This is a genomic window from Alkalihalobacillus deserti (assembly GCF_020734105.1).
GTDB lineage: Bacteria > Bacillota > Bacilli > Bacillales > Bacillaceae_D > Halalkalibacter > Halalkalibacter deserti.
On sequence record NZ_JAJAFR010000021.1, the window covers coordinates 1 to 57,671 of the forward strand.

Below are 57,671 nucleotides of genomic sequence, written 5' to 3' on the forward strand. Positions count from 1 at the left end.
ATTATGGGGAAGAATTAGTAAACTATGAAGAATTAAAAAGACGGATTGAAGAATATATCTACTGGTACAACCATGAACGATCAAAAGAAAAATTGGCTGGTTTAAGTCCAGTCGAATACCGAACTCAACCCAGCCAATCAGCTGCATAATAAAAACTCTAACTTTTAGGGGTAACCACCAAATCTAAAACAGTCCAAGAAACAGAGCGTCGGCTTTGTTTGTTTAGTGTGTCATGAAAAAGAAGAGATTCCTTTAAATGTAGCCAGAGTATTATAAAGGAGTATATGGCACAGAGTAAGCTATCGGATATTTTCTAAACAAAAAAGGACCGGGCCGTTTCTGCCCGGTTTTTCTTATTTCACTTTTGGGGTTAGGCTAAATTCGAAACAGGTGTTTTGTTAGTAATAATAACCGGTTACTGTGCCACGGCTAAATCCCTTTTATCTAGAATTCGAACCGCTTTCCCTTCTGATCTTGGTATTGACTTAGGCTTTTGAATGAATATATCCATCGATACAAGACAATGAGTTTTCATAGCATATTGAATTTTCTTTTTTAATTGACCCACACTTTCATGCGTTAAATCTTCACCAGGAAGATTACTGAAAAATTCAGGTGTCATTTCAACATGAAGTTCGACATTATCCATCGTGCCCTTCTTCGTCAAATGAATTTGAAAATGTGGAACGAGATCATCAATTTGTAGAAGGTAACGTTCAATTTCTGATGGGAATATATTTACGCCACGAATAATCAACATGTCATCGATACGGCCTTTAACACGGGCCATTCTAGTTGTTGTACGACCGCATTTGCAAGTTTCCCTTGTGATAGAAGAAATATCACCAGTGCGGTAGCGAATGATTGGCAGCGCTTCCTTTGTAAGGCTAGTAAAAACTAGCTCGCCATCTTCACCTTCTGGAACAGGTTCCAATGTATCAGGATTAATGACTTCAATTAAAAAATGGTCATCAGCAATATGCAACCCATCTTGAGCCTCATGACACTCAATCGCAACCCCTGGTCCCATTACCTCACTTAGTCCGTAAATATCAACGGCTTTAATGCCGAGCTTATTCTCAAGTGTTTTTCTCATTTCTTCAGACCAAGGTTCAGCACCAAAAATTCCATATTCAACACTAATCTCATCTGGCGTTATGCCCATCTCTTCCATTCTCTCTGCAATATTAAGAATATAGGATGGAGTACCTGCGATAATTTTTGGTTTGAAATCTTGAATTAATGTGATTTGTCTCTCTGTATTCCCTCCAGAGATAGGAACCGTTGCACAGCCGAGTTTCTCAGCACCATAATGTAGTCCAAGTCCTCCGGTAAATAAACCATAGCCGTAAGCATTATGGAAAATGTCCTCTTTTTTACCGCCAGCAGCAACAATTCCTCTCGCTACAAGTTCTGCCCAATTTTCAGTATCATTTTTTGTATAGCCTACAACGGTTGGTTTACCGCTTGTACCTGAAGAACCATGAATTCGTGTAACTTCGCTTTGATCAACAGCAAATAGACCGAATGGATAGTTCTCTCTTAAATGATTCTTTTTTGTAAAAGGAAGTTTTTTAATATCTTCTAAACTTTGAATGCTTTCTGGAGATATATTGGACTTTATTAACTGATCTCGATAGAAGGGTACATTCGTAAACACATGGTTAACGGTCTTTTGTAAGCGTTCTAACTGAAGCGCTTCCATTTCAGCGCGTGATGCAGTTTCAATTTGGTTATAAACATTCATGTAAGAGACCTCCTGAAATTTGGTTTATTTCCCTACCAGGAAAAAACATCGTAATAACAAATTTAATATAAAACGTTTTTATAACGATTTATTAAATTGCGTTATATTAAGAATAATAAGGGAAGAGACCATTGTCAATATAAAATTCAGAAAATTGTTTAAACCTAACAAGCAAAATCTATCTTAGTCAAATAAGTGAGATCTTAATTAAGGTGTGACCATGTATATACTAACATCCTTTATTATAAGTAAGAAAGGGTTTTTACTGGAAATCAACAACTATATGTAAGCCTTAGCATTTATCTCAAATGTGAGACCAAATAATTTAGAGTAATAAAGAATGGTTAATAAAAGTGAGGGTGTTCATATGAGTAGTTTGATGCATTCAATAATGAATTTAACGATTTTGAAGAAGAGATGCGAGCGCTGCATTTGGAAAGGGGAAAATTAGCAGTTCGAGGAAATGCTCTATGCTCAGAGGTGCCAATTGTTTTTTTAATTAATAAGCAGGAACCTTATTACTATAGAAGTTACTTAGAAGTTTTAGAGAAATTCTAAATAAAATAACAAATGAATCTTGCAAATTCCATAACAGTAATGTATGATTACGTTATAATAACGTTATATAAAAGACGAAGGGGGAATGAAGATGTCTGTAAATGCTACTCAAACGAACCCGGTTGAAGACATTAAATATGCTGATTTTATGGCTAGAATTGAAGCCGGAGAGAAGATTGAAGCCGGTGACTGGATGCCGGATGAATATCGGAATACATTAATTAAATTGATTTCAATGCATGGCATGAGCGAAATTATGGGAGCGCTTCCGGAAAAGGAATGGGTACCTAAAGCTCCTACTTTGCATAGAAAGCTCGGGATCATGGCGAAGGTACAAGACGAAATGGGACACGGACAACTGTTGCTTCGTGTTGCAGAGGATTTATTGATTCCTTATGGCAAAAAGCGGGACGATTTAATGCAGGATCTTTTTACAGGAAAATTGAAGTTTCATAACGTTTTTCATATGGAAGCGAAATCTTGGGGAGATGCAGGGCTGATTGGCTGGTTAGTTGATGGAGCGGCCATTATTACCCAAACGGATATGCTTGGTGCTTCTTACGGTCCATATGCCCGTGCATTACACAGAATTTGTGCAGAAGAAGTTTTCCACGCTCAACACGGAGAAGCGATCATTATGGCTCTGGCTGAAGGTACAGAAGAACAGAGACAAATGGTGCAAGACGCGATTGATTATTGGTGGGAATCTCTCTTACTTTTCTTCGGACCCCCAAGCAAGGATGAAATGGGTGCTTCGAAACAAGATATTACCTTAAAGTACAGAATCAGAACGGGTACGAATGAAGGACTTCGTCAATCGTTCTTTAACAAATATATTAAGCGGATTCTTTCCCTTGGTTTTACGATTCCGGATGAGACGCTACGATTTGATCAAGAAACAGGAAAATGGATTTATCAACAGCCTGACTGGAATAAGTTGAAGCTGATTGCTAGGAATGAAGGGCCTCGTTCACAAGAGCGCTTGGATCTTAGAAGAAATTCTTACACAAATAATAAATGGGTACGTGAAGCATTGGCTCCAAAGGTCATTTAAGGGAGGGAAAAACCATGGAAACTAGGGAAGAATCTTATTTTGAAGAATTTGAAGTATTTAGCCGTAAGACTCCAACAGCACCGATACAATATCATTTTAGCTTGCTGGCCCCAAATGAAGATATTGCTATATTGATGGCGCAGGAAAACTTTATGCGACGTGAGGCTGTGGATGATATCTGGGTTGTGAAACGTCAGCATATCCGAAAAATGACTTCGGAAGAAAAGAAAACGCTTCAACGTTTGGATAATAAAGATTACCGCACAACAAAAGGCTATGGCTATTTAAAGAAAAAATGGCGGACATACGAACAAGAAATGCTTGACGAAAAGGAAATTATGTCTTGGGCAGGAGGCGTGAAAAATGACAAATAATTCAACAGAGAATACTGCTATTAAGGAATTGTTATTTCAATTGGCGGATGATGACTTTATTCATTCATATCGTGGATCTGAATGGCTAGGTCTTGCTCCACACATAGAGGAGGACGTAGCATCTTCCTCCATCTCGCAAGATACAATGGGTCATGCGGCCATCTTCTATCAATTACTAGAAGAACTTGGTGAAGGCGATGCAAATCAACTAGCCCATGACCGTCTAGCGAATGAAAGGCGTAATGCGATTATCTTGGAACTTGCTAATGGACCTGGCTACTATATGAAAAACCCGGAATATGATTGGGCTTTTGCGGTGGTACGAAATTATTTTTATACCCAAGCTAAAACGATTAAGATTCAATCGTTACAGTCAAGTTCATACGAACCACTTGCTGAAGTAGCCGCAAAAGTACAAATGGAACTTTACTATCATCTAATGCACTGGAAAACTTGGTTTGTTCAACTAGTAGGATCAGGCCATGAAGTAGCTGTTTCCCGAATGAAAGCAGCCATTGAGAAGACGTTGCAAGATTTCGAAGGTGTTTTCTCTCTTGGAGAAAAAAGAAATGAAATCGTGGAACAAGGGTTGATTGAAAGCGAAGCTGTTTTACTGAATAAGTGGAATCAGGCTCTTGCACCTGTATTGGAAAGTGTCGGACTACAAGGAGCTATTGAAGTAGGTATGGCTCAAGGAGATGGACGCAACGGGAAGCACACAGAGGATTTAGAGAAAGCACTTGAAACTCTAAGTGAAGTTTACTCGAGTAATAAAGCAGCTTCCTGGTAAAACAAGTGTAAAAGGGGGAGGAGTACTATGTCTACCGCACTAGTAACATCAGAAGAAATATATAGAATGTTAGATCATGTAAAAGATCCGGAAATTGATACAGTTAGCATTCTAGATTTAGGAATGGTTGAGAATGTTGAGGTTTCAGGATCAGATGTTTCTGTGAAAATACTGCCGACCTTTTTAGGGTGTCCAGCGCTTCCGATCATTCAGAAAAATGTGGAAACAACCATTAAAGAGCTGCCTAGTGTTGGAAGTGTAAGTGTGGAATTTCTAAGATCTCCATCCTGGACTTCTGACCGGATTACGGAAAAGGGGAAAGCGGGATTAAAAGTATTCGGAATCGCTCCTCCCCCTAGGCAAATGAAGGAAGATGGATCGTGGCATATAGATTGTCCGTATTGTGAATCCACATATGTGACGATGGAAAACATATTCGGACCAACAGCATGTCGCAGCATTTTATATTGCAAATCATGTAAAAATCCGTTTGAAGCAATGAAACCAATGATTAAATTTATATGAAACTTGGAGGGAATAAAATGGTAAAGCTAATTGCGCTATATAAACAACCAGAAAGTAAAGAAGCATTTGATGAACATTATTTCAATGTGCACGGTCCTCTCACAGAAAAAATTCCAGGTCTTCAAAAAATGGAAGTTACGAAAATAGTCGGAACACCAATGGGTAAAGATTCTGAATATCACATTCTATGTGAAATGTATTATGAAAATCATGAAGCGCTTCAACAAGGTATGCGTTCGCCTGAAGGAAAAGCATCAGGAAAAGACTTGATGGGCTTTGCTGGGAACCTCGTAACAATGATGATTGGTGAGGAAGTATAAGATGGGACTGTTTCAATATATTGAAACTTCTATTGAGAATGAAATTGGTTTTATCACTTTAAATCGGCCTAAACAATTGAATGCACTAAACCGGACGATGGTCGGTGAGATTGTTTCGGCAGCGGAAGAATTCGACCGTGAGAACGAAGTGAAAGTAATCTTATTATCCGGACATGGAAAAGCATTTTCTGCTGGAGCGGATATTGATGAGATGGCCAATGACAATCCTGTGAGTTTAGAATTATTGAATCAATTTGCCGATTGGGACCGATTAAGCCTGATTAAAAAACCGATCATCGGTGCAGTCAAAAGCTTTGTATTCGGCGGTGGCTTTGAGCTTGCCTTATCATGTGATCTCCTTATAGCTGCTGGAGATACGCAGTTTTCTTTTCCAGAAGTAACACTAGGAGTTATGCCTGGAGCAGGAGGGACACAAAGACTGACGAAATTAGTGGGTAAAACAAAGGCGCTTGAATGGATTTTGACTGCCGAAAGAATCAATGCAGAAACAGCCTTAAAATATGGCATTATTAATAAAATTGTCGCACCTGAATTATTGGTGGAAGAAGCAGTTGGTTTTGCTAGAAAGATTGCGGTACAGCCTCCTTTAGCAGTCAGAATGATCAAAGATTCTGTTAATAAGGCAGTGGATTATTCCTTATACGAAGGAATGCAATATGAACGGAAGAATTTCTATATGCTGTTTGCATCAGAGGATCAAACAGAAGGCATGAAAGCATTTGTTGAAAAAAGACAGCCTATTTTCAAAGGCAGATAGGGGATGTTCTATGTACGAAACCATTACTTACCGTGTTGAAAACGGGGTAGCCTGGCTCACTTTAAATCGTCCGGACAAACTGAATGCCTTTACAGCGCAAATGCATAAGGAAATACAACAGGCGATTAAAAAATCGACGAGTTCAGATGTAGTGCGTGTTATCGTGATTACTGGCGAAGGCAGGGCCTTTTGTTCAGGACAGGATTTAGCGGATGTCGATGAAAACATGAATTTAGGGCAAATACTTCGTGAGCAATACGGTCCGACGATGAAGCAAATCGCCAGTTGTGAAAAGCCGATTATTGCAGCAGTAAACGGTGTATCTGCAGGGGCAGGATTTAGTCTAGCATTAGCCTGCGATTTCCGTCTTGTTTCTGAAAAAGCAAGTTTCATCAATGCCTTTGTAAATATTGGATTGATTCCTGATTCAGGTAATCTGTATTATCTTTCACGAATTGTTGGTCATGCAAAAGCATTGGAGCTATCTGTGTTTGGCGAAAAAGTACCTGCTGCTGAGGCCGAAAAAATAGGTCTCGCTACAAAAGTAATCAGTGTCGAGGATTGGAACGAGCAAGTGACAGCCTTTGCAGAAAATATCGCAAGCAGACCAACGAAAGCAATCGGCTTAATTAAAAGATATTTAGAGGCCTCCTACCACCTTTCTTTAGAAGAATATTTGAAAGAAGAAGCGGAAGGTCAAAGAATTGCTGGCTTAACAAAAGATTATCTGGAAGGTGTTACAGCCTTTTCAGAAAAAAGAAAACCTCAATTTATTGGAAAATAATATAAAAAGGGAGTGGAATTACATGGTAAAAGTTCAAGAAAAAACATTTGAAAAAGCAGAAATGAAGCGTGATTATTATCACCTAGTTATTAATGGTGAAAGAGTTGAAAGTTCAAACGGAGCCACTATTGATGCGTACAATCCTGCCACTGGTGAAATCATTGCTAAGGTTGCAAAGGCTACGCAAGAAGATGCAGAAAGAGCGGTCCAAGCCGCAAGAGAAGCATTTGACAATGGCAAGTGGAAAAAAACACCAATTAATAAGCGTTCACGTGTACTAAACAAAATTGCGGCAATTATGCGTTCGCGTTTTAATGAATTAGTAGAGTTAGAGGTTTTAAACAGCGGAAAATCAATTACTGCTGCGCAGGGGCAAGTGATGCAAGCGATCGAGGATTTCGAATTTTATGCAGGAGCAATTGTTGGACATAGTGGAACAGTTAATAATATTCCAGGTCAATTCCACAACTATACGGAAAAAGAACCTGTAGGGGTATGTGCACAAATTATTCCTTGGAACTACCCAATGATGATGGCAGCATGGAAAATTGCACCGGCAATTGCTGTTGGTTGTTCTGTCATCGTAAAACCAGCTTCGTTGACTCCATTAACTGCTATTGTTTTAGGGGAAATTTGTATTGAAGCAGGAGTGCCGGCTGGAGTAGTTAATATCATTCCGGGATCTGGGTCTGACGTAGGGAATTACCTTGTTGAACACCCGAAGGTAAATAAAGTAGCTTTCACAGGTTCTACGCCAATCGGTAGAGATATCATGGGCAAAGCTTCTCAAACATTAAAGCGTGTTACATTGGAGCTTGGTGGCAAATCTCCGAATATTATCTTCGAAGATGCTGACATCGAAGCAGCTGTAGACGGTTCACTATTTGGTATTTTCTACAATACCGGACAATCGTGTGAGGCAAGATCTCGTCTATACGTACATGAGGATATCTATGATGAATTTGTTACTAAATTCGTAGAAAAAACGAAAAAGCTTAAATTAGGCAATCCATTAGAACAAGAAACACATGTTGGAGCGGTAATCGATCAAAGTCAATTAGAGGTTGTTGATGGGTATGTACAATCAGCCATTGCTGACGGAGCTGAAATCTTAGCAGGTGGAAAGCCAGCGGTTGTTGAAGGCTTTGAAAATGGATCTTGGTATGAGCCTACAGTCATTGCGAATGTAAACCATGATATGAAAGTGGTTAAAGAAGAAATTTTTGGGCCAGTTGCCGTTATTATGAAATTTAAAGATGAAAAAGAAGCTATTAGACTAGCAAATGACACAGAATTCGGTCTAGGTTCTGCTATTTGGACAAAAGACGGAGGACGTGCTACACGTGTGGGTAACCAAATTGAAGCAGGAATCGTCATGGTGAACTGTCCATTCTCAGCTTTCCCTGGAACGCCTTTTGGTGGCTATAAGCAATCAGGTTTCGGGCGCGAACTTTGTATTGAGACATTAGATCTTTATTCAGAAACAAAAAGCTTTATCTCTTATTATGGAAGCCGCCCAGTAAATCCTTTCGGAATCAAATAATAATATTGAATAAGAGCTGGCTGAGTGATAAGAGCAGAAAAGGTATTCGGGTAACTGAATGCTAATCTGATTCTACCACAGCCAGCTTTATCTAGTTTAAGGGAGATGATTGTATGATTCAAAATCTAGTAGTCGTTGGTTCTGGAGTGATGGGGAGAGGGATTGCTTATGTAGGGGCAATCGGAGGGTTCAATGTAACATTGGTTGATGTCAATCCATCTGCATTGAACAGTGCGGAAAAAGAGATTAATACTATTTTTGAAAAAGGTGTACGTTACGAAAAGATTACCGAAGCAGAAGCGACGGCAGCCAAAAGTCGGTTTTTATATTCTTCCAATCTAGAAGTTGCTGCGTCTCAAGCAGATTTAATTATAGAAGCAGTTCCAGAAAAAACAGAAATAAAGAAAGCCGTTTTTGAAACAATTGAAGAACATGCTCAAGAACACTGCTATTTTGCTACTAATACATCGACAATGAGCCCAACTGAAATTGGTTCTTATGGAAAACGCCCTGAAAAGACAATTGCGATGCATTTTTTCAACCCAGTGCAAAAAATGCCACTTGTTGAAATTGTCCGAGGACTTGAAACAGCCGATAAAACGGTTCAGGTTATTAAAGAGGTTTCACAAAAAATGGGCAAGGAAACGGTTGTTGTCAATGAATTTCCTGGATTTGTCACAAGTAGAATTAGTGCAATGGTAGGAAATGAAGCTTTCTATATGCTACAAGAAGGTGTTGGTTCACCTGAAGAAATTGATAAAGCAATTAAACTCGGTTTAAATTATCCGATGGGACCATTTGAACTCGGGGATTTAGTTGGATTGGATGCACGATTAAACAACTTAAAATACTTACATGAAACATTAGGAGAAAAATTTAGACCATGTCCGTTACTAGTGAAATATGTGAAGGCGGGCCGATTGGGTAGAAAAACAGGAAAAGGCGTCTATGATTACACGGGTTCAAACAAATGAAAGAGGTGAAAGAAATGGTAAAAGAGGTTGTGATTGTTGATGCAGTGAGAACGCCAATTGGCCGATACAAAGGCGGCTTAAAAGCCATTCGTCCAGATGATTTAGGAGCTATTGTGATTAAGTCTTTAATTGAGCGGAATCCCAAAGTAAACCCACTAGAAATAGAAGAGGTGGTTTTCGGTAATGCCAATGGTGCAGGGGAAGATAATCGAAATGTTGCGCGAATGTCCGCACTTTTAGCAGGTTTGCCAGTTGAAGTAGGTGGAACGACAATTAATCGCCTTTGTGGATCTGGACTTGATGCTGTTACATATGCGGCTCGAGCGATTGCAGTTGGCCAGGGGGATATCTTTATTGCCGGTGGAACAGAAAGTATGACTCGCGCACCACTTGTTATGGCTAAACCGGAGGCAGAGTTTCCACGTGGTGACATGAAAATGTTTGATACAACAATTGGCTGGAGGTTCACAAATCCGTTACTTGAAGAGATGTTTGGGGCAGACGCAATGCCAAAAACGGCTGAAAACGTTGCCGAGCAATTTACCATTTCTAGAGAGGAACAAGATCGATTTGCATTACAGAGTCAACAGCGTGCGAAAAACGCAATGGAGGAAGGGCGTTTTAAAGACGAAATCGTACCCGTTTCCATCACAGATAGAAAAGGAAACGTCACGATTATTGATCAAGATGAGCATCCAAGACCTGAGACGACACTGGAAAAACTCGCTAAGTTAAGACCTATCTTTGCAGGTGGAACGGTGACGGCTGGTAATGCATCGGGTGTGAACGATGGTGCTTCAGCACTTCTGATAATGAGTGCAGATAAAGCGAAAGAGCTTGGATTAAAACCTCTTGTAAAATATGTAACGTCTGCTGTTGCTGGATTAGAGCCGCGTATTATGGGGATTGGACCAATTTTTGCTTCAAGAAAGGCATTAGAACGTGCCAATCTGACGATAAAAGATATTGGCTTGGTGGAATTAAATGAAGCCTTTGCTTCTCAATCTCTTGAATGTGTGAAGCAATTAGAGTTAGATGAAGAGATTGTCAATGTTAACGGTGGGGCGATTGCATTTGGCCACCCGCTTGGAGCAAGTGGAGCTAGAATTTTAACAACCCTTATTTATGAAATGAAGAAACGAAACGTAGAGAATGGCTTGGCGACGATGTGTATTGGCGTCGGTCAAGGAATTGCAGCGATTGTAAAAAATGTAGAATAATAGTAGATGAGAGTAACGAAGTCTAGGAAGGATAAGTTAATGGGAAATGTTAAGTATTACCAAGAAAATAATCTAGCCTATATTACCATCAATAGACCTGATGCTCTTAATTGCTTTGACTATGAAACGTTAAAGAATTTAAGAGACGTTATTGAAGATATTCATATAAACAAGGACGTTCGTGTCGTTATCATTACTGGGGCTGGCGAAAAAGCCTTTAGTGCTGGAGCTGATTTAAAAGAAAGAAAGCATTTAAATGAAACTGAAGTGAAACGAAACGTAAAAGCCATTCGTGATGTGTTTTCGGCAATTGAAGCGTTACCTCAGCCAACAATTGCAGCGATTAATGGCTATGCATTAGGTGGAGGATTTGAATTGGCATTAGCTTGTGATTTTAGACTAGCTGTACCTGAAGCAAAAATGGGTTTGACGGAAGTAAGCTGGGCGATTATCCCTGGTGCTGGTGGGACGCAACGTTTGCCAAGGTTAATTGGACCTTCAAAAGCTATGGAATTAATTTTAACAGCAAAAAGAGTTAATGCTGATGAAGCTCTTTCCTTAGGTATCTTAAATTCAATCGCGAATAAAGAGGAATTAATTCCTCAGTGTGAAGTACTAGCATCGGCGATAACGATAAATGGTCCTATTGCTGTACAGCAGGCAAAATACGCGATTCGACATGGAATGGAAGTTGATTTGCAAACAGGATTAGCAATTGAAGCGAAAGCGTATGAAGTGATTATTCCAACAAAGGACCGTATTGAAGCACTAGAAGCATTCTCAGAAAAAAGGGAACCTGCATTCAAAGGTGAATAGAAAGAGGTTGCAAACGATTTAGCAATTTTCTATAATAGAACTATTATTGAATTTGGTATCCTTTTCTAGGTAGGGCTAATTTTTATTAGCCCTTTTTTCAAACAAAAAATTCTGGGGATGAGTAGATGGAGAACACTTTAAATACAAGATCGATGATCTTTACTTTATATGGGGATTATATTAGACATTATGGAAATGAGATTTGGATCGGAAGCTTAATAAGCTTATTGCAAGAATTTGGTCATAATGAGCAATCTGTTCGCGCAGCGATTTCAAGAATGAACAAACAGGGCTGGATTCAGTCTAAAAGGGTTGGAAATAAAAGCTTTTATTCTTTAACCGATATAGGGAAAGCACGAATGGAAGAGGCTGCTGAAAGAATCTATAAAATAAAGCCTCACTCTTGGGACGGGAAATGGAGAATTTTGATGTACAACATTCCTGAAGAAATTAGAAATGTTCGTGATGAACTACGCCAAGAGTTGATTTGGAGTGGGTTTGGTTCGATGTCAACTAGTTGTTGGTTATCACCAAACCCATTAGAAAAACAAGTATATGGTCTTATTGAGAAATATGAGATTAAAGAGTATGTTAACTTTTTTATCTCGCAATATGATGGCCCTAAGGAAGACCAGAGTTTAATAAAAAAGTGTTGGAATTTAGATGAGATTAATGAGCGTTATGAGGAATTCATGCGTGAATATAGCCAGAAATATGTCATTGCAAAAAATAAAATAGAAAAAGGAAACATGACGGATGGTCAATGTTTTGTCGAAAGAACGATTTTAGTTCATGAGTATCGCAAGTTTCTCTTTATTGACCCAGGTTTACCTGCTGAACTTTTACCGGATAAGTGGTTAGGTGACTCAGCAGCAGACCTTTTTTCTGAATACTATGTTGCTTTGGCTAAGAAAGCGTCTCAATTTTTTGAAGGTGTATTTAGAAAAGGGAATGAAAAAGTGAAAGTAAGTAAAGATTTTGATGTGTTAAGTCATCCTTTAATGATTGATACAGAATAAACGAAAACAGCTTCTGAATGATAGTAATCCTCAATCATTCAAAAGCTGTTTTTTTCTATATTCTCCCAGTCGCTCTACATTTCAAAAAACGATAATTAAAATAATACGAGAGACTTAACCTTGAATAGGGTTTACTAACCAATTTACCTCAAGAGTTACCGTGAAGCTAGAATTACCCCTGTTTGAGTTGTGTTAAAAATTCCTGCCCTTTATCTCGGTAACTAGTAATGGTTAAACGAATTAAATCAAAATCCTCGTCAGTTAATTCACGAATGACTTTACCTGGAGAGCCCATGACCATCGTTCTTGGAGGAATCTTTTTTCCAGGAGGAATTAATGTGTTCGCGCCAATAAAGGCAGATTCTCCGATTTCAGCTCCATCTAAAATGGTTGCTCCCATTCCGATAAGAGCACCTGTTCGAATCGTACAGCCGTGTAAAATAACATTATGCCCAATCGATACTTCGTCCTCTAAAATAAGAGGGAATCCTGAGTAGTTGTGACAAGTTGAGTTATCTTGGATATTGCATCGCTCCCCAATTACAATGGGCGCTTCGTCCCCGCGAATAACGGTATTAAACCAAATACTAGATTCTTTACCAATCGTAACATCTCCAATGATGTGAACACCGGGTGCAACGAAAACGTTTTCAGAAAGTTTGGGATTTTTATCTTTATAAGGGTAAAGCATACTAGACCTCCTCATGATTATAAGATAAAATAAGTATAACATTATTTTTACGAGGGGTGAAATCATGAATATACTTTGTGAGCATTTATCGATAAATTATCCGATTTTTCAAGGTGGGATGGGAAATGTAAGTCATGCCCAGTTAACAGCAGCCGTCTCAGAAGCGGGTGCTTTGGGGACGGTCGGTGCCGGGACCATGAAGCCTCAAGAGCTTCAGAAAATCATATTAGAAATAAAAGAACGAACGAATAAACCTTTTGCTTTAAATATTCCAATTTCTGTCCAACCTTTTTTAGAAGAGGTAATCGAGCTTGTATTTAAACATGAGATTCCAATCGTTTCATTATCAGCAGGTAACCCGGCGCCATTTATTCAGGCCTTTCGGGATAAAGGTATAAAAGTAATTAGTGTGGTTGCCTCTGTCAAACAAGCCATAAAGTCTGAAGCTATCGGTGCTGATGTCATTGTAGCTGAAGGCTATGAAGCGGCTGGGATTAATTCAAATTTTGAAACAACAACGCTGGCTTTGATTCCCCAGGTGGTAAAGGCCGTATCGATTCCTGTTGTGGCAGCAGGAGGGATTGGAGATGGGAGTGGTTTGTTAGCGATGTTATCTCTTGGAGCGCAGGGTGTCCAGATGGGAACGAGATTTATTGCTACACAAGAAGCATTAGTTCATGAAAAGTATAAGAAGTTAATTGTTGGGGCAAACGATACAGAGACGGTCATTGTCGGTCGAACAATGGGTCGAGTTCGACGCTTGTTAAATACAGAATATGCTAGAAAGCTTCAAGAACTTGAAGGGGAGGGAATTACCCTTGATGAATTTAATCGTTTAACGGATGAAGCACATCATATTGCTAGTGCGATTCATGGTGATTTGTCTGAAGGGCACTTAAATAGTGGTCAAATAGCAGGTCTAATAGATGACGTACCAACTGTTTCGACACTCATTAAAACCATGATCACTGAGGCAAAAACAGTTCATGGAAATTTAAACGCGATTTTAAAATAAGCAGAGAAACCTGTACTATTCGTAGTACAGGTTTCTTTATGTTTTTATCCAAGGTCTTGATTTAGATGGAAAGAAACCCTGTTTTATAAGGTTGTATTGCTTGTTAAGCGATTGACTAAATATATCACTATGTGTTATGTTACGTATATAAAACGTCATACTATTTTATAATTAAAAGGAGGGTTCTTCAATGGACGATAAAATACTTGAGCATTTTAAGAAAGATAAATATGCTGAATCGTTAGGAATTTCTATTGAGAAGGTTGAAGAAGGGTACGCTGAAGTGACTATGAGTGTAAATGAAAATATGGTTAATTTCCATGGAACAACAAATGGAGGAGTTATTTTCTCTTTAGCTGATGCAGCGTTTGCCTACGCAAGCAATTCGTATGGGCAAACAGCAGTTGGGTTAACAATAACAATGAATTATATGCAAGCAGGTGTTGTAAACGAAAAATTGAAAGCGGTTGCTAAAGAGGATAACAAATCTAATCGCATAGGATTATATCGGATTGAAGTATTGAATCAAAAGGATGAGCTAATCGCTCTGGCAGAAGGTATGGTTTATCGAAAAAAGGAAATGTTCATTAACTAATGGTTCATTAAGAAAAAAAGAAAAGTGATAATATAACAGTCCGTATGTAACGATTATATTGCCAAGGTAGCAGCGACGCTTTTATCCTATTAAACTCTTACCTTGGTAATAAATAAACCAACTATCAGCGTAAAAGGAGTCCGGTATGAAGATTTTCCGAATCCATAAAGGTTGGTTCATTTTAGGAATTACGCTTTTAAATCTATTTGCTTGTTTGGGATTAGGACGATTTTCTTTAGGAGCTATCCTTCCTTTCATGAAGGAAAGCTTGAGTATGTCCTATACAGAAGTGGGGATCATCGCATCAGCCGTCTTTTTAGGTTATCTTATTGGAGCTATTTCAGTGGGGTATTTTGTCCAGCGATTTACTGCGAAACGGGCTATTATCTTGGCTTTGATTATTGTTGCCTTGGGAATGGGAATGAGTACAGTCGTTTTTAACTTTTGGTCATCTTACGTTTCTTTATTGATCATTGGACTCGGTTCAGGGGCTGCAAACGTTGCATCATTGAGTATCGTAGGAAAATGGTTCTCGGTAAAGCTTCGAGGAATGGCAATGGGAATTGCACAATCAGGCTCAGGATTAGGAATGGTCATCGGTGGATTTTTAGTTCCTTCAATTATGTTAGTCAATAATGACGGCTGGAGAATAAGTTGGGGTGTTCTTTCCATTATCGTGTTACTCATTATTTTTATCAACGTAATTTTCCTAGAAGACAATCCAGAGGAGTTACATTTGAAGCCTGTTGGAACAAAGGGTAAATTAAAAGAAGAAATAAAGAAAAACGAAAAAAAAGAGAATGGTTTATTAATCGATCATGTCTATAAGGATAAAACGATTATTCTAATAGGACTTATTTATTTAACATGGGGATTCTCTTATATAATTTTCTCTACGTTTTTAGTTGATTATTTAATCATTGATACCTCAATTGATAGCACAAAAGCAGGAAAGTATTATGCGGCAGCTGGAATCGCAAGTATTGTGAGCGGTTTTATATGGGGAATTTTGTCAGATAGAATTGGTAGAATGTTGACTTTATTTATTGTCTACTTTTTTCAATCCTCCTTATTGTTACTTTTGGGATTAACAAAACAACCACTTCTCCTGTTAGTTGTCATCATTTTATATGCATTATCACTATGGGCTGTCCCAACTGTCATTGTAGCTGCTGTAAGTGATAGGACAACTGCTCACAAAGCCTCTATGGCTATTGGATTTATCACGCTCTTCTTTGGAATTGGTCAGTGGATCTCTCCAATGATCATTGGGGCACTCCTTGATGCTTATGGGAGTTATAAGGCAGCTTTTTTTGTATCAGCATTCATTTGCTATTTTGGTAGTTTAGGATGCATCGTGATGCATGTAAAATCAAAAAACAAATTAAGAAAAGTAGAGAAATCACCGGCCTAAAAGGAGTGATAATAAAATGGATAATAAATTTAAGACGAGTGACTTTATGAAGGTGATTCATGCAGGGGGAAAACCACCTAATTGCGATGAAACATTAAATATTAAAATAAATAGAGCGCAGGATGGCGTTGCCCAATGTACGTGGGTCGTCGATGAAAGATATTTAAACGGTGTTGGAGTAGTAATGGGGGGATTTATTTCGTCAGCTGCTGACATTGCGATGGCCTATGCCATTTCAACACTGTTAGAAGAGAATCAATCATTTGCCTCGATTAATCTTAATACAACGTTTCATCGACCTTTGTTTGTTGGAGACGTTCACGTAGAAGCAAGGGTAGAGAAAAAAGGGAAGAAAATTGTCTATCTTATATGCGAGATCGTGCAAAATGGGAAAAAAGTAGCGAACGTTGATTCATCGGTTATCGTGTTAGAGAATTAATAGAGTTTTTTTAATTCTATTGACATAATGTCCTTACTACCTTATATTTTCATAGTATGACGTATAAAAAACGGTATATATATAATGGAAATACCGGAGGGTTAGTCATATGAAAAATAGTAAAGTATAGGACATAACAATTATCGGAGGAGGTCCGACTGGATTATTTGCAGCTTTTTATGCTGATATACAGAGATCATTGATGTTGACGATGTAATTATAAACTATGGCTTTGTATCATCACTAGGACCGATGAAAAATTGGGGGCTTTCGATTAAAAAGAATTCAATCGTTGTAAACTCAAAAATGGAAACCAATATACCTGGAGTTTATGCAGCAGGTGATATTTGCATATATGAAGGCAAAGTAAAATTAATTGCAACAGGATTTGGTGAAGCGCCTACTGCAGTTAATAATGCAAAATCGTTTATTGACCCTGATGGAAAAGTACAGCCTTTTCATAGTACAAGTGTATTTGCGTAGTTCTGTTAAGGTAATAATCGTTGTTCGCTTATCAGGCAGGAACCACGGACATTAGGTGGATCTCCTGTCTGTTTTTAATTGATAATATAGTCGAATCGATGGACTTAACTTATGAAAAGAAGTTTGACAGAGTAAGGTCATTAACCTTATAATGAAAGTGCTTACATTACTTAATAATATAATGACGTTATTAAACGTCATATAATTATTTGTTATATTGAGTTAAGATCTTCTGAAAATAGCCTGTGTCAAATCAGAACCAAAAAACACAGGACAGGTGAAGGAGTGGGATCGAAACGAAAGACTTATAGAACAGAAAACAATGAACTGGATAATATTGGATTGGTAAGTCGAGGAAAATCACCCGCGATGAAAAATACTGAATATTCAGTTAAATGAAACGTGTATGACCGAAAGAACGAGCAATCTTTCCAAATGTACGGAAACTAAGGAGGTTAAAGTGATGAGAAAAAAGAGGGAGTATGGTGAAATCCAACCAGGTATTAAGTGGGGACCTTTTACGTTACGAATTCCTGGAGTTCATGTTGGTATAACTCCGAGTCAACACATCCAAGGGGGATTATTACTTTTGGCTACTGGTGGAGCGACCACTCCGTTAGTAATGCATTATTTCGATGTATCATTTGACATTGCGTGGACGGTCTTGCTCGTCATGTTTTTCTGGATACTGCTCCAAAATGTGTTGTTCGGCGATGTGTATGCAGGTGGTGGCATATCAGCAGCACTTCCACTAACCATCGTATTTTTAAATGGTTTTACCCCTGGTACAGAATCGATCCATGCAATGATGGCGGTTACATTTGTTGTTGTTGTGTTATTCTTATTTTTCGGCGTAACAAAGCTGGGGGAACGGTTCAATGATATTGTACCTGGAACGCTCAAAGCCGGGATCATTATGGGAGCTGCGATAGCTGCGCTTCAGTCTGAACTAGAGCGTCTTCCGTCAATGCCTATTACCTTGATCACGGCGTGGGTTATTGTTTTAGTGTTAATGTTTTCTATCCCATTTTCTAAATTACCCAATTCAGCTCTTAAAATGTTTGTCGGAGCAAATGCATTACTTATTTCATTCCTAATCGCAGGGATAGTTGGAATGATTTCAGGTGAAATAAAATTTAGTTTCGAATGGGGATTTTTTATACCACAGATTGGTCAGTCTTTATCTACACTTGCACCTTGGTCGGTTGGCTTACCTTCTTGGAGTATGATTATAGCTGCACTCCCACTTGGGCTAATGATTTATATACTAGCGTTTGGGGATTTATTAGTTGCTGGTACGCTTCTAGAAGGAGCAGATAAAAAAAGACCAGATGAAAAAATTGATATAAACACAACACGAAGTCATTATGTTTTGGCAATTAGAAACTTTATACAGTTGATCACGGCTGGCCCGCTTGTTATGTTACACGGCCCGATCTGGACCGGGGTTCAAGTTTTCATAATTGAGCGTTATAAAAAAGGACGAGTAGTGATGGATTCGATCTTTACCGGAACCATTAATTTCTACATTGCTGCGATTCCGTTAGGGTTGTTATTACCAGTCGTTGCGATTATTATGCCTCTTTTTCCTGTCGCACTGTCAGTTACAATATTACTTACGGGCTTTGCTTGTGCTTATGTTGCGATGTCCATGGTAACTACGAATATTTCCCGCGGGCTCGTTATTACGATTGGATTGCTTACGGCAGTCCAAGGGCCTGCTTGGGGGATTGGTGCAGGTCTTGTTCTCTATCTGATATTAATCGGAAAAGAAGGGGAAAAAAAGGCTGAAGAAACTGAACAAGTAAAGATTTCTCAGAAAGCAGGATAAATAAGATAGGAAAAAAGGATCTACTAAAACTAGGCTATCATCTAACCTAGATAAACCTTATGTGAATAGCAAGCTACCATATCTCCTATAGGGGAGTGGGTAGCCTTTTTATATTAAGCAAAACGTAATTAATAACACATTATGTTGCTTTTTTCTGTCTGCATGTAAAATACACCCGTTCGAAAAGTAGAAAGGGAGTTGATAATAGAGCAATCTTCTAGCGCGATTCATGAATAAGAGATTGATAATCCTCTTCAATAGTACTATTATCAAGTTTTATTTTCTTTAATTCACGCTCAAGTTTTTGATTTCGAAGTTGTAATTCTCTAATTTCATTTTTAAAATCATCATTTTCACGTTGGAAGTACAGGTGTTTGTACACTTGTTTGATTCATTGTTTGCAAGGATTGAACAACTGACTCTAAAGACATCTCGGTATCTAGTGATTGTCCACTTAGTTCCGCAGGCGGTTGAGGCTGCCACAGAGGTCTCATTTGAGAATAATTTGAGAAAGGAAATGCCCTTTTCTTCTTTACGCTCTTTCTTTGAATCCACAATTTGTTTCATATAACTAATTCTGAACAAGAACATTCCATCTAAACCCACAAGCTGCAGATGTTTAATTCATCTCCTACTTTATCGAACGCGTGAAGTTGAGTACTACCTTCTCAGTTTGGAGATAAACATTTTATAAGTATGATGTTAATTCGTTAAACGAATGTGGGGAAAATCGATCCTGATATAGAGAAACAGCGCGAAATGGAAATCGACCAAATCATAGCCCCTTTTGTTAAACTAATTCTTCATAATCCACATTATTTAGGTGACTTAGCTCAGGGAGGTAGTACAACAAAAAAGTGTAACTGATAAAGCAAGGGAGGTTAATAATCTACAAAATTATATTGTAGTGCCTATCGATGCTTACGGATAACCTCAGCTAATTCTTGCTTTCGAAAGTCTGGGATCATAACTGTTGTAACGCGCTGCTTTATTATGGTTACTGTTCTTTTTTTTACTACCTTTTTTTATTATCTGCCTACCGCTGTATTAGCAGCCATTATAATAACAGTAATATATAAATTAATAGATATTAAGGAAATGAGGAGACTCTTTAAAGTTAACTCATTTAAAGGTTGGATTTGGGTAGCGACATTCTTTGTTACATTATTTAGCAGGTAATTAATGGGGTATAAATCTTTCAAAATTTTTCATAAGTATCCCATTTCTCGATGTTTTGGTGACCTGAGAAATTTTAAATATAATTGGAACCATTGCATTTGCGATAAGTGGAGCCATTGTCGCAGTGGAAGAAGAATATGATATTTTAGGAATTTATATACTTGGGCTTGTTACAGCGTTTGGCGGTGGTGCCATACGTAACGTTTTAATCGGCGTGACTATTTCCGCTCTTTGGGAACAGGACTCGTTATTTTTGACTGCACTAGTTGACAGCGGGCTTAATTGTCGGTCTAGGAATTGCAAATGACCCGATTGAGCTATATTTATTATTTATCATGGTTGTTGTTCTTAGAATGTGTACCGCGTACTTCAATTGGAAAATACCATACCGTTCATTAGTTGAAAACAATTCTAAAACAAGGAAGATGGACTCCTAAACTTGCTAAAGCTTCCATAACCTTAAGAGGAAGAAATGCAGGATACTTTTTCAGTGATCTCGAACATTAAATTTGAGTACACCAAAAATTAACCGAACGAGAGGTAGACAAGCTCTTTACTCATCTGTTGTCATTAGATGAAATGGAGATGAAATGGAGATGAAATGGAGATGGAATCAGAGATGGAACAAATGATGGAGCGGATAGCTCCTTATATGGGAATTGAGGATACGACAGAGTTAAGTGCCGAACAAGATGAGGCAACGTTTTCAGATGTATCAACGACTTTTCAATTAAGCGAGTCGTTTTACTTATCAGACAACCCTAGCTTCTTGATCTACAATGGGACGGACGCCTTTTGATTCAATAAACTTCGTGTCTTCTTTTTTGTCTTTAAAATTATAGAAATCCAGATTTCGGGATGTGTTTTTCAATGGTCTCGCACAGTCCATTGCCCCTCACCTATTCTATAGTTGAAAAATTTTTATATAGCATATTATTAAGGTAAAATAACATTGAGATCTTATCACTTTCTTTTTTTCTATTATATGGACAAAAACATTAAAGGTGGCATTGTGATGGATAATAACTATCAATATAAGCTAGAAGAAATGATTAGAAAAAAGAATAAAGAAATAGATTTATTAATGGAAGGGATCCGTTCCATCACATCATCACTGGATAAAGAATATGTTCTAACCCAGATTATTAAGAATGCACTTACTGTAATCCCAAATGGAGAAACTGGATTTTTAATGTTGTATGATCCATCAATTGATCGTCTTATTCCTAGAACAGTCATTGGATTTAATGATAATATTAAAAATTTCAAGACAAAAATAGGAGAGGGTATAACAGGGAAAGTATTTGAGGATGGGAAAGCAAGAATTTACGACTCCAGTTCAAAAATTTATGAAGAAATGGGTAATCTTTCAAATGAAAATTTTAAGATCCTACACGCATCATTAAGTAATAATATGCAAATAAAAACAGCTATAGGAGTACCTGTCTCGGTTAATAAAAAAAGAATAGGCGTTATGATCGTTCATCAATTCAATAATGAATGTAAACTAAGCTTGGATGATGTCAATCTATTGCAAGGCTTTGCTGATCAAGCGGCCATTGCGATTCAAAATGCAAGGCTGTATTCTGAAGTGAAGTCAAGGTTGCAGGAAATAACTGAATTAAGTGAACAACTACAGGAAAAAAACGAGTTTTTATTAAAGAGAAATAAAATACATGAAACATTAACTGAATTTTCCCTACAAAATCAGGGAGCAGAAAAAATTACAAATGAAATATCACGAATGATAAATAGTCCAGTTTATTTTATGAGTTATCTAGAGAATAAATTTTATCCAATAAAAATAAGAAACAAGACTCCCTTAAGTATCGACGAATTAATGTTATTATCATTTGACTATAAAAAACCTAAATATATAGATATAGTAGATGAAAAAGTGAATCAACGTTTTTATTTTTATCCTGTCATTAATGGTTCTATTTTTTTAGGTTGTTTTATTGTTTCGAGTAATCCTCCTTTAACGAAACTGGAAAAGATTACAATTGAGCAAGGAGCCTCGGTATTAGCTTTAGAACTAATTAGAAAGCAAACATTAACCGAAATTCAATATAAAAAAACAGGAGAGTTTTTTTATGAAATCCTTGAAAATAAAGACGAGGATTATTTGCGACACAAAGGAAATGAATTTGGCCTGAATTTAACAGATTATTTATTTTGTGTCATTTTTCAAACTTCCCAACAAGAGGATGTTCAAAAACTCGATACCAAGATACATAGATTAATTTCAGTCATAAGAAAAATTATGTTTAACGTAAATTTTGTTATTTATGCAACGAATAATAAAGTAATTTTACTCGTATCGATAAGTAATCTAGATACTCAAAAAGAAATTTTGAATAGATTAGAAATGTTTGTTAAAGATTGGATAACAGTTGAGAAGTCTCCTTACAGCATAGGAATTGGTAATATATATAATGGAATAAGTAATATAAAAAAAAGCTATAATGAAGCAGAGAAAGCTGTAAGTTACTTAGTCAATCATCAAAGAATAGGAATTATGCTCTATACTGATATAGGTCTAAATCGTCTATTTTTAAATCAGGATTCTAAAGAAATTATGGTTTTTATAGAAGAAACTTTTGAGCCATTACGAAATGAATTTGGAAGTAGAAATGATCTAGAAAAAACACTAGTTACTTATATTTCAACTAATAAGTCGATAAACTCTACTGCGGAACAACTTCATATTCACACCAATACTCTCTACCAACGGCTAAGAAAAATAGAGAAATTATTGAATATTGATTTTAATAATCCTGAAGATACATTAAAAGTACAATTAGCTTGCCATATGATTGAAACATTTAATAAATCCGTTTAGGTAAAGTTTCTATAAAAATCTCATAAGATTCCCCTAATATTCACCACAAAGCAGATACGATTTTCATCTGCTTTTTTTATCGTCAGGAAATTATAGATTTTTTCATCTGTGGATAAGCACTTTGAATAATAAGAATAGGAATCTAGCTTCACCGCCCAGCGACTAGTGTGACTTCCCTCACCCTCCTTACGATAAGTAAACAATCGATTTGCTCTACAGCTCATCGTGTATCCTTATCTCCTACAGGCGAAAGACTTGCTCCCATACGTCGCTAAATGGGGCGCTTGCGCCTTTTGTCGCGTGCCATAATGAGTGGTGATTCCACCATAAAATTAATAAGAAATATGGTTGAATGCACATTGTATAAATTTTCTGACACTTTATACTTATTACTATATATATTTTACAAAATTAATTTTGATAGTAAGGAGAGATTCTAGTGATTGAACATGTATTGTCTAAGTTTAAAGAGCTATATCCAGAATTAATAGATATTCGACGAGAATTACATATGTATCCAGAAGTAGGGTTCAAAGAGGTAAATACCCCTAAAAAAATAGCCGAGTATTTACGTAATTTAGATATTGAAGTTCAAACGGGTATTGGAGGAAATGGAGTTGTTGGAAGAATTCGAGGTGGTAAACCTGGAAAAGTAGTAGCACTTAGGGCAGATTTTGATGCACTTCCAATACAAGATGAGAAGGAAGTTGACTATCGATCTAAGATTCCAGGTGTAATGCATGCTTGTGGGCACGACCTTCATACTGCTGTATTACTAGGTGTTGCAAAAGTATTAAATGAGGTAAAAGATGAGATTGAAGGAGATGTAGTTCTCATCCATCAATTTGCGGAGGAGATCATTCCAGGTGGGGCTAAGGCAATGATTGAGGCTGGTTGTCTAGACGGCGTCGATGTCATTTATGGAGCACATGTCATGTCTCACGAACCTTTTGGAAAAGTTGGTATTAGTGAAGGTTATATGATGGCTGCGGGCGATACATTTGAAATAGAGATATTTGGTAAAGGTGGACATGGGGGGATGCCTCATACAACTGTGGATGCTCTTCTTGCTGGATGCCAACTTGTGATGAGTTTACAACAAATTGTGTCAAGACGTATTGATCCTAATGAGTCAGCAGTTGTTTCTGTTTGTTCATTTAATTCGGGAGAAGCCTCAAATGTTATCTCCGATACTGCAAAAATAACAGGAACTGTACGAACTTTCGATGAAAACGTTAGAGATCAAGTAGAAAAAACAATTGAAACTCTTGTAAAAACAACGTGCGAGGGTGTAGGTGCGACATCATCTTATAAGTATACTAGGGGATATCCATCTCTTAAAAACGATTCAAATGAGACTAAAAGAATTGAAAGATTAGCTAAAAAAATTGTGGATGAGGATAAGGTAGTACACATCCCAAAGATTACTGGAATGGAAGACTTTTCCTATTATTTAAAAGAAGTACCCGGTACATTCGTTTTTGTAGGTGGGGGAAATCCTGAAATAAATGCAATTTACCCACACCATCATCCGAAGTTTGATGTTGACGAGCGTGCCATAATAACGATTGGTCAACTTTTTATTTCAGCAGTATTTGATTATTTAAACGGAACTAGTATTGATACGTAATGTAACGATATCAACAAGAAATTAAGATAAATGATTCAAATAAAACGTGAAAATGGTAGCGTTTTCAAATGCTACCAAATATTATGAATGAGGTGAAAAAATGGATTACTTAGAAATTGCAAACAGTCCGTATATGTGGCTTGCTGCAGCTAGTGCGGTATTGGTTGTATTTGTACAAGCCTTTATATTCGTAAAAAAATCGTTAGTGGTAGGAAAAGAAATTGGTTTATCGAATGTTCAGATGAAAAGTGCTATGAAAAGTAGTATGATTTCATCAATTGGTCCATCAATTGTTATTTTATTTGGATTAATCTCCCTATTAGTAGCTATAGGGGGACCGATGGCCTGGATGAGGTTATCTTTTATAGGATCTCTGCCATTCGAATTATTGGCTGCGGGGTTTGGAGCCGAAGCGATGGGTGTTAGTTTAGGTTCTGAGAATATGACAGGTACTGTATTTGCCAATTCTGTTTGGACAATGGTATTAGGGTCTTTAGGGTGGATTGTTTTTACTGGACTATTTACACATAAAATGGAAAAAATGCAAACGTTTCTCACGGCCGGTAAAAAGGAACTTGTTCCAATCATATCTATATCTGCAATGATTGGAGCATTTGCTTATTTTAGTGCAGACCGAATTTTAAATATAGATAAGGGGACAATTGCTTTATTTATTGGAGCAATTACTATGCTTGCTTTAGCATGGACAGCTGATAAGAATAACATACAGTGGCTAAAAGAATGGGGATTAACAATTGCCATGTTTGCAGGTGCAATAATAGCATTTTTAGTTTAATTTTGTAAAATCTGATGTGCTATTTTAAATTATATATAAACCGGAGGGAAGATAGATGAATAACGCTAAGCGAGAATTACCTGTAGATTCAGAGAAAAATAATTATTTATATAAAGATGACTATATCCCTTTTATCGTAAAATGGGGAAGAATAACGTGCTTTTTAGGACTGATCTTATCATTTGCTCCTTTATTTGTTTTAACATTTATTTATGGCTTAATCCCTGATGCATCAAGTATACTTACTGGTTTTATTGCAATAGCGGGAGTTGCTGCTGTTCTATGGATTATTGAACCTATATCATATTATCCAATTTTAGGGATACCGGGAACCTACATGTCTTTTCTTTCTGGAAATATCGCGAACCTTCGCTTGCCTTGTGCTACGGCAGCACAAAAAGCTGCAGATGTTGAGCCTGGAACTGAAAAGGGGGCTATTATATCTACGTTAGGGATCGCAGTTTCAATTATTGTAAACGTTTTAATATTGACACTCGGAGTACTGCTAGGTTCATCGTTACTTGCAAGTTTACCAGATGGAGTGAAAGAAATGTTTAACTATATTCTTCCTGCATTATTTGGTGCGATATTTGGCCAATTTGCAATTTCTCAGCCCAAAATAGGTATATTTGCTATAACCGTAGCGCTAATCATGGCTTGGTTGATGAAAAGTGGCCATTTAAGTTTTTTACCAGGCCATCCTTCATATGCTGTAATCATTACTTCAATATTCGGTACGATCATGTTTGGAAAATTTCTTTATAATAAAGGTATTATAGGGAAATAAAGAATGTAGAAAAAATGGGACAGGGAAAAACCCTTGGGACAAAGGGAACTGGTTCCTTGTCCCTTGTCCATAATATGTAAGCACCACAATAAACAAAGCTAGGAATATCCGCAACCTCCTAACATGCCAATTGATATTGGTGCCTGACCCCAAGCGCATTACCGTAACGGGTCAGGTACCCATCTGTGAATTGTCGTTGTATCTGAGGGTAGTAAGGACTGGCATGGAACGAATATTGCTGATTTAGTCAGATATATTAACTATAATAATTTTGACATTATCCAAAGCCAAATCCACTCTGTATTTGACCTTCTTTATAATAGTTATTCAGACAAACTTTTAGAAGTGATGAAAATAGCAAATAAGTTTCCGAGCATAAATCTGAAAACCTATACTGTAATAGAAAAGGTAATGAACCAAGTCGAATTTAGAAGTCTTGATTTTGTACTGCATCAGCCATTACGGATGCTGATCAAAGATCCAGTCAAACTTAAAGACGATGAACGTAAATATGCAATGAATATATTAACCCATACTGATTTCGTTATTTTTAACAAATTGGATAAAATGGCCGTACTAGTAGTTGAAGTTGATGGATATGCGTTCCATGCAAATAATCCTACCCAGCTTAAGCGAGACGAAATGAGAGATCATATATTGCAAAAGTACGGGATTCCAATCATTAGAATGAAAACAACAGGAAGTGAAGAAGAAACATTACTCCGTAAGAAGCTTTTAGAGTAGCATTATCCTTTTTTGAGTCAACTTGTTTTTCCTTACCAACAAAGTCGAAAACTGGAAAACAAAGTTGGGTACTGACGTAAACACAAAGGAGATGGCTCATTCAGCTGTCTCCTTTTTTAGTTTAAATATTAATAAAGAAATTTATCAAAAATTTGGAGGTTATATTAATGTAAAACAAAGATGTTTGTAAGATCGAGATTATAAATTCCTTACTCAAGTAAAGCAAGCGAAATAACTGAAAAGAACCATTGAATTGTTCGTCTTTTATAAAGGAGGGAGGAAAATACATGAAAGAAAATAAAGAAAGCCCTGAAAGACGAAGAGAGAGGATGAGACAAGAAGAGTTAAAACGAAACCCAGGAGGAAACATGAGAGATGCTTCTAACAGAGCTCAGTATGGAGGTCTTATGGATTTAGTCATAGGTCTTGGTTGGAAAGGAACAGGCATACTTATCCTTGTTATCATCGTTGGATCCATCATCACATCTTTCTTCTTCAACTAAATTGGCAGGTTAGTTGCACAAGTTATAAATTGAATAGTTTAAAGTTATAGAGCATTTCGCAGTAATGACGAATGCTTTTTATTTTGTCTAAAATTAAAAGGCAAATTCTATAAACAATAACAATGTAATAAGAATCAATAATAATTTATTGTGAAACAATAAATTATGTGGTAGATTTAAATTAACAACAAATAAATGAGGTGCTTTTTATGAAACGAAGTTCAACACTCTTTTTAAAGATAGCTGTTATTTTTATTGGCATTCCGGTTCTTGCTTTGTGTTTATTTTTGTTACCTCAGATAGCGAATGAAGCAAATGAAGCAGCAGAAAGAGGTTCAGATTTGGCTTTTGTGGTATATGGTATTTTAATGGTTATGTATGTTTCGGGGATCCCATTTTACTTCGCTTTGTATCAATCTTTTAACCTTTTAAGCTATATTGACAAGAACCAAGCTTTCTCGGAATTATCTGTAAGAGCTCTAAAGAAAATCAAAAACTGTGCCATCACAATCAGTGGCTTATATGTGGTAGCCATACCATTCGTCTATATCATAGCGGAGGTAGATGACGCACCGGGTCTCATAATCATCGGAATGGTCATGATTTTTGCTCCCATGGTGATTGCTGTCTTTGCGGCTGTTCTTCAAAGACTTTTACAAGAAGCCATCGATATAAAATCAGAGAACGACTTAATAGTCTGAGGTGAATAACATGGCAATAATAATCAATATTGATGTGATGCTGGCTAAAAGGAAAATGAGCGTAACAGAACTTTCGGAGAGGGTTGGAATAACAATGGCTAACCTGTCTATATTGAAAAATGGAAAGGCAAAAGCGATTCGACTATCCACGTTAGAAGCGATTTGTAAGGCTTTAGACTGTCAGCCGGGAGATCTTTTAGAATACAAAAGTGACGATGATACTCAAGAATAATAGACAACAATTCTCTTCAAATTTTCAGACATGACCAGCACATTACAAAAACGCTACAAAGGATATGAGTCCAAGTTCTATAAAATAAGAGAAATGGTGTTTGTTCCAATTTATGCCCAAAAGCATAAAACAACCTTATGCTTTTCTCAAGACATCTGTAACTACACAGCTACTGGTAGAGCGAAAATCCACAAAAACTTAAAAGCAGTAAATAAAAATGTGCTTGGCTACGTTATGAAAAATTTTTCCCGAATCGAACGATTGAGTACAACGTTAATCGCATAAGTAGATTCATTGTACAATATGGAAAATGTACTGTATTAGGATTTGGACTTGGTTTTATTTAACAAAATAACCTATTGATATCGTCAAGCCGAGGAAGTAATAATTTATAAGTTAGTTGACACTAGAAAATAAATTATTATATAATTATCTCGAATTCGAGGTAAAAGAAAGAAGAATGGTAATCATGGATATTCAGGACAAAAAACAATATGAAGAGGATTTGTCTCTAAAGTTATTTATTGTTTTGTCACGAGCTTTACAATCAATAAAGAAACGTGTCGAAGAAGACATAAAGTGTTTGGGACTAAATCCAACTGAGTTTGCAGTTCTTGAGTTGATTTATAGTAAAGGAGATCAACCAATACAAAAAATCGGCGAAAAAGTATTGATTGCAAGCAGTAGTATTACTTATGTGGTAGATAAGTTAGAAAAGAAAAATTTAATAGAGAGAAAACCTTGTCCAAAAGATCGACGTATCACATATGCAGCAATAACATCAGAAGGAACTGAATTAATGAATAAGGTGTTTCCTAAATATAGAGCAGCGATTCAAGAAATATGTGATGGATTAGATTTCAATGAAAAAACAGTCTTGATTCAGTAAATAAAAAAATTAGGATATCACGCCCAAGGTTATTAAATTTTTTTAGTTTGATATCTCAAATTAATTATATATTATATAATACTATACTGATTAGTAATAAATTATGTTGATTTTTCCTACTGACACAGTTACGTAACTGTTTGTTGAGTTCTTGATAATACGCAATAGATGCCATGTTTTAATAGGTAATGATCAATTATCAATATTTTTTAGTGAAATACCTCGAACTAAAGATTTTTTAATTTGAAAGGAGTATAAAAAAGTTGTCAGATTTTATTTAATTGGTAAAAGAGAGACGATCTGCAAGCAACTTTCTTCCAGATCATACGATTACAAAGAAAGAACTAAATGAAATTTTTGATTTAGTTAAACTTAGACCTTCAGCTTTTAATCTTCAACATATAAATTATTTAACAGTTATTGATCCTTCAATAAATCAAAAAATTTACTGATGACTAAATGGTTTTGGTTTGAGTCGTTATTGAAAATTTATTAATAAGTATAAATAATATCTCGAATACATTATATATTAAGTAGTAATATACTCAATGGAGATAAGCGAATTGGAAATACTTTCGTTTGTTTACAATAAAATTGGAGGAAAAAAGATTATGTCAAACAAAAATGAAATTGGAACATTATTATTACGATTAGTGTTAGGGATTGTTTTTTTAGCACATGGTGCTACGAAATTCCAAGGTGGTATCGAAACTATAGTTGGCTGGTTTGATAGTATAGGTTTACCAGGAGGGCTGGCTTATGTTGTGGCCACACTTGAATTGGTTGGAGGAATCGCTTTAATACTAGGTTTTGGAACTCGAATTGTTTCTGCATTATTAGCACTATTATTGATTGGAGCTATTTTTAAAGTGCAATTAGCAGCAGGTTTTGTAGGTGGTTATGCTTACGATCTAGTGTTACTAATAATAGCTGTTCACCTATCATTAAATGGAAGTAAGTTATATTCTCTTGGTCAACTTTTCTTTAGAGGTCAAGAAGACAAAAGTTCGTTTGCTAAATCAGCTTAATTATCTCGAAAGAAAGAAAAATGAAATTGAGATAGAATAAATAGTTCCAAACTAGGGGAAAAGAACATGAAAACATTGAGAATCACTTATTTTCAATGGAGGTGGTTCTTATTAGAATCAGATAAAACGAAACAAGAAAAGTAGGTGTATAGGTGTGGGATTTCTAGAAAAATTATTTGGAAACACAAAGGAGACGAAAAATATGTCAAACATTAAATTAGCAGTTATTTATTACAGTTCAACTGGAACAAACTATCAATTAGCAAAGTGGTCTGAAGAAGGTGGTAAAGCAGCAGGTGCGGAAGTGAAAGTATTAAAAGTTCCTGAACTTGCACCTCAAGCAGCGATTGATTCAAATCCTGCTTGGAAAGCTCATGTTGAAGCAACGAAAGATGTGCCTGAAGTAACTTTAGATGATCTTGAATGGGCAGATGCGATTGTCTTTAGTGTACCAACGCGTTTTGGTAACATGCCAGCTCAAATGAAACAATTTATCGATACAACTGGAGGTCTATGGTTTAACGGCAAACTTGCAAACAAAGCAGTAAGTGCTATGTCTTCAGCAAGTAACGCACATGGTGGTCAAGAAGCAACAATCCTTTCTCTATACACTACAATGCATCACTGGGGCGCAATTATTGCTTCTCCTGGTTACACAGATCCTGTTCAATTTACTTCTGGCGGAAACCCGTACGGAGTAAGTGTAACTGTCGGTCAAGATGGTAACATGCAAGAAAATGTTGAAGAAGCAGCAAAATATCAAGCTAAACGCACAGTTCAGGTTGCAGAGTGGATTAAAAAAGGAAATCAATAATAGATAGTGAGCCAATCAATATTTTTGATTGGCTCTTTTTAAAAATTGTCACCGAGAGATATGATTGTGGAAAGGATGGACGTGAATGGCTATTCATATTGAAGTCATATCTGAATTAGGCGAAGATGCGCTTGAAGTAATCTGGAATAATACCAATGATGCGATATTTACACTTGGACAAGACGGTGCGGTTCTTAATGCAAATCCAAGCTTTACTGCTATTCTCGACTGGGCGATTGACGAGATAAAAGGGGTAACCCCGCCATCTTTTCTTTATAACATATCAATATAGGATTACAAAGAGAAAAAGCAAAGGTGGAAAAGTGTTAGACATCTAAGTTATTTTGATCCAGTGGTTTGCAACTGAAGGAAACCCATTGTGGAAATATATGGATCCCGGGCAAAACGATAAAATAAAGATGGTGTAGAAAAAACTGTTATTTTTGAAGCTAAGAGACTCCCTACTTGTCATGGTTGATTCTCTTATTAGAACCAGGTTTATATAACCTTATCTAGGTCAATTAACCGTCCATTCGGTTTAAACAACAATTATATTAACAACAAAACTCACATTGGATTTCAACTTCGAATGCGAGTTTACATGATAATTGTCTTGCTTAATTAAGCACCTGATAGAATTTTGGCGGACACTACGTACGTTATTTTCAAAAAAACATCACTTTGAAGGTGTTAGTGGACACTGAGTACGTTATTGTCTGAAAATCACGACAGCCTCCCTATCTATAAGCTAAATAGCGGAACCACGGTCCGTTCACCGCTGTAACAAGAAAGTCGTTTTAAAATACATATACAATTAGCATCCAATTTTTCGCAATTGCACATAAATTTATGCGGTATTGCTAAAACAGGTGTTAATATAATGGCTATTTCACTAGTTGAAAAAATGTTTGATATAACTATAAAAAAGAGAAACGAAAACGGTGCGATTTCCGCCTCTACATGGTATGTTTTTTAGTCTGTTCCAAACGAAGACTATCATGAGAATGCCATTATTAAATCTTTTTTTATTGTAACTAACGTCGATCAACTTTGAGTTTTTGTTTAGCTTAATACATCATTTCTCTTCTGTTTCTTCCGTTTCTATCTCTACCCAGAGCTGAGACCAATTTTCTACCTCTTTTAATATCGGTTCTAATGAATGACCTTTTTCTGTTAGCGAGTACTCAATAATAACGGGTGTTTCAGGTATGACCTTTCGCTTTATAATTCCTTGCTGTTCTAAGTCTTTTAATCGTTCAGACAAAACCTTTCCACTAATTCCGATAGAAGATTGGATGGTGCTAAACCGTTGCGAAACGGACAATAATTGATAGATAATTAAAGCTGTCCAGCGTTGACTTAAAAGCGAAATCGCTTTTTCAAAGCGAGGACAAATAATAGATGGTTCCATTTCTTTCACCCCTCTAGTTAAATATATCACGTTATCATTTGAAATTAAATTACTAAAGTGAATAAAGTTACTTGACAATAGTAACTTATTAAAATAAACTTACTTACATAAAGTAACTTAATAAACCAAAGAAAAATAAGAACATAAGTAGTAAAAGATTTCATGTGTAAGTTTAGGTCTTATTTTTTTGTCATGGATGTCAACCTTTCAAGGGGGCAAATTAGTAAGTAGAAAATAATAGGAGGGATGACTATGAGATTTCATCGTAAACCAACGACTTTTGTAGACCATGTAAAGTTGAGAGTAGAGAATTTAGAACGCTCTCTTCACTATTATCAAGAGGTTATTGGTTTTAAGATTCTAGAACAAACGAAAACAACAGCGAAATTAACAACAGACGGCAAAACGAGTGTGTTGTCAATTGAACAACCAGAACATGTTGTACGAAAGCAAGGAAGGACTACGGGGTTGTATCACTTTGCCCTGCTTTTGCCTAATCGCTCAGATTTAGCGAATATTGTCTTTCATTTTATTGAAAAAGAAGTCCAAATTGGTTCATCAGACCATCTTGTCAGTGAAGCTCTTTATTTATCCGATCCGGATGGGAATGGAATTGAAATTTATGTTGACCGCGATCCTTCCGAATGGAGCTGGAATAACGGGAACGTGGCAATGACAGTAGATCCGTTGAATTTTGAAGATCTTCTTTCAAATGGAAAACAGCAGGAGTGGAAAGGTCTACCAGTTGGAACTGTTATGGGACATATTCATTTACATGTAGCAGAATTGCAAAAGACTGAACAGTTTTATACGAAGGGACTCGGTTTTGAAGTCGTTAACCGCTACGGGGCACAGGCACTTTTCATTTCGACTGAAAAATACCATCATCATATCGGATTAAACACATGGAATGGTGTTGGTGCACCTACACCTCCTGTAAATAGTGTTGGATTGGAATCCTTTACGTTAATGCTTGCAAATGAGGAAACAAGAAATACGATTATGGCTCAGTTGAAGGAGATTGGCGCATCTGTCACTGAAGAAAATGGTATGTTTGTGACCTCAGATCCTTCTGGAAATCGTATTTACTTAAAGATTTAACCCAAACACGCGTATAAGGTAACTATGATGGAGGAACATTCCGCTATGAAAGAAGATATAAGAAATACAGGAATAGAAATTGGATTATATACACTTGGAGATATAGGTTCAGACCTTCATACAGGTAAAACCATTAGTGCTAGGCAACGAGTAAAGGAAATAATTGAAGCAGCAAAACTTGCTGACGAGGCTGGACTTGACGTTTTTGGAGTTGGCGAACATCACCGACTAGATTATGCTGTATCGGCTCCGCAAGTTGTCTTGGCAGCCATTGCTCAGGTAACGAAACGCATCAAATTGACAAGCGCAACGACAGTGTTAAGCACGGTTGACCCTGTTCGGTTATTCGAGGACTTCGCTACGTTGGATTTGCTATCAGACGGTCGTGCAGAAATAATCGCTGGTCGAGGAGCGTTTGTGGAATCTTTCCCGCTTTTCGGTTATAACACAAATGACTATGATGCGCTATTTTCAGAAAACATCGATTTACTGTTAAAACTGAATGAAAACGAGACGCTCTCCTGGACTGGTCACTTTCGCTCCTCATTAAGGGATGCTGAAATTGCGCCTCGACCTGTTCAACAATTACCAATATGGGTTGGGGTTGGCGGTACACCAGAAAGTGCAGCTCGTGCGGGCAAGGTAGGGGTAGGAATGGCTATGGCAATTTTAGGAGGTGATCCAGTACGATTTAAGCCACTTGTTGATTTATACCGTAAAGCTGGTACCGAAGCTGGATATGCTATTGAAGATCTCAAGGTAGGGGTAACGGGTCATGGATATATCTCAAAGACAACCGAGCAAGCCAAAGACGAGTTCTATCCTTATTATTCACATTACTGGTCGTATGTTAACCAGCAACGAGGAATGGGATTTAAGATGTCAAGAGCAGATTTTGAAGAGATGACAGGCCCAGATACGGCATTGTTCGTAGGCAGCCCTCAACAGATCACCGAGAAAATCCTGCGTCAATACGAGCTGTTTGGGCATCAACGTTTCCTTGCCCAGATTGATATAGGCGGATTGCCATTTAAGGAAGTAGCTGCTGGCATTGAGCTATTAGCTACGGAAATAGCTCCAATTGTGCGAAAAGAAACGAGTAAATGAGTTTGCATGTCGATTTAAACAAGCAAGAAGTAGTCAATATAGGCGGTGTTATAGATGGGTTTTTTAGACAGAATATTTGGTAAACAACCTAAGGAGGAAGAAACAATGACAAAGGAAAAATTAACGATCGGAATTATTTTAGGGAGCACACGTCAAGGACGAGTAAGTCCACAAGTTGGAGAATGGGTAAAAGAAATTGCTGACAAACGTGGGGATGTAAATTATGAAATCGTAGATATTGCAGACTTCAAATTGCCATTTTTAGGGGAGGGAGATGCACCTGGAATTGCAGCTTGGAATGAAAAATTGGCTACCTTGGATGGATTTGTATTCATCGTTCAAGAATACAATCACAGCATTACAGGAGCTTTAAAAAATGCACTCGATCTAGCTCGTGAAGCATGGAATGACAAAGCAGCAGGGATCGTAAGTTATGGTTCGACGGGTGGAGCTCGTGCAGCTGAACATTTACGTGGAATCTGCGGTGAATTAAAAATTGCCGACGTTCGCGTGCATCCAACATTGTCTTTATTTACAGATTTTGAAAATGGCACAGATTTCAAACCTCAATCTCTACATCTAGATAATGTCAATGCTATGCTTGATGAAGTTGCCGCATGGAGTGGGGCATTAAAAACTTTGAGAGAAAAACGTTAATTGAAGGAAAGTCGGATGGAGAAGAACATGTAACTCGAATATCGGACCCTATTAGAAAACATCTGGTATTCGGGTTTTAAAACTTTTGCGAAACAAACCTCGTCTATTATTAATCGTTTGACGAAAGGTTATTAGGAACATAAATTCATTTCCGGATATAGAAACAGAGAAGAATCAAAGTGTCTGTTTGACAACCATCTACAGTTGTAACTATAATGGTTACATGGTGGTGAATCCATATGAAAAATAGCCGATTTGCTGTTGCGATTCATATTCTGTCAATAGCATCGTCTCAACCTAGAGCAACATCTGATTTCATTGCGAGCAGTGTTAATACGAATCCAGTCGTCATACGACGCATAAGCGGTTTGTTAAAAAAGGCTGGACTCTTAACTTCACAAGCGGGAATTCCAGGTGTTAATCTAACAAAAGAGCCTTCCGAAATAACTTTGTTGGATATTTATAAGGCGGTTCAAGGAAAAGACGAAACAACTTTTTCCATACACGAAGACCCTAACCCTAAATGTGTGGTTGGGAGAAGTATTCAAGCCACACTTGAGAATAAATTCATGCGGGCACAGAGTGCGATGGAAAAGGAATTAGCAAGTCAAACCCTTGATGACATCATACAAGATCTCTTTAATTAAAGAGATTTTTTCACCACTTAAATGTAACTACTATTGTTACAATAAATCATTAGGAGGATTATAAATTATGAACATTGCAGTTATTGGAGCAAGTGGAAAAGCAGGTAGTTTTATTTTGAAAGAAGCCGTCCGTCGCGGGCATCAAGTAACAGCCATTGTACGAGATGCTTCAAAACTAGCAGACAAAAGTGTTGAAATCATTGAAAAAAATATATTTGACCTAACAACAGAGGATGTCAAGCCATTTGCCGTAGTTGTCAATGCCTTTGGTGCGCCTCTTGGTGAAGAACAAGCTCATGTCGATGCTGGTCATGCACTCATCGAGGCGCTTAAAGGTACAAATACAAAAGCAATCATTGTCGGAGGCGCTGGAAGCCTTTATGTAGATGAAAATAAAACGGTTAAGGTTATCGATACACCTGATTTTCCTGATTTTATTAAACCAACAGCAAAAGGTCAAGCACGAAACCTGAACGAATTACAGGAAACAACCGATCTAACTTGGACATTCATCAGTCCGTCAGCTGTATTTGACCCCGAAGGAAAGAGAACAGGATCTTATCAAGCAGGAAAAGATCATCTGCTTGTTAATTCAAAAGGCGACAGCTATATCAGCTATGCTGACTATGCAATCGCTGTACTCGATGAAATAGAAAACCCTCAGCATATTAATGAAAGATTTACTGTTGTTGGTGAAGCTAACTAAAATATAAGGAGCTGTAATTTTTATTACAGCTCCTTATATTTTCTAAATAGTAAGAGCATTTCTTATGTTAAACTAACGATCAGTTATATACAGTATCCTTGGGTATAGGTATCTGGATTTCTACAAATAAAATTGCATTTTGAAAAAAGATTGATCTCCGAATTTCCTTCAGTTACTTCATCACTTGTTTTTGGAACATCTTCATTCTTTAATTGTCTATTAATGAAACTTTGGAATGTTGTTCAAATAAGAACATATTCTCTTACTAAGCACAAGACGTAAGGGTATTCGCCTTGAATCAACTCCAATAAAAATGTTTTAGCACTATTCTTTTTATCATTAAGAACTTTATAACTTAGGAATTGATCTTTTTCTACAAGGAAGAATGCTCTTAAAACGTCCTACTAATTCGCCTGAAAAAAGATCCGGAGATGTTATTTTGAGAGTTATCGATTATTACGATGTTCGTATAATTAGTAATAATGGGTAGTTACTCTAAATTGAAAAGAGGTATAGGATGATTCAACTATCAGAGATGCCCTTTGAACAAAGTGACATGTGGCCGTCTGGGAGTGTTGAAAAAATAATCTTTCAACGGATGAGTGAAGATCCAATCGTTTATTCGTATCAATCCATAGTCGAATTATCGTTTGAAATTGCATTACGAAAACAGATCATGGTAAGTGCAAGAGCCATGAAAAAAAGTAATGTACAGTTTGAAACCTTTGAAAAGTCCCGTTGTAACCATTACTACTGGGATTTGGTGAATACCGGTGGGTTTTTGTTACGACCTAGTGTGAAACCATCTGACGCGATTCAAGACATTTACAGGAACAGTTCACAATATGCGTTTGAATGTGCAACGGCAATGATCATTATCTATTATCATGCGGTGCTAAATAATATTGGCGACCATGTTTTTAATCAATTATTTCAACACATTTATTTATACAGCTGGCACTATGATCCTGATCTTAGAATAAACTCAATGAATACCGACCATCTTTTACCTGGAGATGTTGTCTATTTTAATAACCCGGACTTTCATCTGGAAACCCCTTGGTGGAGAGGAGAAAATGCCGTTGTTCTCGAAGATGGTACGTATTTTGCACATGGATTAGGAATAGGGACGGCTGAACAAATAATTCACGCTCTGAACGATAGTAGAAATCTTGGGAGTAATCAATCAGCCTATCAGACAAATTTAGTAACAAGGCCATCTTTTAAAGATTTGGCGAAATTTTCGATGCTGCCACGAGGCTATATAGCTTATAAAATTCAACATGCCGTAATACACCATAACGAAAGTTCGATTCCCTGTGATCGATATCTATTCTATTTAAATAAGTTGTATAATCAGATGACCTATCTAAATCCATTCCTATGAGTAGAATAGGTTACTGAAGAGGTGTAATGATTAGGTTAGTGCGTTCCTGTTTTACAGGGTTAAAGGTAAGATACGACAGTACCCGTAGTTTATAGTATTGTCAGTAAATTAGTTGAAGAAAGCTGTAACAATTTGCCCTAAGTTGCTTGGTGGATTTGGCTCCGTTCAGTTAGCGCGCCTGCTAAATTGAGAAACCGACTAAGGTCTGTGGGCTTGAAAATGCGCGACACTTCTCATACTAATGGCTCGGCTCATTTATTAAAGGCTACTGAAAAAAGGTGGAAATCGACGTTTTTCAGTAGCTACAAAAAAGTCTGAGGGCTTTTCAAGATGGTGTAAACATAGCCATGTTCATTGTCTGGCTAAGTAATATTTAATACCTTACCAAAAGGAGCTTTAGGCTTGAAGTGATCTGGAACGAGCCAGTAAATAAATGAATTCAGAGTCAATTCCTCATAAATGTAACCAGTCAAATCAGTCACATATAATAAAGTATCAATGTTCTCCTCGTTTGCCCACTCTAATACGTCTGTATAAGAGGATTTCCCATGTTTGTAATAGGTCAGTGCCTTATCCTCTTTCACATTGGATATGTCTCGAATCTTAAAATCGGCCTGTATTAAGGTCGTTTCAGGATTCATTTCTTTGATAAATTTTCTAATATTATCAATCAACGACTGATTGGTTTGGTCATTTGAAGTATCAATTGCTAATGCTACTTTTTTATCTTTATTTTTCTGCATAATTTTAAGAAGCTCTCTTTGCCAGTTCATCTTATTCCTCCCTTTGTTAACGACATTATTATCCCTTGATTCAGATATGTTATAACTGTTTTTTACTAAAAATAGATTTTAGATCTAGTAGGGTATAAGGGAGTTAAAAATGTTACTAGTAAGCGAAAAGCTGAACGGATTTCATTGAAATTGTTTTCAGATTTCTTATTTCTTTAGTCTGTAGTGGTCTTCAATGAATAAAATGCATCAATTGGATCTCGACTGGTAACTTATTCCGCTGTGAGGTGCTAAAAGCTTAACGCACTGTAACTAGGAAATAAGGTCACCCAGTAATACAGTGTATTTAAAACTAAAAAAGAGACTAGAATATATTCCAGTCTCTAAAAATTTCTAATTTCTACTGCAAAAAGATTTATTACGTTATTGATTACCTTGTGGTACATCTTTTTCTTCCTGGCCAATGCCTTCCATCCCAATTTGCTCTTGCACATTCAATTGAACCTTTTTATCAGCTAGCTCTTCTTTTTTAAAAGATAAATCCGGTTGAATATTATTATTTCGACTAGCTTGTCTGTTCCAATCTCCCAATTCATTCACCTCCACTATTTCTAAGTATGTGATAACTAGGTTTATTTTATTAACCAACACTCATCCATAGCGGAGAAACCTTACTTACTATGCACACACGGTTAATCACAAAAATTTTGAGGTTTTTTTAATATCAAACACTTCAAGCTACTTAGCAAGTGCAACAAGCTCAACAACAATACTATAGCGAAGCTGACTATAAAGATCAGCTTCTAAATAAAAGAATTTTAAATGAATAATTGGTTTGTAAAAAAGACATTATAAGAATGTCATTGGGCTATAGCCAAGCGGTAAGGCAACGGACTTTGACTCCGTCATGCGTAGGTTCGAATCCTGCTAGCCCAGCTATATTATGAAAGCAACACTAATTGTATAGGATCAGGGCGTTGGCAAGGGAGTAGTCTAATCAGGCACCTAAAATTAAATCCCTAGTAGAAAAATTCTACTAGGGTTAATTTTAGTCTATTCGGATTTGCATTTTACCTATTATTTTATCCGTACACGTTCAGGATACGTATGAGTATTTAATGAGTTGCTATTAGAGAAATGACCATATAATTTATCTTCACGTTCTCCATCAGCTTCCACTAGTACAACAATGTGACCTTTGTTTAGATAGTCTTCATACTCTTTTGCGTGTTCTTTTGGTATTCCTGCACCTGTAAGAACTCCGATGAGTCCACCACCGCCAGCACCAATAGCTGCACCACTTAAAGTAGTCGCTAGCGGTCCAGCGGCTGCAAGAACACCAATTCCAGGGATAGCTAATAGCCCGATTTCAGCAATGATTCCTGTAATACCGCCGAGAACGCCCCCTGTTCCAGCACCGATACCTAAACCTTTTCCTGCATTCTTACCACGTCCACTATCTTTTTCAGTAACTTCACTTCTTGTTTCATTTTCAATACCTTTTACATCATCACTATCTTTTGCGAAAACCGAGATGTCTTCCTTTTTATAGCCCATATCATGAAGACCTTCAATTGCTTGAACTGCTTCTTCAGGGTTTCTGAATACTCCACCGATAATTGTTTTTCTCATATATTACCCTCCTCTAAATTTTGATTACACTGACCAGATTCCCAGTAAAGCATGAAGGTAAACATAAGATATCCTTTAAATATTTGTTTGGTTAGTGTTGATCTAATTAAAAACAAGCATATGGACGTGTGGGATACCCGTGAAGAAAATCAGGGAGATTATTGGTAAGCTATATATAAAGCTCAGAAAACAATCATGCCCCTACTGTAAAAAGAGAATGAAGCATGTGCATGGATATCGTCATCAAAGGATTATTTAACAAACCTGTAGAGATTGCCTTGGAAAAAATGAGGTATTTATGGACCTATTGTAACCGTACGTTTTATGAGAAGCTACAGATGGTGGGGCGTTATTAACGATACACAAATACCTTACAAAATATGGATTTGACCTATGTAGCCATTAGTTCATTTTGCTACAGCAATCGATTAGCAGGAATGACATTCAATGGTATTAGATGAAGTTCGTCGTGAGGTGCAATGTAACCAGCAAAAAGAACAGGTACATCCCCGGCTACAAGACGCGTATGCATTGAAGAACAAGGTAGACGAGTGGTTTAAGGAAAGTGACGGTACAACAGCTAAACAGGGATTAGAAGCCAGTTTACAAGCAATGAAAGTATCTGGCATCGAAGCCTAGCGAGTGACGAAAACATTTCAAAAATGAAACAGAGATTCTACAATTTAATAACGGCTAATAGAAGGGGTCAACAACACAATGAAAGTCTTAAAACGTGATTTCTTACGGGATCAAGAATTTTGAGCGATTAAGAAGTAAGAGTGGCAACAAGAGATTCTAAACGTGTCATGTAATTAGGATAATTAAGAGAGATGGTGGAGGGGATTTCCACCACCACATTTGACAGAGAACTACCTTTCTTATTACTGGTTTTAGATTTAATCTACGTAATTATGCTTTATATCTTTGATGATCCAAAAGTCTTCTTTTTTTGTTAGAGTAAAGTCAACTTTGACATGTCCGATAAACTCATTGTTACGTTCCTGCGTAACGGTTGCGGATTCATCGCTACTTTTAGTAAGGGTAAATGGTTGATCCTCTTTTAGAAAGGTTGGTGGCTCCGTAGCTACTACATACAACCCATCATCTTTTTCTCTGAAGTATGTATCAACCATCGATGTCGCTAAATCTCCCGACATCAAATGCTGAAAATGCTCTCGTAGTTCTTGTTTTGTAGTATATTCTCTTTGCTTAAGTTTATCGTTAGTAGAGTTGACAACTTTTTGAAAAGCTTTTTCGTACTCGGTTAACACAACTTTTGCTCTTTCTTTATCGAAACTATTAGAAGCTTCGTCTAATTGGTCATTATTTCGGTTGGATTTTTCTTTATTTGAATCATTCTTTTCATGTTCTATACTTTCCACTGGTGGGACAAGAGTATCTCCAGTTTGGTAATTATCTTCTTGTTCTTGGGTTGTTTTTGGATCACCGCTTTTTTCAGTATCTTCTTGTCCACATCCTGATAATAGTAGTAGCCCTATTAAAATAGAGATAGTAAATATTTTCATTGAAACACCCTTTTATACATCTAAATATGTAACACCAAAAATATATTAAATGCATTTATAAAATTTATAGTATGTGAAGGTAAGAAGGTTCTTCTAATAGATAATATGGTAAAACCTTTAATGAAGACACAATCATTAGTAAAAATTTTCACGTCTTATAAAACTTTTACCACTTCATCTAGTTTCTGCATATATTTCCCCTCTTTTATTCCTTTTTTCATATTTGTTAAATATTTTGTCAAACAAGGTGGAATATCTTCCTTTGGTTTTAAAGAACGTGGGTGGAGATACAACAGATGTACGATGTCTTCTTCTTTGTCGAACACGTGAGCTTGAATGCCTTTTCTCTTTTTTAAAGTAAATAATAATTTATACATTGGTTTTCATTCATCCTTTCATATTGTTTGTGGTAAAGAAGCTGATAATAAATCGTATAATTATATGCTCCTATTAACATGAAAATGGTCAAAGTATTTAATTGCTACCTTGCTTTTATAGCACTTATCTAGTTACTACCCTTTTATTTTGCTTTCTTAAACCTAAGTTTAGATTAACAAAACAAATATATATAAATACCCCTGGATTTAAACATATTACCTTGTGTATTTAACTGTTTGGTTATCACAATCGCCTATTGGCTTTCATTCATAAAATAGGAGAAAAAAGACGGGCAAAAGATTCCTTTGTTCTTAAGGCAAGCCCACGTTCCTTATAATAGGAGCTGTCTAACCTGCTACTATCCAGTAAGTCTTCTTTATAATGATCCACCAGATCTGTTACACTTTCAGTTTCAAAAAGAAATGCATTTACCTCGAAATTCAAATGAAGGCTTCTTAAATCGAAATTTGCTGTTCCCACAGATGCAAACTGTTCGTCAATAATAATTACTTTTTCATGTAGAAAGCCCTTTTTATACATATATACCTCAATATCATAATCGAGCATTTCAGAAAAATATGAACTGGTTGCATATTTAGTTAAAAAACCATCACTTTTTTCAGGTACTAATATTTTTATATCTATCCCCTTTGATCCTGCCATTGATAAGGCAGTTCGAATTGCTTTATTAGGTATAAAATATGGAGTTGCAATTAGGATTGACTTTTTTGACGATGTCAATAGTTCGTAATATAAATCGCCCATTATTCCATCAATAGGTGAGTCTGGCCCACTTGGAAGAATTTGAATGCCGCCTAGATTGCCTTCAACAAAACTTGTATCAAAATATTTCTGATCTAGTAGTGTTTCACCGGAAACGAAAGCCCAGTCCACTACAAATATATCTTGAAGTGTTTTAATGACTTCTCCTTTGATAATAAGATGAGTGTCTCGCCAAAATTCAAATTGAGGACTGCGTCCAAGGTATTCGTCACCGACATTTAATCCACCAACAAACCCAACTTCTCCATCGACTATGATAATTTTTCGATGATTTCTGAAATTTAGTTTCTGATTATAGAATCCGTTTTTAACTGGTAGGAAACTGCGAACTTCAATCCCAGCTTTCTTCATTTGGTATTTTGCTTTCATAGATAATGAAATACTTCCCATTGCATCGAAAATAAGTCGAATTTCAACTCCATCCTTTGCTTTTTCACACAACAAGTCTATGATTTCTTGACCAGTTTGGTCCGATCTAAATGTGTAATACTCTAAGTGAATGTAATTCTCAGCCTTTCCAATGGCATCTTTTATACTATGAAAGGTTTCATTGCCATTCTTTAAAATGTTTGAAGATGTATGAAAGCTGATTTGATTATTACTAAACTTCTCAATTAGTCGTGATAAGCTTTGTTGAGTTTCAGTAAGGTCATTCCAATGTGAAGAAGACTTAAATGAAAGCTTTTTTTTCATCATCTCAGTTGCATGCTCGCGTTTGCTGCGAAAAAGATGTCCTCTCACTTCTAACTGTCCTGAGAAAATAAAGAAAATATAGCCGACAATAGGAAAGAAGAAGAGTACATAAATCCAAAGAAGTGTTCTATAGGATGAACGGTTTTCCAACATCAGTACATAAGAAATAGAAAAAAGGGTCACTAGATAAACTAAAAAAGAAATGACTTTCACACTGCTTGAAACGCTTGAAATTGCAAAAAAGTAGAACGTAATAACTAGTACTATAAATAAGATAAATTGCCGGGTACGTTTCATCTGAATTCCCCTATTCATTTTGTGAGATTCAAGTTGAGGAAAAAGCACCATATAAAGGATTGGTGCTTTTAATGGCTTTCTTTCTATCGATTAATTCTCTAAACGACTTTCTTTCCTTGAACAAGTCGTACAATAATTAAAATTAAAGCGACTGCTAGTAAGATATGAATAATATTTCCTAAGAACCCTGCTACTGCCCCTATTAACCAAATCGCTAGTATGACTAAAATAATTGTCCAAAGCATCTGAATTCCTCCTTACTTAATTAACGTATTAATAGGTATTTACCCATAAATGTTGAGGATAAACTTTATTGAAACTCGATTGGACTAGGAAAATAAACAAAAATAAGGTAGGTTACACTTATGTGAGCCGCAAAAACAAAGAGAAAGATGCATCAACCACATATCTCTGATGAAGGCGACCGACTTACTGCGTTTTTTTCAGGGAAATTAATTAAACAGCAGCATGAATCTAACTGAAGCAGTTTAGTGTTCTCCGACAATCCTGGACCGTTTGTTGCATGAACGCCCCATAACTGAATTGAAAATTCGTCGTCCGCTACAGCTACTTATGCCTACTTGCACTAAAAAAATGAATAAACGGTCTCAGCCCTATAGAATATAGGGTCAAAGCCGCTTAGATCATTTTTATTATTTCCCCTGTCGACTGGACAGGGGGCAGTTCAGAACAGAGACACATCTTCCAATAAAAAGCGTGTAATACTTTTTATTCTTCATCAGGAGCAGGTTCTTCTTGGTTCGTGACGTCTTCTTCCTTTGTACTATTTGTATTTGTATCTTCTTGTTCTAGATCTGTTCTTTCTTCCTCTTTTTTGCCTTCTTCTTCTACCTCTTCATTGCCTTCTGTCTGCTCTGGATCTGATTCATCTACCTCTTCATTGCCTTCTATCTGCTCTGGATCTGATTCATCTACCTCTTCATTGCCTTTTGTCTGCTCTGGATCTGATTCTTCTATCTCTTCATCGCTTTCTGTCTGCTCCGGTTCTGATTTTTCCTGCTCTACTGCTTCCTGTTCAGTAGAGCTATCTTCTTCTCTTAGTTTACTGCTATTTAAATTTGATTTCTGTTCTTCATATTTAGATTTGGATTGCTTCTTCTCCAGTTCTGCTTCAACAAGGCTATAGGCATTTTTAATCGATGTTCCAGAAACAAATAATTCCGTTACGATATCTTTAGAAAGTTTCGTTGCTCTTTTACCTGTTTTTGTATCAATGGTGATTTCTTTGACAGAATCTGGCTTTTTGAAATCAGGAGTATTCTCATCTACCATTTTAGCCATCACTTCTCTGAATATATGTCGAGCAATTTGCTTGTCCTCTTTTGTTTTTATATAGTTCTCATCAGTTATTTGTGGGTACCCTGTCCATACAGCAACAGTATAATTTGATGTGTAACCAGCAAACCAAACATCTGGGACACCTTCTGAGATATTATACTTTTGTTTTGTTTCTTCATTAAAGTTTGTCGTTCCTGTTTTTCCTGCTACTGCCACACCTTCAATATTAGCAAGACGGCCAGTTCCTTCTTCTACAACGGTTTGTAGCATATCGGTTACCATATATGATGTATAATCACTCATTGCCACAACGGATTCAGGTTGCATATCAATCTCTTTCCCATCAGAAAATACGACTTTTCTAATAACATGAGGTTCATTATACAATCCTTCATTTCCAAACGCTGCGTAAGCACCTGCAAGCTCTAACGGAGAAATTCCTTCTTTAAAGGACCCGAGCGCATATGACTCATAAAGAGGCCTTTCAATGGATAATCCTACATTAGATGCAAACTCACCGGCACGTTTTCTTCCTACTTCTTTAAATGTTTTTACAGCTGGAATATTCCACGACTGTTTTAATGCTTCACGCATTGATACAATTCCATGATAATAACCATCATAATTATGTATCACTTGATCAGACCCTGTATAGGTCATTTCTTCATCTTTAATTTGTTGATAGGTTGACCATTTTAAATGTTCAATGGCAGGACCATAACTTAGTATAGGCTTAATCGTTGATCCTGGTGAACGTTGGATATTTGTTGCATAGTTGGATCGACTCTTTCCGGCTTCTTGATTACGACCTCCTCCTATTGCTTTAATTTCACCTGTTCGGTTATCAATAAGTGTCAATCCCGCTTGAAAACGCTCATCTGGGTAAGAGACAAATTCATCTGAATTTAACACTTTTTCCACATGTTCTTGCGCATCTTTATCATAGGTCGTATAAATTTTAAGACCGTTATTGTAAAGCATTGAAGTATCTACCTCTTCAATGCTCTCAAGTTCTTTATAAACTTGGTCTATAAAAGCATCTGAAATCTCAGAATTGCTTCTTTTTTCTTGTACCATATCTGCTACTGAAACACTTTTTGCCTCTTTATATTCTTTATCTGTTATAAAACCATGATCGTTCATAACAAATAGCACTGTATTACGACGCTCTTCTACCAGTTCAGGGTTTTGATAGGGATCATAGTCTGAAGGGCGTTGGGGAAGCCCAGCTAATAAAGCTGCTTCTTCAATTGTTAAATCATCTAGATTTTTCCCGAAATACGTATCAGCTGCAATTACAATTCCGTAAGCACCATTACCAAAATAAATTTTATTTAAATAAAGTTCAAGAATTTCATCCTTGGTATATTCTTTCTCCAATTCAAGAGCAAGATAGGCTTCTTGAACTTTTCTCTTAATTGATTTCTCCGAAGTTAAAAGGGAGTTTTTAACTACTTGTTGAGTAATCGTACTCCCCCCTGCAGAACCAAACCCATTAGTTATATTAGATATAACTGCTCCACCAATCCTTTTTAGATCGAGACCGGAATGCTCATAAAAGCGAACATCTTCAATTGCGATGAATGCATCTTGTACATGTTGCGGAATATGTTCAATCTTAGTAGATTGACGGTCTTCTCCGTTATTTAAAGTAGCGATTGGTTCATCATTTTGATCATATAGTATTGATGAGTTCGAATAAGTAAAGGCATCATCATCAATCTTAGGTGCACTTTGAACGAAACTATGTAATTGCATGCTACTGGCTAACCCAGTTACAAGGAAAAGTAGTAAAAATACGATAAATACTCTCAAGAGAAAACTTTTCGTTTTACCTTTCTTTGTTGTTGCAAGTTCTTTCTCCATAGTTTGCCTCCCAAAAAGTCTAAAAATAAATTATGGTATTACATTCCCTATTTTATAGAATCAAAACAAGGGGAGAACTAGTAATTAGATTATATCGATTTTTTATTTTTTATTATCAAGAGCCCATCAATATAACGGTGTAACATGGGGCTTTCTTATTTAAGACTTATCCGAAATAAGTCAATAAAGTGTTGTAATTTATGTTAGTTGTTCGTAATTTAGTTACAACTAGAAAACAATCAGAGCGCCCCTCATATGGAGTGGATGCAAGACAGAATTAAGACTGCAGGACATGTGCGTGTACGTACATATGCTTCGATTACAACAAGACAGTTTGCAAAAGATTAACGGATTTCGCAGCACATAAGATGCAGGTGCCTTTGCTTTTACAGATGACGGAGTGGGTGTTAATCAGTTGATATGATGCTCCAAGCAATGAAAAACAGCTCTTAAACCTTCGCAATCTTACAAGACAACATGAAAATATCACAGGAACGCGTATTTAATTAGGTTACAATTTATGGGGATTGTTGATCGGGTGTTTCCTGAATATAGAGGGGTTTTAGTTATTTATATTCGGTGGTATCACTCTTAACTTTATTAGAGTTTCCGTCTTCTGAGGATATAGTAAACGCAAGTGAAGAGACACTCACTAATAAGATAAATGAGTTTTGTAAGATTCGTTCAATGAGATGAGCAATAATGTTCTTTAGAACGGTCTGTCATTTTAGGAGATTGCTAATTGAGTTGTTGATTAAGTTGCTAAGATGAAATGTTGATATAACAATGAATATGAAAAGGATGAAATCATTGATTTCATCCTTTAATGTACTATTAATTTTATTGTTTGCACCTCTAAACGGAACAAGTTATTAAAATATCCCTCTTCATTAAGAATAAACCTTGGCAAACAAATAGTTCCTATGCAACTGTTTTATTAGTCCTCGATTACTACGAGGACCGCTGCATCTGTGATATAAGTGAATGGTACGTTTTCACTTCCTCTAGTTTTCCTAGTTTGCGATATGATTTAGCGAGCCACTGAATAGGTTCTATTTGGGTCGGATTTAATTCCATTTCCCAATTAAAACAGTCAATTGCTTTATCGTATTGCTTCAAGTCATAATAATGAAAGCCAAGGTCTAACTGGCGGTCAGGATCATTCATTAGGCTGATCATATCGCTAATCTTTTTTATGGTAGGAAGCTCTTTTTGTGTCTGCACCGGTTGTAGCCATAGATGGATATCGGTTAAACTATGATGCTTTAGGAATTCTGGGAGAGCTGTATGAAGAATCTTTTCTAGCATAAGTGGTTGTTTTTTTAGTAAGGGAAACATTCGGTCGGAAATCATTTCTAGAGAAAGATCTAAAGAAGAAAAAGGTACTTGCTCAAAGATAACCGGGAATTGATCAGTTTCTGCATCTGAGAGTGGAAATGAGAAGGCAAAAAGTAAGTTGACCGCTGTTTCGTACTCGTTTTTTTCGACAAGACGTTTATATACATCTTGATGAAGACCCGACTTAGGAGAGGCGTAAGGAAGTAAGGTATGTAGAAATAATAAAACTTCATCTTCAGAAAAATAAGTTGATACAAATTGAATGAGGTCAAGATAGCTTGAAGCGTCCTGCTGTTTGAGCCAATTACTTGTATGGATGATAATGGAGTCAATCGAACGATTTTGTTTTGAATATAGTGTCATTAACAGGTTGTAATTAGTATTTAAGTCAAGAAAATATTGTTGTTCTACATAGATTGGGTCATTTGCAAGAAGATTAGAAAGAGGTTTTTGATAATAACTGGACATATTAGCATAGTCTGGATGTTTGGTTGTAGAGACAATCCAATCTTGCTTATATCCCCTAGATAGTAAAACCATTGCAAGACGATAAGCGGCTAACAATTTTCCATTACGGCGATAAGTGAAAAAGAAATTTTTAAGTAGTTCTTCAAGTTTTTCGGCAGGGATGTAGGAATCAAAATAGGAGAAAATAAGAGCTGTTTCTTCAGGAGAATAGTTTTTATCGATTTTAGATAGTAGTTGATTAAGAGGAGTTATTTTCAAAATTGACGAAGAAGGAAGTAATTTAGAAAAAAGAGGATTCGGTGTAGCTAAGTGACAACCCTTTTTTTCTACCTGTCCTAGAAACGAAGCCTGATCAAACTCAACTAAAGGCTGTACAGTTAAGAAATCATCTTTATAAAAGAAAAGTAAATATTGATGATTGTCAGAACCGCGACACTCAATTATTTTACATTGTTGAAAAAGAGTAAGCTTTTGTCCTTGTATGGTAACAATCCCTTTGTTCGTACTTAATGTCCATTCGGTCGGATTCATAGAAAGACCTCCTTTTTTTAACTATACCATAGTTCATTATCAGATGCAGTATCAAGAAATCGCCTTAGGGTAGCATTCTCATTGTTACCAGCGCTAGCGACTAAAGAATCTGATCGTATCCTATCCTGTATGGATAAAACCTCTTAAGTTAAACATACGTGTAGGAGGAAATAAAATGAGCAAATTTGAATTTACTTTTATTAAAACAAATGGCGTTACTTTACATACAGCAGTAATCGGTTCGAAGTCTGGTCCTCTTGTTATCTTATTACATGGTTTTCCGGAATTTTGGTATGGGTGGAGGCATCAAATTGATCCATTAGTAAAAGCAGGTTACCGTGTAGTCATTCCTGATCAGCGAGGCTATAATTTAAGTCAAAAACCAAGTGGAATAGAAAATTATCAACTTGATCTATTAAGAGATGATGTTATTGGGTTGATCAAACACTTTCAGCGGGAGAAAGCGGTTCTTATTGGGCATGACTGGGGATCGCTCGTTTCATGGCATCTTGCTTCAAGTCAACCTCAGTATGTAGAAAAACTAATTGTTATGAATAGCCCACATCCGGCTGTTATGATGAAGTGGATCAATTATCTGCCATTGCAGTGGATGAAAAGTTTATATTTGCTTTTTTTTCAACTTCCTATCATACCGGAACGTATTTTTAGTGCAAACCAATTTGAATGGTTTAAGAAGGTTTTACAACTAACGAGTAACAGGGGGACTTTTGAAAAAGAAGAGTTAACTAACTATAAAGTTGCGTGGTCTCAACCGCGTGCTTTATCTTCGATGTTGAATTGGTATAGAGCGATGCGGAAAGGTAGCCTTCATCAAGTAAATAATTCTAACATTAGCGTACCTGTTTTAATTATTTGGGGCAAACGGGATTTTTTTCTATCTATTGATTTAGCGAAAGAAAGTTCTAAAATGTGTAGAGATATAAGATTGGTAATGGTAGATGCGTCTCACTGGGTCCATCTTGAACAACCTCAAATTATCAATCTGTTAATTAGTAATTATCTTCAAGTCTAATTAAGGCTTTTAGGCATCTATTTTATTAACTAGTGGTCGGCTAACCGGGAGTCAAAGCGGTGAGCCTTTTTTGACTGGAATTTATTAAACCAAAACATTTCCATGTCATTAGATCTGACATAGATGAAGATTTTTTCTTCTAATGTTCGATAGAATGAAACTGATGTATCAATTGGAAAGCGGTAAATAATATATAGCTTTTAAAACTGTGTTGGGATTCACAGTCATATAAATAGGTTTTTAAATAATGATCTGGAGGGTTTCTAAAATGGAAAAGCAAAAACTAGTCTTAATTGGAAACGGTATGGCAGGGATCAATTGCATTGAAGAAATCTTAAAGAATCAGCCTAACGCTTTTGAGATCATCGTGTTTGGAAGTGAGCGGCATTATAATTATAATCGAATTTTATTGTCAACTGTTTTACAAGGTGCAACAAAGGTGGAAGATATCACAATAAATGATAGATCGTGGTATAAAGAAAATAACATTCAGTTGTATACGGGCGAGACGGTCTTGAAAGTAGATACACAAAAGAAAGTGATTATCACAGATCAAGATAGAAATGTTTCTTATGATAAATTAATTTTCGCAACAGGATCGTTACCGTTTGTTCTTCCTATCCCTGGAGCGGATAAAAAAGGTGTCATAAACTTTCGAACGATAGAAGATTGTCAGAAGATTATTGAAATATCGCAAAATCATAAAAAAGCCGTTGTTATTGGCGGAGGTTTATTAGGGTTAGAAGCAGCAAGGGGTTTGCTGAATCTTGGAATGGAAGTTGATGTTGTTCATATTGCTGAACATTTGATGGAAAGGCAGTTGGACCCAACAGCATCAAAAATGCTTCAACTTGAACTTGAAAAACAGGGAATGAAATTTTTATTAGAAAAAGCAACGGATGAGATCATCGGGGGAACGCAGGTAGAGGGTCTACGCTTTAAAGATGGTACGGTCGTAGAAGCAGACGCTGTGATTATGGCTGTTGGTGTCAGGCCGAATGTTCAAATGGCTAAGGACAGTGGAATTGAAACAAATCGTGCTATTCTCGTTGATGATTTTCTACAAACGAGTGTACCTGATGTTTATGCAGTCGGTGAATGCGTGGAGCATCGTGGCATGGTTTATGGTCTTGTTAAACCGCTTTATGAACAGGGAAAAGTGTTAGCTAAACACATTTGTGAGATCGAGTCTTCAGGATATAGCGGATCGACTCTTTCAACTCAATTAAAAATATCGGGTGTTGACGTATTTTCTGTAGGCAATTTTTTAGGGGATGAAACGACTAAAACGATTACTCATTATGACGAGTTAGCTGGAATTTATAAAAAGATTGTATTAAAAGATGAAAAAGTGCTAGGGTCTGTTTTATTTGGAGACACAAAATCTGGTAACAGATTACTAGATATCATTAGTAAGCAAAAGGTCATAACAGACGAAGAAAAAACACTGATTTTGCAACCGTCGGATCCGAATGCCTCTCAAGTTGCATCGATGGAACAAACAGACTTGATTTGTAACTGCAATGGGGTGACGAAAGGAACGATTATCGAATCTTGCCAAATGCAAGGACTTACAACAGTAGAGGAAGTAAAAAAATGTACAAAGGCTTCAAGTGCCTGTGGTGGGTGTAAGCCTTTAGTAACCGATTTATTAGCTTATATTCAAAGTGAGGATTTTGATGAGGTCATTGAAAAAGAAACCTTGTGTTCGTGTACAACGTTAACTGATGAAGAAATTGTGGCTGAGATGCAAATCAGAAATCTGAGATCTGTTCAGGAAGTGATGACGGAACTAGATTGGCAGAAAGAGAGTGGTTGTTCTACTTGTAAGCCTGCCCTGCAATATTATCTAGGAATGATCTACCCAGAATATGAAGTGAAACAAGAATCTTTATTTATTAACGAAAGAATGAATGCAACGATTCAAAGTGATGGGACCTACTCGATCACTCCGCAAATGTATGGTGGTTTAACGAATGCGAATGAACTCAGGAAGGTCGCAGATGTTGTGGAACGCTACCAACTTCCTCAGGTTGCTATTACGAGTGAACAAAGAGTGACATTAATGGGCATTCAAAAAAGAGATTTGGAATCGATTTGGAGAGACCTTGACCTTCCACTAAGCAATACTTATGGAAACACCGTTCAAAATATTAAAACATGTATTGGGGAAACGGTCTGTACATGTGAAAAGCACCAAGCCCTAAAGTTAGCGATGGATCTAGAGAAAACAACCGATTATTTAACCACTCCTTACCGAGTTAAAATGGGTGTATCGGCCTGTATGCATAACGGCGCAGGTTCTACGACAAAGGATATTGGTGTGATTCAGTTTGATCGTGGATGGGAAATTTACGTCGGTGGAAGTAGTGGGCGAAATGTACGTCCTGCAAAGTTGCTTTGTGTGGCGGAATCGGAACAAGAAGTCTTCGAAATGATCATCGGTTTTATTCAATATTACCGTGAGACAGCTAAATATTCGGAACGATCATGGGAGTGGATTGATCGCGTGAATTTACTGCATATTAGGGAAGTTTTATTCGATTCTGAATTAAGACAGCAATTAATTCATCGTCTAAAACTCGATACGGATCAATATAAAAAAGTCTTAGCTAACCATGTCTAGTAAAAAATATATAACAGTCTTATTAAAATTTTGATCAAATAAGCAAGTAAAGGATGGTTCTCATGACAGAAATGTTATTAAGATATTTCCGAACGAAGCAGCAAGAAGCTCAAACGGAGAAAATCTATGATACGCAGTGTCCCTTTTGTAGCATGCAGTGCAAGATGCAGCTCATTGAACAATCTACCGTGACGAGAAAAAAATATTTAACCGTTGGGAAAGATAACCCTACTTCAGAAGGGCGTTTATGTATAAAGGGGCTACATGCCCATCAGCATGCGGTTCATAACGAACGAATCAAGCATCCTTTGTTAAAAGTAGATGGTGAATTTAAACAAATCTCATGGGAAGAAGCATACGAGATTATTAAGGTGAAATTCACAGACATCCAAACGAAGCATGGGAAACATGCCTTATCTGTATATGGCAGTGCAACGATTACAAATGAAGAAGCGTATCTACTTGGGAAATTTGCTCGAGTTGCATTAGAAACAAAATACATCGATTATAATGGGCGCTTATGTATGTCAGCAGCTGCCTCAGCAGCCGCCCAGACATTTGGGATGGATCGTGGATTTACCAATACGATTCAAGAAATTCCTCACTCAAGATGCCTTGTATTAGCAGGAACGAATATTGCAGAATGTCAACCGACCATTATGCCTTATTTTGAACGAGCGAAAGAAAATGGTTCGTTTATCATTGCAATTGACCCGCGCGAAACGCCAACAACTAAAATGGCTGATTTACACTTGAAAGTGAAACCCGGCATGGATGCTGCGTTAGCAAATGGGTTATTAAAAGTGATCATAGAGGAAAACTTAATAGACGAGACTTTTATCGAAAAGCGCGTAAATGGGTTTGATGAAGTGAGAAACTATATCTCGACGCTAGATTTACATGACATTGCCGAGCTAACAGGAGTTCCAGTTGAGCATATTATCAAAGCGGCAACTGTGTTTGGAAAAGAAGAATCTGGAATGATTTTTACGGCAAGAGGAGTGGAGCAACAAACAGATGGATCGACTTCTGTTCGTAATTTCTTGAATATTCTTTTAGCTACTGGAAAAATAGGAAAGAAATACTCAGGGTTTGGAGCTGTTACCGGTCAAGGAAACGGCCAGGGGGCAAGGGAGCATGGACAAAAGGCGGACCAATTACCTGGGTACCGTTCGATCGAGAATGCGGAACATCGAAACTATATCGCGAGTGTTTGGGGTATTAAAGAAGTGGATCTCCCGAGAAAAGGAGTCTCTGCTTTTGAAATGATTGAAAAAATGGATGAAGGAGAGATTAAGGGGTTATTCTTAATGTGTTCCAATCCAGTTGTCTCCAATCCAAGTGCTGAGTTTGTTAAACAAGCGATTGAAAAACTAGATTTCTTTGTGGCTGTAGATATGTTTGTTTCAGAGACTGCTAGAATGGCTGATTTAATTTTACCAACAACCTCTTATCTTGAGACACCTGGAACAATGACGAATGTAGAAGGGCGTGTTACATTACGAGAAGCGAGTTTCCCCGTTCGTGGTGAAGCTAAGCATGACTGGCAAATTATTTGTGAGCTTGCCGAAGTGCTAGGGAAAGGAAAGTACTTTTCGTTTTCTTCTCCAGAGGAAATTTTTAATGAGTTGCGAGTGGCTACCCGGGGAGGGGTTGCCGACTATTCTGGGATTACGTATGAGCGGTTGAGAAAAGAAAAGGGTATTTTATGGCCTTGTCCTGATGAGGAGCACTTAGGAACGAAACGGTTGTTTGAGACTGAATTTGCTCATGCGGATGGAAAGGCAGCGATGGTGGTTGTGACGAATACACCAGAAGTACCTAAAGAAAAACCGACTCATGATTTTCCGTTATATTTAACGACAGGTCGAGTGATGTCTCACTATCTAACGGGTGTACAAACAAGAAAGAGCTCCACACTTGCAGCAAGGGATTTCGAGTCTTATATGGAAATTCATCCGTCAACAGCAGAGAAATATCAGATTAAGGATCATACGCTTGTTAAAGTCGAGTCAAAAAGAGGCAGCATTGTCGTTCGAAGCAAGTGGTCTCAAACAATTCGAAAAGACACGGTGTTTGTTCCTTTTCACTGGGGGGACACGCAAAATGTCAACCGACTCGTTTCTAAGAAATTAGATCCAACCTGTAGGATGCCAGGCTTTAAAGTCAGTGCAGTTAAAATTAGTCCAGTTGCTGATTAGAAATAGTAAAAGCCAACCTTGATAAAGGTTGGCTTTTACCTGTCATTAAGCTATTAGTTATCAAAGTAACAGAAGATTTTCACACAATTAGGAGTCGTTTATTCCTTAATTCAAGTATTAAAAATTATTTTGTTATGCACACTACATCTAAACCGTTTAAAAAATAAGATAAAAAGGATAACATACTTATGAAAGAAAATCATCCTACGTATAGTGATATACAAAATGTCCATCAACAGTTATCTGATATGAAATTTGAACATTGGTTTCACGATAATTTGTTTCCTTTTCAATGGTGGTTACTTGTAATTACACTTGTTTTACCTTGGTTTATTTGGTGGAAATTTGTTGATAAAAAAAGGATCAATAACATTCTATTATTTGGGTCATTATTAATGCTGCTTGTAATGATGATGGATGATATAGGTGTTGAAATGCACCTTTGGTCATATCCGTATAATGCCTAGACTCATTCCTATCGATCAAGGAATAATAATTGTTGCTCATATGTTTTTATATCAATGTTTTAAAAAGTGGAAAAGTTTTATCATTGCAAATACAATAATGGCATTAATTTTTACATTTATCTGTGAGCCAATAACTGTTTGGTTAGGTATTTATAAACTAGAAAATTGGCGATACATATATTCTTTCCCTATATATATTCTAAAGGCAGTCTTTATTAAGTGGATCGTTGATGAATTAATCGTAAAAAAGAAAAATGCTAGTAAAGTTATTTAAATAAAGTAAAGTCTCTTCGGCGTTTCAGTGTCTTGTTCAGATTAATTGTGAAGGATATGATACCTTATGCATATTATCTATAATATTTTATATTTTTTAGCAGCCTGGCGTTGGGGGGACTGGAGAAACTGGCAAAATTATTACCCGACGATACTCTTTCTTATTTTAGGTGATCTACTACATAATTTTTTAGCTTATGATCATTCATTATGGATATTTCGTGAAAATCTACATCCGAGTCTTCTTACTAACCATACATCTATTTCACTAATGTATATGCTAGTTAGCTATCCTGCGACGATTTTGATTTATTTGAAATATTTCTTCAAAACAGATAAATGGAGAAAAAGAGTCTTTCATTACGTATTATGGGTTCTTATTTACATCACTGCTGAGTTTATCAACCTTCATTTTGGTTTATTTACTCATCACAATGGTTGGGAATATGGGTACTCAGTACTATTTGTTATGATGATGTTTCTTCTATTTCCAATCCATTATAGAAAACCTCTCTTGGCTTGGGGGATTAGCTTTCTTATTATTTTACTCATTCTGTTGAATTTTGACTTACCTCTTTACTTTAAGTGACGTTTAGATACTATATAACACTTTGCTGAACATATAAATAATAGTAAAAACACTCCGAGCGTTTTTGTAGTGCGCCTTGCATGGGGTGCAATCTATAGGGTAAAAGTCCCGAACTGTGAAGGCAGAAGTAACAGTATCTTAACGCAAGGGTGTCTGCGGTGGCTCAGGGTCTGAAGGAAGCGGGCGGCAAACTTCTGGTCTGAGGAATACAACTCCATATAAGGTAAGGTACCATTGGATGTCTGCTAAACAAGACAAAACCCTTTCTGTCAAAGGTGATACAGAGTAAATCAAGCAGTGTGAGGTGGTTAGCGGCTAAGCCTCCTGCTCGATTAATCATTTGGTATACCAATGATTTTCAACTTTTTAGCATGTGATTAAATAATCTTATATCCTTCAAAGCATCTATTTTGTTTCTAATTTTGATAGATGTTCTTGTTCGTCTAATAGATTAATTTAAAAAATACTTGTTGATAATTTAAGACTATGGTAAAGTAGTAAACCTGAGTAAAATGTTACCTTTATCCTGGTTCAAATCCGGGTATCGCCTCCATAGGTCGTGCCGGTTCAAGTCCGCCCCTCGGCACCAATTAATGCGCCCTTAGCTCAGCTGGATAGAGTGTTTGACTACGAATCAAAAGGTCGGGAGTTCGAATCTCTCAGGGCGCGCCATTGTCTTAATTTGATTAGATAAGTAGTTTCGTTAACGGGAAGTGGCTCAGCTTGGTAGAGCACCTGGTTTGGGACCAGGGGGTCGCAGGTTCAAATCCTGTCTTCCCGACCATCAATTTTTATATATGCGGGTGTAG

General features: G+C 36.8%; 57 protein-coding genes, 4 tRNA genes and 4 pseudogenes (1 of these 65 running past the window's edge). 52 read left to right on the forward strand and 13 right to left on the reverse strand.

Annotation, left to right across the window (positions count from 1 at the left end; translation table 11 throughout):
• The coding region (locus LDX58_RS21550; RefSeq protein ID WP_227937813.1) for an IS3 family transposase at positions 1-149 on the forward strand (149 nt) is incomplete at its 5' end.
• 266 nt (positions 150-415) lie between these two features.
• Here the strand turns inward: LDX58_RS21550 and paaK are convergent.
• Positions 416-1,747, reverse strand: coding sequence for a phenylacetate--CoA ligase PaaK (paaK, locus tag LDX58_RS21555; RefSeq protein ID WP_227939296.1), 1,332 nt, complete (start codon positions 1,745-1,747; stop codon positions 416-418).
• Positions 1,748-2,396: 649 nt separating this feature from the next.
• Between paaK and paaA the strand changes: the two genes are divergently transcribed.
• The 12 genes from paaA (at position 2,397) to paaX (ending at position 12,502) form a co-directional block, all read left to right on the forward strand.
• On the forward strand, positions 2,397-3,359 hold the full coding sequence (gene paaA, locus LDX58_RS21560) for a 1,2-phenylacetyl-CoA epoxidase subunit PaaA (RefSeq protein WP_227939298.1): 963 nt from the start codon (positions 2,397-2,399) through the stop codon (positions 3,357-3,359).
• A gap of 14 nt (positions 3,360-3,373) precedes the next feature.
• Complete coding sequence (gene paaB / locus LDX58_RS21565) at positions 3,374-3,733, forward strand: 1,2-phenylacetyl-CoA epoxidase subunit PaaB (RefSeq protein ID WP_227939300.1); 360 nt, start codon at positions 3,374-3,376, stop codon at positions 3,731-3,733.
• Positions 3,723-4,523, forward strand: coding sequence for a 1,2-phenylacetyl-CoA epoxidase subunit PaaC (paaC, locus tag LDX58_RS21570; protein WP_227939302.1), 801 nt, complete (start codon positions 3,723-3,725; stop codon positions 4,521-4,523). Before paaB ends, paaC begins: the two co-directional genes overlap by 11 nt.
• 27 nt (positions 4,524-4,550) lie before the next feature.
• The gene (gene paaD, locus LDX58_RS21575) at positions 4,551-5,048 is read left to right on the forward strand and encodes a 1,2-phenylacetyl-CoA epoxidase subunit PaaD (protein WP_227939308.1); all 498 of its coding nucleotides are present in this window, start codon (positions 4,551-4,553) and stop codon (positions 5,046-5,048) included.
• A 17-nt stretch (positions 5,049-5,065) separates the two neighbouring features.
• Positions 5,066-5,368: an EthD family reductase gene (locus LDX58_RS21580; RefSeq protein ID WP_227939310.1), complete on the forward strand. Its 303-nt coding sequence runs from the start codon at positions 5,066-5,068 to the stop codon at positions 5,366-5,368.
• A gap of 1 nt (position 5,369) precedes the next feature.
• Positions 5,370-6,146: an enoyl-CoA hydratase/isomerase family protein gene (locus tag LDX58_RS21585; protein ID WP_227939312.1), complete on the forward strand. Its 777-nt coding sequence runs from the start codon at positions 5,370-5,372 to the stop codon at positions 6,144-6,146.
• Between the two features lie 10 nt (positions 6,147-6,156).
• Entirely contained in the window at positions 6,157-6,930 is a 774-nt protein-coding gene (locus tag LDX58_RS21590; protein ID WP_227939314.1) for an enoyl-CoA hydratase-related protein, read from the forward strand.
• Between the two features lie 22 nt (positions 6,931-6,952).
• Positions 6,953-8,473, forward strand: coding sequence for an aldehyde dehydrogenase family protein (locus tag LDX58_RS21595; protein ID WP_227939316.1), 1,521 nt, complete (start codon positions 6,953-6,955; stop codon positions 8,471-8,473).
• A 113-nt stretch (positions 8,474-8,586) separates the two neighbouring features.
• Positions 8,587-9,447 carry a 3-hydroxyacyl-CoA dehydrogenase gene (locus LDX58_RS21600; RefSeq protein WP_227939318.1) on the forward strand — a complete coding sequence of 287 codons (861 nt, stop codon included), beginning with the start codon at positions 8,587-8,589 and terminating at the stop codon, positions 9,445-9,447.
• Positions 9,448-9,461: 14 nt separating this feature from the next.
• Positions 9,462-10,667 carry an acetyl-CoA C-acyltransferase gene (locus LDX58_RS21605; RefSeq protein ID WP_227939320.1) on the forward strand — a complete coding sequence of 402 codons (1,206 nt, stop codon included), beginning with the start codon at positions 9,462-9,464 and terminating at the stop codon, positions 10,665-10,667.
• Positions 10,668-10,706: 39 nt separating this feature from the next.
• Positions 10,707-11,483 (forward strand): enoyl-CoA hydratase-related protein, encoded by a 777-nt coding sequence (locus tag LDX58_RS21610; RefSeq protein WP_227939322.1) that lies wholly within the window; start codon positions 10,707-10,709, stop codon positions 11,481-11,483.
• A gap of 125 nt (positions 11,484-11,608) precedes the next feature.
• Positions 11,609-12,502 (forward strand): phenylacetic acid degradation operon negative regulatory protein PaaX, encoded by an 894-nt coding sequence (paaX, locus tag LDX58_RS21615; RefSeq protein ID WP_227939324.1) that lies wholly within the window; start codon positions 11,609-11,611, stop codon positions 12,500-12,502.
• 172 nt (positions 12,503-12,674) lie between these two features.
• Here paaX and LDX58_RS21620 read toward each other — a convergent pair whose 3' ends face one another.
• Positions 12,675-13,193: a gamma carbonic anhydrase family protein gene (locus LDX58_RS21620; protein WP_227939326.1), complete on the reverse strand. Its 519-nt coding sequence runs from the start codon at positions 13,191-13,193 to the stop codon at positions 12,675-12,677.
• 64 nt (positions 13,194-13,257) lie between these two features.
• Here LDX58_RS21620 and LDX58_RS21625 point away from each other — a divergent pair, with 64 nt between their 5' ends.
• The 6 genes and pseudogenes from LDX58_RS21625 (at position 13,258) to LDX58_RS21650 (ending at position 18,970) form a co-directional block, all read left to right on the forward strand.
• Entirely contained in the window at positions 13,258-14,208 is a 951-nt protein-coding gene (locus tag LDX58_RS21625) for an NAD(P)H-dependent flavin oxidoreductase (RefSeq protein WP_227939328.1), read from the forward strand.
• A 190-nt stretch (positions 14,209-14,398) separates the two neighbouring features.
• A complete protein-coding gene (paaI, locus tag LDX58_RS21630; protein WP_227939330.1) occupies positions 14,399-14,803 on the forward strand; it encodes a hydroxyphenylacetyl-CoA thioesterase PaaI in 405 nt (134 codons plus the stop codon).
• Positions 14,804-14,948: 145 nt separating this feature from the next.
• Positions 14,949-16,217, forward strand: a complete 1,269-nt coding sequence (locus LDX58_RS21635; RefSeq protein ID WP_227939332.1) for an MFS transporter — start codon at positions 14,949-14,951, stop codon at positions 16,215-16,217.
• Positions 16,218-16,233: 16 nt separating this feature from the next.
• Positions 16,234-16,656 (forward strand): PaaI family thioesterase, encoded by a 423-nt coding sequence (locus LDX58_RS21640; protein ID WP_227939334.1) that lies wholly within the window; start codon positions 16,234-16,236, stop codon positions 16,654-16,656.
• Between the two features lie 195 nt (positions 16,657-16,851).
• A pseudogene (locus LDX58_RS21645) lies at positions 16,852-17,139 on the forward strand (NAD(P)/FAD-dependent oxidoreductase); the annotation flags it as partial.
• Positions 17,140-17,602: 463 nt separating this feature from the next.
• Positions 17,603-18,970 carry a hypothetical protein gene (locus LDX58_RS21650; RefSeq protein WP_227939335.1) on the forward strand — a complete coding sequence of 456 codons (1,368 nt, stop codon included), beginning with the start codon at positions 17,603-17,605 and terminating at the stop codon, positions 18,968-18,970.
• Positions 18,971-19,187: 217 nt separating this feature from the next.
• Here LDX58_RS21650 and LDX58_RS21655 read toward each other — a convergent pair whose 3' ends face one another.
• Positions 19,188-19,352: a hypothetical protein gene (locus tag LDX58_RS21655; RefSeq protein WP_227939336.1), complete on the reverse strand. Its 165-nt coding sequence runs from the start codon at positions 19,350-19,352 to the stop codon at positions 19,188-19,190.
• Between the two features lie 584 nt (positions 19,353-19,936).
• Between LDX58_RS21655 and LDX58_RS21660 the strand changes: the two genes are divergently transcribed.
• The 16 genes and pseudogenes from LDX58_RS21660 to LDX58_RS21735 all read left to right on the forward strand — a co-directional run bounded on the left by LDX58_RS21660 (position 19,937) and on the right by LDX58_RS21735 (position 31,407).
• Complete coding sequence (locus tag LDX58_RS21660) at positions 19,937-20,149, forward strand: SulP family inorganic anion transporter (protein ID WP_227939398.1); 213 nt, start codon at positions 19,937-19,939, stop codon at positions 20,147-20,149.
• Positions 20,150-20,219: 70 nt separating this feature from the next.
• A pseudogene (locus LDX58_RS21665) lies at positions 20,220-20,586 on the forward strand (trimeric intracellular cation channel family protein).
• 164 nt (positions 20,587-20,750) lie between these two features.
• Positions 20,751-20,948, forward strand: coding sequence for a hypothetical protein (locus tag LDX58_RS21670; protein WP_227939337.1), 198 nt, complete (start codon positions 20,751-20,753; stop codon positions 20,946-20,948).
• Between the two features lie 216 nt (positions 20,949-21,164).
• Positions 21,165-22,991: a helix-turn-helix domain-containing protein gene (locus LDX58_RS21675; RefSeq protein ID WP_227939338.1), complete on the forward strand. Its 1,827-nt coding sequence runs from the start codon at positions 21,165-21,167 to the stop codon at positions 22,989-22,991.
• Between the two features lie 439 nt (positions 22,992-23,430).
• A complete protein-coding gene (locus LDX58_RS21680; RefSeq protein ID WP_227939339.1) occupies positions 23,431-24,621 on the forward strand; it encodes a M20 metallopeptidase family protein in 1,191 nt (396 codons plus the stop codon).
• Positions 24,622-24,721: 100 nt separating this feature from the next.
• On the forward strand, positions 24,722-25,417 hold the full coding sequence (locus tag LDX58_RS21685) for a DUF5058 family protein (protein WP_227939340.1): 696 nt from the start codon (positions 24,722-24,724) through the stop codon (positions 25,415-25,417).
• A gap of 55 nt (positions 25,418-25,472) precedes the next feature.
• Positions 25,473-26,204, forward strand: coding sequence for a small-conductance mechanosensitive channel (locus LDX58_RS21690; RefSeq protein ID WP_227939342.1), 732 nt, complete (start codon positions 25,473-25,475; stop codon positions 26,202-26,204).
• Positions 26,205-26,615: 411 nt separating this feature from the next.
• Positions 26,616-26,948: a DUF2726 domain-containing protein gene (locus LDX58_RS21695; protein WP_227939344.1), complete on the forward strand. Its 333-nt coding sequence runs from the start codon at positions 26,616-26,618 to the stop codon at positions 26,946-26,948.
• A gap of 287 nt (positions 26,949-27,235) precedes the next feature.
• Positions 27,236-27,451: a DUF6366 family protein gene (locus tag LDX58_RS21700; protein ID WP_227939346.1), complete on the forward strand. Its 216-nt coding sequence runs from the start codon at positions 27,236-27,238 to the stop codon at positions 27,449-27,451.
• A gap of 209 nt (positions 27,452-27,660) precedes the next feature.
• Positions 27,661-28,152: a DUF2975 domain-containing protein gene (locus LDX58_RS21705; protein ID WP_227939348.1), complete on the forward strand. Its 492-nt coding sequence runs from the start codon at positions 27,661-27,663 to the stop codon at positions 28,150-28,152.
• A 10-nt stretch (positions 28,153-28,162) separates the two neighbouring features.
• Positions 28,163-28,384 (forward strand): helix-turn-helix domain-containing protein, encoded by a 222-nt coding sequence (locus tag LDX58_RS21710; RefSeq protein WP_227939349.1) that lies wholly within the window; start codon positions 28,163-28,165, stop codon positions 28,382-28,384.
• A 469-nt stretch (positions 28,385-28,853) separates the two neighbouring features.
• Positions 28,854-29,273, forward strand: coding sequence for a MarR family winged helix-turn-helix transcriptional regulator (locus LDX58_RS21715; RefSeq protein ID WP_227939351.1), 420 nt, complete (start codon positions 28,854-28,856; stop codon positions 29,271-29,273).
• 281 nt (positions 29,274-29,554) lie between these two features.
• Positions 29,555-29,719 (forward strand): annotated as a pseudogene (locus LDX58_RS21720) (nitroreductase family protein); the annotation flags it as partial.
• 165 nt (positions 29,720-29,884) lie between these two features.
• On the forward strand, positions 29,885-30,301 hold the full coding sequence (locus LDX58_RS21725; RefSeq protein WP_227939355.1) for a DoxX family protein: 417 nt from the start codon (positions 29,885-29,887) through the stop codon (positions 30,299-30,301).
• A 202-nt stretch (positions 30,302-30,503) separates the two neighbouring features.
• Positions 30,504-31,115 (forward strand): NAD(P)H:quinone oxidoreductase, encoded by a 612-nt coding sequence (wrbA, locus tag LDX58_RS21730; protein ID WP_227939357.1) that lies wholly within the window; start codon positions 30,504-30,506, stop codon positions 31,113-31,115.
• Positions 31,116-31,200: 85 nt separating this feature from the next.
• Positions 31,201-31,407 carry a PAS domain S-box protein gene (locus LDX58_RS21735; RefSeq protein WP_227939361.1) on the forward strand — a complete coding sequence of 69 codons (207 nt, stop codon included), beginning with the start codon at positions 31,201-31,203 and terminating at the stop codon, positions 31,405-31,407.
• A gap of 783 nt (positions 31,408-32,190) precedes the next feature.
• Here LDX58_RS21735 and LDX58_RS21740 read toward each other — a convergent pair.
• Complete coding sequence (locus LDX58_RS21740; protein ID WP_227939362.1) at positions 32,191-32,526, reverse strand: winged helix-turn-helix transcriptional regulator; 336 nt, start codon at positions 32,524-32,526, stop codon at positions 32,191-32,193.
• 252 nt (positions 32,527-32,778) lie between these two features.
• Between LDX58_RS21740 and LDX58_RS21745 the strand changes: the two genes are divergently transcribed.
• The 6 genes from LDX58_RS21745 to LDX58_RS21770 all read left to right on the forward strand — a co-directional run bounded on the left by LDX58_RS21745 (position 32,779) and on the right by LDX58_RS21770 (position 38,131).
• Positions 32,779-33,627, forward strand: a complete 849-nt coding sequence (locus LDX58_RS21745) for a VOC family protein (RefSeq protein ID WP_227939363.1) — start codon at positions 32,779-32,781, stop codon at positions 33,625-33,627.
• A 45-nt stretch (positions 33,628-33,672) separates the two neighbouring features.
• Positions 33,673-34,734, forward strand: a complete 1,062-nt coding sequence (locus LDX58_RS21750) for an LLM class flavin-dependent oxidoreductase (RefSeq protein ID WP_227939364.1) — start codon at positions 33,673-33,675, stop codon at positions 34,732-34,734.
• A gap of 54 nt (positions 34,735-34,788) precedes the next feature.
• Positions 34,789-35,391: an NADPH-dependent FMN reductase gene (locus LDX58_RS21755; RefSeq protein ID WP_227939365.1), complete on the forward strand. Its 603-nt coding sequence runs from the start codon at positions 34,789-34,791 to the stop codon at positions 35,389-35,391.
• A 239-nt stretch (positions 35,392-35,630) separates the two neighbouring features.
• Positions 35,631-36,038: an Rrf2 family transcriptional regulator gene (locus LDX58_RS21760; RefSeq protein WP_227939366.1), complete on the forward strand. Its 408-nt coding sequence runs from the start codon at positions 35,631-35,633 to the stop codon at positions 36,036-36,038.
• A gap of 67 nt (positions 36,039-36,105) precedes the next feature.
• Positions 36,106-36,744, forward strand: coding sequence for an NAD(P)-dependent oxidoreductase (locus LDX58_RS21765; protein WP_227939367.1), 639 nt, complete (start codon positions 36,106-36,108; stop codon positions 36,742-36,744).
• A gap of 517 nt (positions 36,745-37,261) precedes the next feature.
• Positions 37,262-38,131 (forward strand): protein-glutamine gamma-glutamyltransferase, encoded by an 870-nt coding sequence (locus tag LDX58_RS21770; protein ID WP_227939368.1) that lies wholly within the window; start codon positions 37,262-37,264, stop codon positions 38,129-38,131.
• A gap of 362 nt (positions 38,132-38,493) precedes the next feature.
• Here the strand turns inward: LDX58_RS21770 and LDX58_RS21775 are convergent, their stop codons facing one another.
• Both LDX58_RS21775 and LDX58_RS21780 read right to left on the reverse strand, forming a co-directional pair.
• Complete coding sequence (locus tag LDX58_RS21775; protein WP_227939369.1) at positions 38,494-38,904, reverse strand: VWA-like domain-containing protein; 411 nt, start codon at positions 38,902-38,904, stop codon at positions 38,494-38,496.
• A 381-nt stretch (positions 38,905-39,285) separates the two neighbouring features.
• Positions 39,286-39,453: a hypothetical protein gene (locus LDX58_RS21780; protein WP_227939370.1), complete on the reverse strand. Its 168-nt coding sequence runs from the start codon at positions 39,451-39,453 to the stop codon at positions 39,286-39,288.
• A 273-nt stretch (positions 39,454-39,726) separates the two neighbouring features.
• Here LDX58_RS21780 and LDX58_RS21785 point away from each other — a divergent pair.
• A tRNA-Gln gene (locus tag LDX58_RS21785) sits at positions 39,727-39,798 on the forward strand.
• Positions 39,799-39,939: 141 nt separating this feature from the next.
• Here the strand turns inward: LDX58_RS21785 and LDX58_RS21790 are convergent.
• Positions 39,940-40,494 (reverse strand): general stress protein, encoded by a 555-nt coding sequence (locus tag LDX58_RS21790; RefSeq protein ID WP_227939374.1) that lies wholly within the window; start codon positions 40,492-40,494, stop codon positions 39,940-39,942.
• A gap of 447 nt (positions 40,495-40,941) precedes the next feature.
• Between LDX58_RS21790 and LDX58_RS21795 the strand changes: the two genes are divergently transcribed.
• Positions 40,942-41,133, forward strand: a complete 192-nt coding sequence (locus LDX58_RS21795) for a hypothetical protein (RefSeq protein WP_227939376.1) — start codon at positions 40,942-40,944, stop codon at positions 41,131-41,133.
• 257 nt (positions 41,134-41,390) lie between these two features.
• Here LDX58_RS21795 and LDX58_RS21800 read toward each other — a convergent pair whose 3' ends face one another.
• The 5 genes from LDX58_RS21800 to LDX58_RS21820 all read right to left on the reverse strand — a co-directional run bounded on the left by LDX58_RS21800 (position 41,391) and on the right by LDX58_RS21820 (position 47,336).
• Positions 41,391-42,020 carry a hypothetical protein gene (locus tag LDX58_RS21800; RefSeq protein ID WP_227939377.1) on the reverse strand — a complete coding sequence of 210 codons (630 nt, stop codon included), beginning with the start codon at positions 42,018-42,020 and terminating at the stop codon, positions 41,391-41,393.
• 155 nt (positions 42,021-42,175) lie between these two features.
• The gene (locus tag LDX58_RS21805; RefSeq protein ID WP_227939379.1) at positions 42,176-42,397 is read right to left on the reverse strand and encodes a hypothetical protein; all 222 of its coding nucleotides are present in this window, start codon (positions 42,395-42,397) and stop codon (positions 42,176-42,178) included.
• A 268-nt stretch (positions 42,398-42,665) separates the two neighbouring features.
• On the reverse strand, positions 42,666-44,171 hold the full coding sequence (cls, locus tag LDX58_RS21810; protein ID WP_227939381.1) for a cardiolipin synthase: 1,506 nt from the start codon (positions 44,169-44,171) through the stop codon (positions 42,666-42,668).
• 98 nt (positions 44,172-44,269) lie between these two features.
• Positions 44,270-44,416, reverse strand: coding sequence for a lmo0937 family membrane protein (locus tag LDX58_RS21815; protein ID WP_227939383.1), 147 nt, complete (start codon positions 44,414-44,416; stop codon positions 44,270-44,272).
• Between the two features lie 484 nt (positions 44,417-44,900).
• On the reverse strand, positions 44,901-47,336 hold the full coding sequence (locus LDX58_RS21820) for a transglycosylase domain-containing protein (RefSeq protein ID WP_227939385.1): 2,436 nt from the start codon (positions 47,334-47,336) through the stop codon (positions 44,901-44,903).
• Between the two features lie 443 nt (positions 47,337-47,779).
• Here LDX58_RS21820 and LDX58_RS21825 point away from each other — a divergent pair.
• Positions 47,780-48,029 (forward strand): annotated as a pseudogene (locus LDX58_RS21825) (IS110 family transposase); the annotation flags it as partial.
• 258 nt (positions 48,030-48,287) lie between these two features.
• Here LDX58_RS21825 and LDX58_RS21830 read toward each other — a convergent pair.
• Entirely contained in the window at positions 48,288-49,673 is a 1,386-nt protein-coding gene (locus LDX58_RS21830; RefSeq protein ID WP_227939386.1) for a tetratricopeptide repeat protein, read from the reverse strand.
• Positions 49,674-49,848: 175 nt separating this feature from the next.
• Here LDX58_RS21830 and LDX58_RS21835 point away from each other — a divergent pair, with 175 nt between their 5' ends.
• The 8 genes from LDX58_RS21835 to LDX58_RS21870 form a co-directional block, all read left to right on the forward strand.
• A complete protein-coding gene (locus tag LDX58_RS21835) occupies positions 49,849-50,706 on the forward strand; it encodes an alpha/beta fold hydrolase (RefSeq protein WP_227939388.1) in 858 nt (285 codons plus the stop codon).
• A 268-nt stretch (positions 50,707-50,974) separates the two neighbouring features.
• Positions 50,975-53,332: a nitrite reductase large subunit NirB gene (nirB, locus tag LDX58_RS21840; protein WP_227939389.1), complete on the forward strand. Its 2,358-nt coding sequence runs from the start codon at positions 50,975-50,977 to the stop codon at positions 53,330-53,332.
• Between the two features lie 62 nt (positions 53,333-53,394).
• Positions 53,395-55,533 carry an assimilatory nitrate reductase catalytic subunit NasC gene (nasC, locus tag LDX58_RS21845; protein WP_227939392.1) on the forward strand — a complete coding sequence of 713 codons (2,139 nt, stop codon included), beginning with the start codon at positions 53,395-53,397 and terminating at the stop codon, positions 55,531-55,533.
• Between the two features lie 188 nt (positions 55,534-55,721).
• Positions 55,722-56,000: a hypothetical protein gene (locus tag LDX58_RS21850; RefSeq protein ID WP_227939394.1), complete on the forward strand. Its 279-nt coding sequence runs from the start codon at positions 55,722-55,724 to the stop codon at positions 55,998-56,000.
• Positions 56,001-56,340: 340 nt separating this feature from the next.
• Positions 56,341-56,862, forward strand: a complete 522-nt coding sequence (locus tag LDX58_RS21855) for a CBO0543 family protein (protein ID WP_227939396.1) — start codon at positions 56,341-56,343, stop codon at positions 56,860-56,862.
• 595 nt (positions 56,863-57,457) lie between these two features.
• Positions 57,458-57,534: transfer RNA gene (locus LDX58_RS21860), tRNA-Arg, on the forward strand.
• Between the two features lie 35 nt (positions 57,535-57,569).
• Positions 57,570-57,646: transfer RNA gene (locus tag LDX58_RS21865), tRNA-Pro, on the forward strand.
• Positions 57,647-57,661: 15 nt separating this feature from the next.
• Positions 57,662-57,671 (forward strand) — tRNA-Gly (locus tag LDX58_RS21870); it runs 64 nt beyond the window's last position.

What these genes read in the sequence shown, in the direction of transcription:
- LDX58_RS21850 (WP_227939394.1), top strand. Translation starts at nt 55,722, where the DNA reads ATGAAAGAAAATCATCCTACGTATAGTGATATACAAAATGTCCATCAA.
- LDX58_RS21640 (WP_227939334.1), top strand. Translation starts at nt 16,234, where the DNA reads ATGGATAATAAATTTAAGACGAGTGACTTTATGAAGGTGATTCATGCA.
- LDX58_RS21775 (WP_227939369.1), bottom strand. Translation starts at nt 38,904, where the DNA reads ATGAACTGGCAAAGAGAGCTTCTTAAAATTATGCAGAAAAATAAAGAT.
- LDX58_RS21760 (WP_227939366.1), top strand. Translation starts at nt 35,631, where the DNA reads ATGAAAAATAGCCGATTTGCTGTTGCGATTCATATTCTGTCAATAGCA.
- LDX58_RS21710 (WP_227939349.1), top strand. Translation starts at nt 28,163, where the DNA reads ATGGCAATAATAATCAATATTGATGTGATGCTGGCTAAAAGGAAAATG.
- LDX58_RS21740 (WP_227939362.1), bottom strand. Translation starts at nt 32,526, where the DNA reads ATGGAACCATCTATTATTTGTCCTCGCTTTGAAAAAGCGATTTCGCTT.
- LDX58_RS21620 (WP_227939326.1), bottom strand. Translation starts at nt 13,193, where the DNA reads ATGCTTTACCCTTATAAAGATAAAAATCCCAAACTTTCTGAAAACGTT.
- LDX58_RS21835 (WP_227939388.1), top strand. Translation starts at nt 49,849, where the DNA reads ATGAGCAAATTTGAATTTACTTTTATTAAAACAAATGGCGTTACTTTA.
- paaD (WP_227939308.1), top strand. Translation starts at nt 4,551, where the DNA reads ATGTCTACCGCACTAGTAACATCAGAAGAAATATATAGAATGTTAGAT.
- LDX58_RS21855 (WP_227939396.1), top strand. Translation starts at nt 56,341, where the DNA reads ATGCATATTATCTATAATATTTTATATTTTTTAGCAGCCTGGCGTTGG.
- LDX58_RS21675 (WP_227939338.1), top strand. Translation starts at nt 21,165, where the DNA reads ATGGATAATAACTATCAATATAAGCTAGAAGAAATGATTAGAAAAAAG.
- LDX58_RS21585 (WP_227939312.1), top strand. Translation starts at nt 5,370, where the DNA reads ATGGGACTGTTTCAATATATTGAAACTTCTATTGAGAATGAAATTGGT.
- LDX58_RS21590 (WP_227939314.1), top strand. Translation starts at nt 6,157, where the DNA reads ATGTACGAAACCATTACTTACCGTGTTGAAAACGGGGTAGCCTGGCTC.
- paaA (WP_227939298.1), top strand. Translation starts at nt 2,397, where the DNA reads ATGTCTGTAAATGCTACTCAAACGAACCCGGTTGAAGACATTAAATAT.
- LDX58_RS21600 (WP_227939318.1), top strand. Translation starts at nt 8,587, where the DNA reads ATGATTCAAAATCTAGTAGTCGTTGGTTCTGGAGTGATGGGGAGAGGG.
- LDX58_RS21705 (WP_227939348.1), top strand. Translation starts at nt 27,661, where the DNA reads ATGAAACGAAGTTCAACACTCTTTTTAAAGATAGCTGTTATTTTTATT.
- cls (WP_227939381.1), bottom strand. Translation starts at nt 44,171, where the DNA reads ATGAAACGTACCCGGCAATTTATCTTATTTATAGTACTAGTTATTACG.
- LDX58_RS21595 (WP_227939316.1), top strand. Translation starts at nt 6,953, where the DNA reads ATGGTAAAAGTTCAAGAAAAAACATTTGAAAAAGCAGAAATGAAGCGT.
- LDX58_RS21750 (WP_227939364.1), top strand. Translation starts at nt 33,673, where the DNA reads ATGAAAGAAGATATAAGAAATACAGGAATAGAAATTGGATTATATACA.
- LDX58_RS21650 (WP_227939335.1), top strand. Translation starts at nt 17,603, where the DNA reads ATGAGAAAAAAGAGGGAGTATGGTGAAATCCAACCAGGTATTAAGTGG.
- LDX58_RS21805 (WP_227939379.1), bottom strand. Translation starts at nt 42,397, where the DNA reads ATGTATAAATTATTATTTACTTTAAAAAAGAGAAAAGGCATTCAAGCT.
- LDX58_RS21755 (WP_227939365.1), top strand. Translation starts at nt 34,789, where the DNA reads ATGGGTTTTTTAGACAGAATATTTGGTAAACAACCTAAGGAGGAAGAA.
- nasC (WP_227939392.1), top strand. Translation starts at nt 53,395, where the DNA reads ATGACAGAAATGTTATTAAGATATTTCCGAACGAAGCAGCAAGAAGCT.
- LDX58_RS21735 (WP_227939361.1), top strand. Translation starts at nt 31,201, where the DNA reads ATGGCTATTCATATTGAAGTCATATCTGAATTAGGCGAAGATGCGCTT.
- LDX58_RS21635 (WP_227939332.1), top strand. Translation starts at nt 14,949, where the DNA reads ATGAAGATTTTCCGAATCCATAAAGGTTGGTTCATTTTAGGAATTACG.
- LDX58_RS21800 (WP_227939377.1), bottom strand. Translation starts at nt 42,020, where the DNA reads ATGAAAATATTTACTATCTCTATTTTAATAGGGCTACTACTATTATCA.
- LDX58_RS21745 (WP_227939363.1), top strand. Translation starts at nt 32,779, where the DNA reads ATGAGATTTCATCGTAAACCAACGACTTTTGTAGACCATGTAAAGTTG.
- paaI (WP_227939330.1), top strand. Translation starts at nt 14,399, where the DNA reads ATGGACGATAAAATACTTGAGCATTTTAAGAAAGATAAATATGCTGAA.
- LDX58_RS21695 (WP_227939344.1), top strand. Translation starts at nt 26,616, where the DNA reads ATGAACCAAGTCGAATTTAGAAGTCTTGATTTTGTACTGCATCAGCCA.
- LDX58_RS21625 (WP_227939328.1), top strand. Translation starts at nt 13,258, where the DNA reads ATGAATATACTTTGTGAGCATTTATCGATAAATTATCCGATTTTTCAA.
- paaX (WP_227939324.1), top strand. Translation starts at nt 11,609, where the DNA reads ATGGAGAACACTTTAAATACAAGATCGATGATCTTTACTTTATATGGG.
- paaB (WP_227939300.1), top strand. Translation starts at nt 3,374, where the DNA reads ATGGAAACTAGGGAAGAATCTTATTTTGAAGAATTTGAAGTATTTAGC.
- LDX58_RS21830 (WP_227939386.1), bottom strand. Translation starts at nt 49,673, where the DNA reads ATGAATCCGACCGAATGGACATTAAGTACGAACAAAGGGATTGTTACC.
- LDX58_RS21820 (WP_227939385.1), bottom strand. Translation starts at nt 47,336, where the DNA reads ATGGAGAAAGAACTTGCAACAACAAAGAAAGGTAAAACGAAAAGTTTT.
- paaC (WP_227939302.1), top strand. Translation starts at nt 3,723, where the DNA reads ATGACAAATAATTCAACAGAGAATACTGCTATTAAGGAATTGTTATTT.
- nirB (WP_227939389.1), top strand. Translation starts at nt 50,975, where the DNA reads ATGGAAAAGCAAAAACTAGTCTTAATTGGAAACGGTATGGCAGGGATC.
- LDX58_RS21610 (WP_227939322.1), top strand. Translation starts at nt 10,707, where the DNA reads ATGGGAAATGTTAAGTATTACCAAGAAAATAATCTAGCCTATATTACC.
- LDX58_RS21670 (WP_227939337.1), top strand. Translation starts at nt 20,751, where the DNA reads ATGGAGATGGAATCAGAGATGGAACAAATGATGGAGCGGATAGCTCCT.
- wrbA (WP_227939357.1), top strand. Translation starts at nt 30,504, where the DNA reads ATGTCAAACATTAAATTAGCAGTTATTTATTACAGTTCAACTGGAACA.
- LDX58_RS21690 (WP_227939342.1), top strand. Translation starts at nt 25,473, where the DNA reads ATGAATAACGCTAAGCGAGAATTACCTGTAGATTCAGAGAAAAATAAT.
- LDX58_RS21580 (WP_227939310.1), top strand. Translation starts at nt 5,066, where the DNA reads ATGGTAAAGCTAATTGCGCTATATAAACAACCAGAAAGTAAAGAAGCA.
- LDX58_RS21795 (WP_227939376.1), top strand. Translation starts at nt 40,942, where the DNA reads ATGGTATTAGATGAAGTTCGTCGTGAGGTGCAATGTAACCAGCAAAAA.
- LDX58_RS21765 (WP_227939367.1), top strand. Translation starts at nt 36,106, where the DNA reads ATGAACATTGCAGTTATTGGAGCAAGTGGAAAAGCAGGTAGTTTTATT.
- LDX58_RS21605 (WP_227939320.1), top strand. Translation starts at nt 9,462, where the DNA reads ATGGTAAAAGAGGTTGTGATTGTTGATGCAGTGAGAACGCCAATTGGC.
- LDX58_RS21715 (WP_227939351.1), top strand. Translation starts at nt 28,854, where the DNA reads ATGGATATTCAGGACAAAAAACAATATGAAGAGGATTTGTCTCTAAAG.
- paaK (WP_227939296.1), bottom strand. Translation starts at nt 1,747, where the DNA reads ATGAATGTTTATAACCAAATTGAAACTGCATCACGCGCTGAAATGGAA.
- LDX58_RS21770 (WP_227939368.1), top strand. Translation starts at nt 37,262, where the DNA reads ATGATTCAACTATCAGAGATGCCCTTTGAACAAAGTGACATGTGGCCG.
- LDX58_RS21685 (WP_227939340.1), top strand. Translation starts at nt 24,722, where the DNA reads ATGGATTACTTAGAAATTGCAAACAGTCCGTATATGTGGCTTGCTGCA.
- LDX58_RS21790 (WP_227939374.1), bottom strand. Translation starts at nt 40,494, where the DNA reads ATGAGAAAAACAATTATCGGTGGAGTATTCAGAAACCCTGAAGAAGCA.
- LDX58_RS21700 (WP_227939346.1), top strand. Translation starts at nt 27,236, where the DNA reads ATGAAAGAAAATAAAGAAAGCCCTGAAAGACGAAGAGAGAGGATGAGA.
- LDX58_RS21815 (WP_227939383.1), bottom strand. Translation starts at nt 44,416, where the DNA reads ATGCTTTGGACAATTATTTTAGTCATACTAGCGATTTGGTTAATAGGG.
- LDX58_RS21725 (WP_227939355.1), top strand. Translation starts at nt 29,885, where the DNA reads ATGTCAAACAAAAATGAAATTGGAACATTATTATTACGATTAGTGTTA.